Source organism: Amphritea sp., assembly GCF_016744155.1.
Classification (GTDB): Bacteria; Pseudomonadota; Gammaproteobacteria; order Pseudomonadales; family Balneatricaceae; genus Amphritea.
Genome location: NZ_JADGEW010000002.1, coordinates 1 through 57671, shown reverse-complemented (window position 1 = coordinate 57671; position 57671 = coordinate 1). Strand labels below are relative to the sequence as shown.

46 protein-coding genes, 1 tRNA gene and 1 other RNA gene (1 of these 48 running past the window's edge) are annotated in these 57671 nt (G+C 45.5%); 17 read left to right on the top strand and 31 right to left on the bottom strand.

Translation table 11 applies throughout. The features are described from left to right. The 6 genes from QZZ54_RS02910 to QZZ54_RS02885 form a co-directional block, all read right to left on the bottom strand. Nucleotides 1-1138, bottom strand: the 5' portion of a protein-coding gene (locus QZZ54_RS02910) for a hypothetical protein (RefSeq protein ID WP_290698324.1). 65 nt of this gene lie to the left of the window's left edge; the window shows 1138 of its 1203 coding nt (coding positions 1-1138); the start codon lies at nucleotides 1136-1138; its stop codon lies off the left edge, out of view. 1 nt (nucleotide 1139) lies between these two features. Beyond that, entirely contained in the window at nucleotides 1140-1931 is a 792-nt protein-coding gene (locus tag QZZ54_RS02905; protein WP_290698322.1) for an outer membrane lipoprotein-sorting protein, read from the bottom strand. Further along, nucleotides 1918-4248: an MMPL family transporter gene (locus QZZ54_RS02900; RefSeq protein ID WP_290698320.1), complete on the bottom strand. Its 2331-nt coding sequence runs from the start codon at nucleotides 4246-4248 to the stop codon at nucleotides 1918-1920. The genes QZZ54_RS02905 and QZZ54_RS02900 overlap by 14 nt, the downstream gene beginning before the upstream one ends. A gap of 96 nt (nucleotides 4249-4344) precedes the next feature. Beyond that, nucleotides 4345-5091, bottom strand: a complete 747-nt coding sequence (locus tag QZZ54_RS02895; RefSeq protein ID WP_290698318.1) for a TetR/AcrR family transcriptional regulator — start codon at nucleotides 5089-5091, stop codon at nucleotides 4345-4347. A 363-nt stretch (nucleotides 5092-5454) separates the two neighbouring features. Next, nucleotides 5455-6774, bottom strand: coding sequence for an FAD-binding oxidoreductase (locus QZZ54_RS02890; RefSeq protein WP_290698316.1), 1320 nt, complete (start codon nucleotides 6772-6774; stop codon nucleotides 5455-5457). A gap of 23 nt (nucleotides 6775-6797) precedes the next feature. Further along, on the bottom strand, nucleotides 6798-7757 hold the full coding sequence (locus QZZ54_RS02885; protein ID WP_290698313.1) for an ornithine cyclodeaminase family protein: 960 nt from the start codon (nucleotides 7755-7757) through the stop codon (nucleotides 6798-6800). Nucleotides 7758-7883: 126 nt separating this feature from the next. On the opposite strand from QZZ54_RS02885, the gene QZZ54_RS02880 reads away from it, so the two are divergent. Beyond that, complete coding sequence (locus tag QZZ54_RS02880; protein WP_290698310.1) at nucleotides 7884-8687, top strand: AraC family transcriptional regulator; 804 nt, start codon at nucleotides 7884-7886, stop codon at nucleotides 8685-8687. A 13-nt stretch (nucleotides 8688-8700) separates the two neighbouring features. Here the strand turns inward: QZZ54_RS02880 and QZZ54_RS02875 are convergent, their stop codons facing one another. Further along, nucleotides 8701-9552: a hypothetical protein gene (locus QZZ54_RS02875; RefSeq protein WP_290698307.1), complete on the bottom strand. Its 852-nt coding sequence runs from the start codon at nucleotides 9550-9552 to the stop codon at nucleotides 8701-8703. 6 nt (nucleotides 9553-9558) lie between these two features. Beyond that, nucleotides 9559-10227: a cupin domain-containing protein gene (locus tag QZZ54_RS02870; protein WP_290698304.1), complete on the bottom strand. Its 669-nt coding sequence runs from the start codon at nucleotides 10225-10227 to the stop codon at nucleotides 9559-9561. Between the two features lie 226 nt (nucleotides 10228-10453). Here QZZ54_RS02870 and QZZ54_RS02865 point away from each other — a divergent pair, with 226 nt between their 5' ends. Further along, nucleotides 10454-12073 carry an HD domain-containing phosphohydrolase gene (locus QZZ54_RS02865; RefSeq protein WP_290698301.1) on the top strand — a complete coding sequence of 540 codons (1620 nt, stop codon included), beginning with the start codon at nucleotides 10454-10456 and terminating at the stop codon, nucleotides 12071-12073. A gap of 58 nt (nucleotides 12074-12131) precedes the next feature. Here QZZ54_RS02865 and QZZ54_RS02860 read toward each other — a convergent pair whose 3' ends face one another. Next, on the bottom strand, nucleotides 12132-14327 hold the full coding sequence (locus QZZ54_RS02860; protein ID WP_290698299.1) for an adenylate/guanylate cyclase domain-containing protein: 2196 nt from the start codon (nucleotides 14325-14327) through the stop codon (nucleotides 12132-12134). 213 nt (nucleotides 14328-14540) lie between these two features. On the opposite strand from QZZ54_RS02860, the gene QZZ54_RS02855 reads away from it, so the two are divergent. Further along, nucleotides 14541-15302: a 3',5'-cyclic-nucleotide phosphodiesterase gene (locus tag QZZ54_RS02855; RefSeq protein ID WP_290698297.1), complete on the top strand. Its 762-nt coding sequence runs from the start codon at nucleotides 14541-14543 to the stop codon at nucleotides 15300-15302. Nucleotides 15303-15315: 13 nt separating this feature from the next. Here QZZ54_RS02855 and QZZ54_RS02850 read toward each other — a convergent pair whose 3' ends face one another. From QZZ54_RS02850 to QZZ54_RS02805, 10 genes are all read right to left on the bottom strand, one after another. After that, nucleotides 15316-16986 (bottom strand): FecR domain-containing protein, encoded by a 1671-nt coding sequence (locus tag QZZ54_RS02850; protein ID WP_290698295.1) that lies wholly within the window; start codon nucleotides 16984-16986, stop codon nucleotides 15316-15318. Between the two features lie 8 nt (nucleotides 16987-16994). Beyond that, nucleotides 16995-18218 (bottom strand): tetratricopeptide repeat protein, encoded by a 1224-nt coding sequence (locus QZZ54_RS02845; protein ID WP_290698292.1) that lies wholly within the window; start codon nucleotides 18216-18218, stop codon nucleotides 16995-16997. 324 nt (nucleotides 18219-18542) lie between these two features. After that, on the bottom strand, nucleotides 18543-20309 hold the full coding sequence (locus QZZ54_RS02840) for an EAL domain-containing protein (protein WP_290698290.1): 1767 nt from the start codon (nucleotides 20307-20309) through the stop codon (nucleotides 18543-18545). Between the two features lie 46 nt (nucleotides 20310-20355). Then, complete coding sequence (locus QZZ54_RS02835; protein ID WP_290698287.1) at nucleotides 20356-23238, bottom strand: response regulator; 2883 nt, start codon at nucleotides 23236-23238, stop codon at nucleotides 20356-20358. Then, nucleotides 23235-27038 (bottom strand): DUF4347 domain-containing protein, encoded by a 3804-nt coding sequence (locus QZZ54_RS02830; RefSeq protein ID WP_290698284.1) that lies wholly within the window; start codon nucleotides 27036-27038, stop codon nucleotides 23235-23237. Before QZZ54_RS02830 ends, QZZ54_RS02835 begins: the two co-directional genes overlap by 4 nt. Nucleotides 27039-27114: 76 nt before the next feature. Continuing rightward, nucleotides 27115-28557 (bottom strand): efflux RND transporter periplasmic adaptor subunit, encoded by a 1443-nt coding sequence (locus QZZ54_RS02825; protein WP_290698281.1) that lies wholly within the window; start codon nucleotides 28555-28557, stop codon nucleotides 27115-27117. A 31-nt stretch (nucleotides 28558-28588) separates the two neighbouring features. Then, the gene (locus QZZ54_RS02820; RefSeq protein WP_290698278.1) at nucleotides 28589-30736 is read right to left on the bottom strand and encodes a hypothetical protein; all 2148 of its coding nucleotides are present in this window, start codon (nucleotides 30734-30736) and stop codon (nucleotides 28589-28591) included. After that, nucleotides 30733-32010, bottom strand: coding sequence for an efflux RND transporter periplasmic adaptor subunit (locus QZZ54_RS02815; RefSeq protein ID WP_290698275.1), 1278 nt, complete (start codon nucleotides 32008-32010; stop codon nucleotides 30733-30735). The genes QZZ54_RS02820 and QZZ54_RS02815 overlap by 4 nt, the downstream gene beginning before the upstream one ends. A gap of 19 nt (nucleotides 32011-32029) precedes the next feature. Next, nucleotides 32030-33097: a GGDEF domain-containing protein gene (locus tag QZZ54_RS02810; protein ID WP_290698272.1), complete on the bottom strand. Its 1068-nt coding sequence runs from the start codon at nucleotides 33095-33097 to the stop codon at nucleotides 32030-32032. A gap of 168 nt (nucleotides 33098-33265) precedes the next feature. Continuing rightward, nucleotides 33266-34198, bottom strand: a complete 933-nt coding sequence (locus QZZ54_RS02805; RefSeq protein WP_290698269.1) for a LysR family transcriptional regulator — start codon at nucleotides 34196-34198, stop codon at nucleotides 33266-33268. A gap of 134 nt (nucleotides 34199-34332) precedes the next feature. Between QZZ54_RS02805 and QZZ54_RS02800 the strand changes: the two genes are divergently transcribed. From QZZ54_RS02800 to QZZ54_RS02765, 9 genes are all read left to right on the top strand, one after another. Continuing rightward, nucleotides 34333-34524 (top strand): hypothetical protein, encoded by a 192-nt coding sequence (locus tag QZZ54_RS02800; protein WP_290698267.1) that lies wholly within the window; start codon nucleotides 34333-34335, stop codon nucleotides 34522-34524. Between the two features lie 15 nt (nucleotides 34525-34539). Further along, a complete protein-coding gene (locus QZZ54_RS19170) occupies nucleotides 34540-34947 on the top strand; it encodes a sodium-dependent bicarbonate transport family permease (RefSeq protein ID WP_366645006.1) in 408 nt (135 codons plus the stop codon). A 78-nt stretch (nucleotides 34948-35025) separates the two neighbouring features. Further along, nucleotides 35026-35424 (top strand): hypothetical protein, encoded by a 399-nt coding sequence (locus tag QZZ54_RS02795; protein WP_290698264.1) that lies wholly within the window; start codon nucleotides 35026-35028, stop codon nucleotides 35422-35424. Between the two features lie 461 nt (nucleotides 35425-35885). After that, nucleotides 35886-38681: a monovalent cation/H+ antiporter subunit A gene (locus QZZ54_RS02790; protein ID WP_290698261.1), complete on the top strand. Its 2796-nt coding sequence runs from the start codon at nucleotides 35886-35888 to the stop codon at nucleotides 38679-38681. Continuing rightward, nucleotides 38681-39046, top strand: coding sequence for a Na+/H+ antiporter subunit C (locus QZZ54_RS02785; RefSeq protein ID WP_290698258.1), 366 nt, complete (start codon nucleotides 38681-38683; stop codon nucleotides 39044-39046). The genes QZZ54_RS02790 and QZZ54_RS02785 overlap by 1 nt, the downstream gene beginning before the upstream one ends. Next, the gene (locus QZZ54_RS02780; RefSeq protein ID WP_290698255.1) at nucleotides 39046-40557 is read left to right on the top strand and encodes a monovalent cation/H+ antiporter subunit D; all 1512 of its coding nucleotides are present in this window, start codon (nucleotides 39046-39048) and stop codon (nucleotides 40555-40557) included. The genes QZZ54_RS02785 and QZZ54_RS02780 overlap by 1 nt, the downstream gene beginning before the upstream one ends. Continuing rightward, nucleotides 40557-41060: a Na+/H+ antiporter subunit E gene (locus QZZ54_RS02775; protein WP_290698252.1), complete on the top strand. Its 504-nt coding sequence runs from the start codon at nucleotides 40557-40559 to the stop codon at nucleotides 41058-41060. Before QZZ54_RS02780 ends, QZZ54_RS02775 begins: the two co-directional genes overlap by 1 nt. Continuing rightward, complete coding sequence (locus QZZ54_RS02770; protein ID WP_290698249.1) at nucleotides 41054-41323, top strand: K+/H+ antiporter subunit F; 270 nt, start codon at nucleotides 41054-41056, stop codon at nucleotides 41321-41323. The genes QZZ54_RS02775 and QZZ54_RS02770 overlap by 7 nt, the downstream gene beginning before the upstream one ends. Before the next feature lie 45 nt (nucleotides 41324-41368). Continuing rightward, complete coding sequence (locus tag QZZ54_RS02765; protein WP_290698246.1) at nucleotides 41369-41725, top strand: Na+/H+ antiporter subunit G; 357 nt, start codon at nucleotides 41369-41371, stop codon at nucleotides 41723-41725. A 224-nt stretch (nucleotides 41726-41949) separates the two neighbouring features. On the opposite strand, the gene QZZ54_RS02760 is transcribed toward QZZ54_RS02765, so the two are convergent. Further along, the gene (locus QZZ54_RS02760) at nucleotides 41950-42540 is read right to left on the bottom strand and encodes a 2-hydroxychromene-2-carboxylate isomerase (RefSeq protein ID WP_290698243.1); all 591 of its coding nucleotides are present in this window, start codon (nucleotides 42538-42540) and stop codon (nucleotides 41950-41952) included. 33 nt (nucleotides 42541-42573) lie between these two features. Beyond that, nucleotides 42574-43305: an SDR family NAD(P)-dependent oxidoreductase gene (locus QZZ54_RS02755; RefSeq protein ID WP_290698240.1), complete on the bottom strand. Its 732-nt coding sequence runs from the start codon at nucleotides 43303-43305 to the stop codon at nucleotides 42574-42576. 114 nt (nucleotides 43306-43419) lie between these two features. Between QZZ54_RS02755 and QZZ54_RS02750 the strand changes: the two genes are divergently transcribed. Both QZZ54_RS02750 and yghU read left to right on the top strand, forming a co-directional pair. Beyond that, a complete protein-coding gene (locus QZZ54_RS02750; protein ID WP_290698237.1) occupies nucleotides 43420-44304 on the top strand; it encodes a LysR family transcriptional regulator in 885 nt (294 codons plus the stop codon). A gap of 97 nt (nucleotides 44305-44401) precedes the next feature. After that, nucleotides 44402-45256 carry a glutathione-dependent disulfide-bond oxidoreductase gene (gene yghU / locus QZZ54_RS02745; RefSeq protein WP_290698233.1) on the top strand — a complete coding sequence of 285 codons (855 nt, stop codon included), beginning with the start codon at nucleotides 44402-44404 and terminating at the stop codon, nucleotides 45254-45256. A gap of 103 nt (nucleotides 45257-45359) precedes the next feature. Here yghU and QZZ54_RS02740 read toward each other — a convergent pair whose 3' ends face one another. Then, nucleotides 45360-46247: a DMT family transporter gene (locus QZZ54_RS02740; RefSeq protein WP_290698230.1), complete on the bottom strand. Its 888-nt coding sequence runs from the start codon at nucleotides 46245-46247 to the stop codon at nucleotides 45360-45362. A gap of 147 nt (nucleotides 46248-46394) precedes the next feature. Between QZZ54_RS02740 and QZZ54_RS02735 the strand changes: the two genes are divergently transcribed. Then, complete coding sequence (locus QZZ54_RS02735) at nucleotides 46395-47282, top strand: LysR family transcriptional regulator (RefSeq protein WP_290698228.1); 888 nt, start codon at nucleotides 46395-46397, stop codon at nucleotides 47280-47282. A 299-nt stretch (nucleotides 47283-47581) separates the two neighbouring features. Here QZZ54_RS02735 and QZZ54_RS02730 read toward each other — a convergent pair. Together QZZ54_RS02730 and QZZ54_RS02725 are read right to left on the bottom strand one after the other, a co-directional pair. Continuing rightward, nucleotides 47582-47693, bottom strand: a non-coding RNA gene (locus QZZ54_RS02730) — RtT sRNA. A gap of 31 nt (nucleotides 47694-47724) precedes the next feature. Beyond that, nucleotides 47725-47801, bottom strand: a tRNA-Val gene (locus QZZ54_RS02725). 343 nt (nucleotides 47802-48144) lie between these two features. On the opposite strand from QZZ54_RS02725, the gene ald reads away from it, so the two are divergent. Then, nucleotides 48145-49263 (top strand): alanine dehydrogenase, encoded by a 1119-nt coding sequence (gene ald / locus QZZ54_RS02720; RefSeq protein ID WP_290698226.1) that lies wholly within the window; start codon nucleotides 48145-48147, stop codon nucleotides 49261-49263. Nucleotides 49264-49336: 73 nt separating this feature from the next. On the opposite strand, the gene QZZ54_RS02715 is transcribed toward ald, so the two are convergent. The 7 genes from QZZ54_RS02715 to QZZ54_RS02685 all read right to left on the bottom strand — a co-directional run bounded on the left by QZZ54_RS02715 (nucleotide 49337) and on the right by QZZ54_RS02685 (nucleotide 57291). Beyond that, a complete protein-coding gene (locus QZZ54_RS02715) occupies nucleotides 49337-50662 on the bottom strand; it encodes an LruC domain-containing protein (protein ID WP_290698224.1) in 1326 nt (441 codons plus the stop codon). Nucleotides 50663-50680: 18 nt separating this feature from the next. After that, nucleotides 50681-52105 (bottom strand): hypothetical protein, encoded by a 1425-nt coding sequence (locus QZZ54_RS02710; RefSeq protein ID WP_290698221.1) that lies wholly within the window; start codon nucleotides 52103-52105, stop codon nucleotides 50681-50683. 10 nt (nucleotides 52106-52115) lie between these two features. Beyond that, on the bottom strand, nucleotides 52116-53258 hold the full coding sequence (locus QZZ54_RS02705) for a hypothetical protein (protein WP_290698218.1): 1143 nt from the start codon (nucleotides 53256-53258) through the stop codon (nucleotides 52116-52118). An 86-nt stretch (nucleotides 53259-53344) separates the two neighbouring features. Beyond that, entirely contained in the window at nucleotides 53345-53794 is a 450-nt protein-coding gene (locus QZZ54_RS02700) for a hypothetical protein (RefSeq protein WP_290698215.1), read from the bottom strand. Nucleotides 53795-54063: 269 nt separating this feature from the next. Next, nucleotides 54064-55413 (bottom strand): sigma-54 dependent transcriptional regulator, encoded by a 1350-nt coding sequence (locus tag QZZ54_RS02695; protein ID WP_290698212.1) that lies wholly within the window; start codon nucleotides 55411-55413, stop codon nucleotides 54064-54066. Then, complete coding sequence (locus QZZ54_RS02690; RefSeq protein WP_290698210.1) at nucleotides 55414-56697, bottom strand: HD domain-containing phosphohydrolase; 1284 nt, start codon at nucleotides 56695-56697, stop codon at nucleotides 55414-55416. A gap of 12 nt (nucleotides 56698-56709) precedes the next feature. Then, a complete protein-coding gene (locus QZZ54_RS02685; RefSeq protein WP_290698207.1) occupies nucleotides 56710-57291 on the bottom strand; it encodes a response regulator in 582 nt (193 codons plus the stop codon). 109 nt (nucleotides 57292-57400) lie between these two features. Here QZZ54_RS02685 and QZZ54_RS02680 point away from each other — a divergent pair. After that, on the top strand, nucleotides 57401-57671 hold a 271-nt coding region (locus QZZ54_RS02680; RefSeq protein WP_290698204.1), incomplete at its 3' end, for a heme NO-binding domain-containing protein.

The following is a 57671-nucleotide window of genomic DNA, read 5'->3' as shown; positions in this document are numbered from 1 at the left end:
TACTATCTCCGGCATCAAATACGCGGGCATCCAGACTGATTTTCCAGTTTTCACCAAAGCGACTGCTGGCTTCAGCAAAAAGGCTATGGCTTTGATAATCGATGTCATAACCTAAACCTGCCAAAAACTCAGTACTAGCCTCATCATTCAAAGTAATCCGGCTACCAATAAACAGATCATTCTGAAAACTGGCATCGGCGTTTTCACCTCGTTCATCCCAGCCATATTCAGCTAACACACCCAAATCAACAGCGCTTTCAGCTACCCCATAAAAGGTATACTCAACCCCTGCCTGCATCGCAGTATATTGCTCAGCTGATGTGTCACGCCACAGCAATTCCAGCTTCCAGAGCCAGTTCTCGATGGTCGCCTGACCATCAAAACCGATCTGATCCATCTGCTCATAGACGGGCACCAAAATCGGTACAGCGTTATTCACCCCTAATTCAAAGCGAGGATCACGATTAGTACCTTTGAACCAATAAAGGCCGACATCATACAGATCAAAACTCTGACTCCAGCGAACCGCGGTATCAATGTGCTGATCTCCATCATTTGACTCATAACGGGCATTTTCGGTATCAACCACTAAACCACTACGCAGGCGACCATCATTGCCAGCAAAGGTGCGCTCTCTAAATCCTGGCAGTATAAATAGATCAACGATACCCCAGTCTCTCACCAGAGAGAGGTTAACCATCGGCTGACCTAGCTTATCTTCACCATCACTGTCTTCAACAGCGTCGGTCTGATTGATCACATCCACCAAGTGATTAAACTCTGTGACACCCCAAAAAACCCTGCGCAGGCCGGTTCGTAGCTCCCAGTCATCAGCCACATGAATCCAGCTCAGCTCGCGTACATCTCCGTGAGTGCGCTCTTCATCATGCTGATCAACACGGTAGAATGGTGTAAAAGTGACTGTGTCACTACCACCATTCAGCTCCCAGAAGAGTTCAGGCTCAATCGCAAATGAGGTGCCGGTTTGATAATCCTGGCCAGAAAACTTCCCCTCATCAAAGTAGCCACGAAACTCACCCGATAGTTTCCCAGTGGCTTCAAAGAAGACCTCTTCAGCCTGAGCTGTACCACTAAGTAACAGGACCGCTAACCCTGCAGAAAACAGCTGTTTGTTCATCTTATCGAGACCGTTTCAGGGTATTCTTATTAAAGTCAGAGTCATTTAGTCCAGACTGAAACTTGTAGCCAGTCCATTTCAGGTCGGTACTTTTACCATTCTGATGGTTAGTCATTTGCTGCAGATCTGCACGCCAGTATTTACCAAGATATTGTTGGTAACCCTGAAATGTCAGCGTCTTCAGCAAACTGTTTTTACGGTCATAGAACTCAACTTTACTGATACGATATTCATCATGGTCCAACCAGACAACTCTACGAGTGTAACCTGAGTTTTTGTCTACCGGGTACTGTTCTACTACGAAGCATTGCCCCGCTTCACAAGCCTCATCCTGAATATACTTATAGCTATATTTTTCAATTTCGAAAGATGACAGATCTTCAAAAGCGAATTCAGAACCCATAAATGGGCCAGACTTGTTACGCGATGCGATCCGCTTAACTCGTTTCAAGGCAGGTAAATAGAGCCACTGATCATCTGCCCCGACTGGATGCGAGAAACTTAGAAAAGCAGTACCTTTTACATCCCTTGGCTTATCAAAAATAGACAAACTTTTATCGCCATCATTTTCTTGCTCTAGTGATTTGAGACGAATTTCCCGGACACTCTCCTGACCCTGCTTGTTTCGTAACACCATCAACATATCGGCCTGCATATCACCCCAGCCCAGATCACGTTGTTTAGCTTCCTGGGAAATTTCCAGGCCGCGCTCTTCCGGTGTTTGCGCCATCAGCGGTGTACTAACAGCCAAGACCGCAGCCAAAATCAGATTCATAGAACTACTTAACTTCATCAGTCTCTCCTTGCTCAACGGCAATCTTTGTTTCTTCTTTAACGCCATCCAGTTTCATTAACAACGGCGGCAGGAATAAGAAATCTACAATCAGTGCAATCAGAATTGTCAGGGCAGTCAGAAAGCCCATATCCGCATTAATTTTAAAGCTTGATTGCGCCAGTACCATAAAGCCGGCCACCAGCACAAAAGTTGTGATCCATAACGCCCGACCTACACTACCAAAGGCATACTGTACGGCAGCAACACTGTCGGCATTTCTTTCTCGACGTGCATGCAGATACTTGCTCAGAAAGTGGACTGTATCATCCACCACGATTCCCAATGTCATACCTGCCACAACAGACAGACCTAAGCCAACCTGACCGTCAATCAGATACCACATACCAAAGCCCATGGCAGCTGGTGCCAGGTTAGGAATTAGACTGATGAGGCCAAAGCGCACCGAGCGTAACGCGAACCCTAGCAACACTGAGATTAGCACCAGTGCCATCGCTATACCGGACAACATGCTGATAATGTTACGTTGACTGATATGAGCAAACATCAGGTTAGGTCCGGTAATCTGAGCTTCCAGCCCCGGTGCATTGTCGACAAACCAACCCTGAATCCGTGTTTCAAGTAGCACCAATTCATTACTGGTCATGTTCTTAAAGGTACCGACGAGCCTGGTAGAAGACTTATCCACATTTAACTGGTTATTAAGATCCAGCCCATAGGGCAACGACATCTCATACAACAGAAGATACTGCGCAGATAACTCGCGACTCTGTGGCAGACGATAATACTCCGCATCATCCCCGTGCATATTCTTGTTCAAGCGCATTAGCGTATCTGTAATGGTGTTCACATGGTCGGTTTCTGGCTGTGCCCGCAACCACTCAGTGAAATCACCCAGCATTGAAAGATAAGCCGGATCATTGATACCACTGGATTCGCCGCTGTTAACCGAGATTTCCAACTGAGTCATACCGGATAGGTTATCCTGCATAAAATCTGTCGCCTGTCGGAATGGCACAGAGGTATCAAAGTACTTAACAAAGTCGTCATTCAGCTTGTTTTGCGGCAGAAAGACAATCAGGCTGACCATTATCACACTCATCAATGGCAACAATAGTTTACGTTTTCCGGTAACAAACCCCGCCAGCGAACGCATATAGTCACTGTCTTCTTCAGTGCGTACTTTGACCTTGATGGGCAACAACATCAGCAGCGCAGGGAACAGAGTCACTGACAATATAAACGCCAACATTACACCGACTGCCACGATGTTTCCCAGATCACGGAAAGGTGGTGAATCCGAGAAATTCATACTCAGGAAACCGATTGCCGTCGTCACACTGGTTAGCATGATTGGCTGAAAGTTAATCCGCAGACTGTCCATCAATGCCTTTTTCTTCTCAACACCGTGGCGCATTTCGTAGAACATGGTACTTAATATATGAATACAGTCAGCCACCGCCAGGGTCAGAATCATAGTAGGCGCACCCGCAGAAGGGCCGGTTAGATACAATCCCCCCCAACCCGCTAGTCCCATAGCACCCGCAATACTGGCAGCAATGATAACGACTGTAGAAATAGTACCGGTAAAGGTGCGCAGCAGTATCAACATTAACACGATGACCACCCCGAACATGGCGGGAACAAGTGTCGCGTTATCATTCAATGATGCTTCGGCAAAACTGTTATTCATCATGACGATACCTGACAACTTGATCTCCAGGCCAGGATTTTCAGCCATATATTTTTGCTGAATTTCACGCACTTTTTCAACCACTTCAGGCACTTCAGCAACCGGATTCACCCCGGGGAGCTGCACCGTTACATTCACAACGGTGACATGTCCCTGCGCTGAAATCAGCTTACTGAGCATCAAAGGTTCATTCAAAGCGATCGTTTTAATACTCTGTAGCTTTTCAGATGTCAGCTCAACATCTTCCAGCACCAGATCTTCAACGATCATATCGTCTTCTTCAGCCCAGGTGTGCTGGAAGTTGGTAACTGAGTCAACGCGGGTCGAATAGGGTATTTGCCAGGCATCGGTGGTGATCTGACCGACAGCATTCAGCGTTTCTTCTGTAAATACATTGCCATCAGCAGGCGCTATTATAAATGCGACATTATCACTCTTGTTGTAGATATTCTGCATCGACTCATAGGCGATCAGCTGCGGATTATCCGCACTGAAAAACACCCGGTAGTCACTCTTAAATACCAGATTTTTAGCACCAGCTGCAGCACCTACTACTAGCACCAAAGCAGTCAACAACACCCAGATTGGATGTTTGAGGACGAAAACAAATAATTTATCCTTCATACCCTTGCCCATACTGACGAATCGTCATTAATATGTTTTAAAAAACGACGCAAGCGTCGCAGTTTTATTACTCTTCCGCTGCAGCGTAAATAAACACTACAGCGCTTGTTCCTGAGCATCCAGAAGACCTACCTCAGGAGCAAAAACTTCAATTCGAAGCCGGTCCAGTGTTTGCGTGTAATCAAACGCTGAAAATAAAGGTTGCCATTGCAAGCCATCCAACATGAGATTCACATTGGCAAGCAATGCCTGCTCACTCTGCATCTGTGCACGAATGCCGCACTGTTCAAAATCCTTGCTCAACAAGGCAATGGTACCGAACGCTGATGACCAATTGGCAAACGCAATTTGTTCAGGAGCCAGGTTATTCGGGTTATTACACTCACCGTCTGCCAGCGCCTGAGTGATAATACTGATTATGCCGGTGGTCAAACTCGCCTCAAGTTGCAGATGCATCTCACGATTACGCGTCGACGACTTTTCTGTAACCCCTGGTGATTTAGCCGAGATAACCAGCATAAACATCATTGGATACAGACGAGAATAGAGAAGATAAGCAAAATGAATCGCAATAATTCGTTCTCGGGTAGTACCCTCAAACTTTCCGGCACGCATAAACAGCGCCCCAAGAATGCCCATCCCCCTATTACAGAGTCCCAGCAGTAAATCTTCTTTACAGGTGAAATGGCTGTAAACCGTACCTTTGGAAAAAGGCACCTGCTTTACCAGCTTATCCATTGTCAGCCCTTCTACACCCTGCTGCTTAATCAGCAACATCGCAGCATCGAGCAATTCCTTCTCTCGCTCAAACAAGGTGTTTTGATCAATCTGACGTGGGCTCATTCGGGGTTATCTACCTATAATGACGATTCGTCATTATAGGTCTGTTTTTGAACAATGCAAGACTGATCCACGTAATTTTGATGTACTTTTGATGATGTAAGTTGAGATTGAGATTTAATCTAGCATAAGGTTACATTGCTCTAAGCCCTGTTTGATAAGGGCTACAGCAATTTTTATTGAGAACGATAATTTGACGTTTATAAATTTAGGATACGGTATTCAAAAGCAGAGTCCAACAGACCTTAATACAATCAAAGCAGTGGAATACTTTGGTAGAGATTACTGTACAAAAAGAAACGCCATTGGTTAAAAAGCTCATGTCTGCTTAATCCCCTCTTTTTAGGTCTGATTTTGTACTACAGGCTAAAATCGATTTACCCGATAGGGTGACAGATCCATCTTCGTAGTGCTGTTTTGCATCAGCTGAATAACCAGTTCGGCCGCCAAGGCTGCATGAGTCAACCCCAGGTGTTGATTTCCAAAGGAAAACAGCAGCTGCGGGCACTGGGGATGTCTATCAATAACAGGCAATGAATCTGGCAGGGTTGGCCGATGCCCCATCCATTCAGTAATGTTCAAAGATGGATTATTCAGTTCAGGCAACAACTTATAACTATTGTGACGCAAAATATTAAAACAGTGTTTAAACGGCCCTAGTTTCAGACCTCCCAACTGAGTAATACCCACGACTCTCAGTCCGCTATCCAGCGGCCCCATGACGAACTTTCGCTCTGCCGAGCCGATCGAGTGATTCAGCATGACCCCGGCTTCTGGAATCGTCAGGTGGTAACCCCGCTCAGCCTCAAGGGGTACATGTAACCCAACCCCTTCCAACAGTTTTTTACTCCAGGCACCTGCACAGACAATTACCTTTTCAAATGAGTAAGGTTCTGTTTCGGTGCCGGTCTTAACTTCTATCTGACTTTCTATTTTGCTTCCGGCCTTAAGGGAAGACTGACCAGTACCGGGCGTAATCTGTTTAACTTCCTCCTGAATAAACGTCCCCCCACGGGCCATGAAAGAACTAAACAGTAATTTGCATAATTCATAGGGCTCACGAACCCGACAAGCTTCTGGAAAATGGAGCGCATGACTGACGGTTTCTTTCAGCGCAGGTTCCAATTCAACCAATCGCTCTCCCTGAACCAATTCAGTTACTATCCCGTTTTCACTCAACCAGCGCTGTTGTTTCAACGCTTCATCTAGCTTCGAAGACGACTCCCAGACCAATAGATAACCCGATTTAACAATCTGTTCACTGGCACCAATATCATCCAGACAGCGCTGCCACGCACCTATAGAATTTTGGTTCAATTGAATCAATCCATGACGGCTACTGGCAAGGGATTCAGGTTTAGCTGCTTTTATAAATTTGACCAACCAGGGAGCTATATTTATCAGGTACTGTAATGGCAACGACAGAGGCCCATTTGGGTTCAACCAAAGCGTCAGCGCAGAGCGTAAAGTTTTAGGAGTAGATAGAGGCTCTATTAACTCCGTCGCCAGAAAACCGGCATTACCGAAAGAAGCACCCAGACCCGGTTCATCTCGATCAAACAAAGTTACCCGGTAACCATTTCGCTGCGCTTCAAGGGCGGTACAAAGCCCAATGATGCCCGAACCAATGACCCCTAAGGAAGCCTTAACCTCTTTACCCTTTTGACCAAATTCAGTGTGCAGCATTCAAATACCCTCATATCATAATCTTACGCCGGCAGTGACTGCTGATAGGCCAGAACCGCAGCCGCTAGGTCTTCTCTGGAATCACCCACAGATTTAAACAGTGTTATCGCGTTTTGAGGATCATTCAGAGCTTGTCTACCTTTGTGCTCACCCCGACAAAGCTGGGTAAACTCAGCGATGATACTGTCTTTAGTGATAGCACCTTCTCGGATCGGAATAATCAGATCACCAGTTTCACTCAAAGCTCCTGCCCGAACATCCACAAATACACTGCACCGCTGCATAGCCGTGTTATCGGTTTCACGCATAACAGGCGTAAAACTACCCACAAGATCGAGATGAGCGCCGGGTTTTAACCATTCACCTTTAATCAAAGGCGAAGTCGACATAGTGGCGCAGCTGACTATATCGACGTTGCGAGCCGCTACTTCCAACTGATTCAGCGGACATACCTCAGCATCCACTCCATCCGCTTTAAGCTCTGCCACTAATTCAGCGGCAGCTAACTCATTTCGGTTCCAGACCCGGACTTTATTAATCGGCCGTACGCTCATATGTGCAGGTATCAGATAGCGGCTCATACGCCCAGCGCCAACCATCAATAACTCAGAGGCATTTTCTTTAGACAGATACTCGGATGCCATTGCCGATGCTGCAGCCGTTCGTAAGGCGGTTAACTCGTTAGCATCAAGCTGGGCTAAAGGCTGGCCTGTCTTCCCGGAAGACAACATATAGTTACTGTTTAACCCGGGAAACCCTCGATTGTTATTGCCAGGAAAAACATTAACCATTTTAACGCCCAGATACTCCCCTTCCAGCCATGCTGGCATTAACAATAAAGTCGCTTCAGGATCATTCGGAACGTTGATGCTATGATGATGGCGAACCGGCGCACATACATCTTTAGTAAAAATATCATTCAGTGCTTCGATCAGTCGATCCCAGGGCAGTGCCTCACGGATCTGAATAGCATTCAATTGCATAACGGTTTCTCTTATAATCCGGTTTTAAGTAATCTTAGCTGGTAATAACGCAGAGCAGTTGACTGAGGCTACTAAGCTTTTGACTCAGACTCTGGTGCATCTTGTTTTAATCTGGATAGTCAGCCTATGAAAGAGAGCCAGGCACGCCGTAATCTAATTGCTCGTCAGAGTGGCGAGCACTTGCACGACTTCGCTCAGATCCTGATTGGCTTGAACGGCAAGATGGAATGTGAATTTGTCAAAGAGAGTGGGCAGATATCATCAGGAACCCTGGCGATAGTCCCTGACAGCGAGAAACACCTTTTCTGTGGCTTAAATGATAATAGTGAGCTGTTAGTCATTGATCTTGCCCCCTTCGACCCCTATATCCAGGCGTTGGAACAAAGCTGCAATATTTCATTCAAAGACACTATTTTACAAAGTCCCGAATTCATTACGCTCTCCCCTGAATTGTTACCGCTGTTAGACTTTGCTGCCAATCAGCTGGCTAAGGGAGATCATCTGATCAATCAGCAAAGTCGATACCAGATTAACTGTCAGCTAATTACACTTTTTATAACCCAGTTATGCCAGCAATACTCATCAACTACGGTGATAGAGAGTAGTCATCGTCGACTCAACAGAAGCGTACTAAACAGTTACATTGATCAGCGTCTTTCAACTCCACCAAACAACCTCGAACTAGCTAACGCCCTAAACCTGAGTGAAAGTCATTTTTATTATCTATGCCAGAAGGAACTACGCCAGACACCTCAACAATATATCATGTCACGTCGCATGAACCGAGCGCGCTACCTATTGCAAAACAGCGATATCCTGCCCGGAATACTGGCGGATGAGCTGGGTTTTTCAGACACCTCTAGTTTCTCCCGAGCGTTTAAACGATACTTCAACATCACTCCCGGTAACGCCCGAAAAATGACAAGCTAGTACCTATTAAGACTCAAGCCTTCACTGCTGCTAGAAGGTTCTCAATCCAGTCTGCACTTTCCGGATACTGATCCGCTAACAGCACAAATTCCTGCCCCCGGGCTACAGCGCTTAACAGGCAATGGGAATGGTCCTGCTGCCACCGTTCAGCTTTTGAGTGGTAGCTAAGCGGTTGACGATCTTCAGGATAAAACCATTTCGGTAGTTGCCACTGACTGGGTTTATCTGAACTTGTTTGAGTCAGTTGCAAACGGGGATCAAACCGATCGAAGATTCCACTTCCTGAAATTTCCTCCAACCCTGCCAGTGACAGATAATTACGGGCCAGATACAAGGTATTACCCTTATCGGGTTCGCCATGCAGATGGGGATGATACTTCAGCCATGGATAGGAATCGTTATCCAGACTATCAACATGCAAAATTTCATCGATCTGCAACCAACCCCAAATAATATGCTTAGGTTTACTTCCAGGAACAAAACGCCAACGGCGATTACTAATTTCAGCATCTCGGAACAGGCCAAAAAACAGAAACAGGTCGCCGGACTCAACCCCCTGTTTGTGAAGATGCCCCTGAGCTGAGCCGTGCTGTCCCAACACAGGCCGCCAGCCAGGTAATCTGGGAAGGTGTCCGGCGTTAAGATCGGGATCAAGATGCGCACCGCTGCTGCCTTTGATCTTTGATCGGGTTAGCTGCGAAACCAACCTGCCGGGATTGACACCCTCCAACTGCAGATCCCGATAACTGATTTTCGACCTTAAGTCAGGAATCGGCAACGTCAGCAATCGCCCATCGGGTAAAATAGGACTGGGACATCCTCCCGAAGAGGAATCAAACCCTTTACGACTGAATATAATACGCATACAGCCCTACAGATGGTTAATCTTGATCCAGACCAGAGTGCCGGGACTTAATTGATAACGGCCTTCCTGAGAGCCGTTGGGGGATTCTTCATCCAGAGGACGGCGACGCAACCAGCACCCGGCGCCATAACCCTGCCCCTCTTCTCGCAGTTCACCGCTAATAACGTACAGTTCAAGGCCATTTTGCGCTTCAGCAAGGGAGGTTTCAGTTTCGGCACGACTGCGTAGCATAAACACCTGCTCATCTTTGTGCCGATGCAGATCCAATTGTTCGAGCGTGTCATTAACCCGACGCCACTGCTCATTATTAGTCTGAATAGCCAGATGAACTGAATCATCGGATTGAAACTGATGCAATTTAACCAGAATCGTACAGCCGCCCTGACTAAAAGGGGCATGACTAAAACCTTCAGGGTTACGGAAATAGGTGCCGGCATTATAGTCGCCAGTCTGGTCAGAAAAAACACCATCCAGTACTAGAATTTCCTCTCCTTTTGGATGCCCGTGAGATGAAAAGGAAGCCCCCGGGTCATAACGAACAATACTGGTCGCATGACCCTGTTCTGCATCCTCTCTGGCCAATGGTTTGCGCCAGACCCCTGACATTGGACTGGCAACCCATTCACGGTTATGGGTATCAATGGAAACTGATTGGGTAAAATCCATATTCAACATAAAAACTCCAGCAGGCTTTCTTCAAACGTCAATGTCATAAAAATTCATCTAATTATTGCCTTTCTAGCACATAAATTCCTCTCTGCAATATTCGCTACGGATAATAACAAGAATAAGCACTATATTTACCCTATTTGGTGACTTCTCCCCTCGGTTAAACTTGACTCCGCAACCCACCAGCGTCACATTGAATATTAATTCTGAACAATTATCTGGTTAGTAGACAATGCACCATCTGAATACCCATGAAATCATTAAGCAACTTGCCGATCTAACCAGTGCACTGACGACCGAAAAAAACCATATTCTGCTGCTGGATAGAATTATCCTTGGCTGTATGCAGCTAACTAACGCGGATGGCGGCACCCTATATACCCTTGAAGAAGGTAATTCTAACGAATTACATTTCACAATCCTTCATAACCGCTCACTCGGAATACATCGTAAACCCAGAGACCTGCCAACCGTCGAAATTTTCAACACGCAGAAGCAGGTTTCAAACTTAGTCGTAGCACAAGCTTTTGCATTACAAAAAACAATCAATATTCCTGATGCTTACTGTTCGGACAAGTATGATTTTTCCGGCACTCGTAAGTTTGATGTACAGCTAAGTTATCGTTCGAAGTCATTTCTCTGTGTGCCACTACAGGACCATGAAGGGGAAATTATCGGAGTACTGCAGTTAATCAACGCGATGGACAAAGATAACAATGTCATTGCATTCCCCAAAGATCAGCAGCATCTGGTCGAGTCGTTGGCCTCTCTTGCAGCCACGGTATTGACTAAACGACGTCTGATTGATGCCCAGAAAGAACTGTTTGAATCTTTTATTAAATTAATGGGCCGCGCAATCGACCACAAATCCCCCGTAACAGGGAAACATTGTGAACAGGTTCCTGAAATTGCAATGCTACTTGCCAATGCAGTTAACAGTAGCCTGGATAAACGATTTCTTGATACACAGTTCAGCGAACAAGAGATGTATGAGCTACGCATATCGGCTTGGTTGCACGACTGTGGAAAAATAACGTCTCCCGAGTACATTATCGATAAAGCAACCAAACTGCATACGATGTTTGATCGTATAGAGTTGGTTATATCACGCTTCCGCGAATACAAGCTCCAACTACAACTCAACCACCTAAGAAGCGCTCAGTCACTTACCGATAATGATCTTGCACAAGCGGATAAACAGCTCCAAGCAGATTGTGTTCAGGTCGATAGGGATATCGCATTCCTACGCCAAAGCAATACCGGAACTGAATTTATGGCCGATGCCGATGTTGAGAGGATTATACAAATATCTGCTATTAGCTGGACTGATGATGAAGGAAATCTTCGCCAACTGCTCACAAAAGATGAAACAGAAAATCTCTGTATTCGCAAAGGGACGTTGTTGCAAAATGAAATCCAGGTGATGCGCGACCATATTAAAGTAACAATCGATATGCTGGAGTCACTCCCTTACCCTAAATACCTGTCGCAAGTACCTGAAATAGCTTGTAACCACCATGAAAGCTTAAATGGTAGCGGCTACCCGAGAGGCTTAAAAGGAGACCAGATTTCATTGCGTGCACGAATTATGTGTATTGCGGACATTTTCGAAGCACTCACTTCACCTGACAGACCCTATAAAAAGGGAATGCTGTTATCGGAAGCGATGAATATTATCGGTCGTATGGTTAAAGAAAATCATCTGGATGCTGACCTGTTCAACGTATTTGTTAACAGTGGGGCCTATCTGGAATATGCTCACAGTCATATGGCCCCTCGTCAGATCGATACTGTAGACCTGTCAAAGCTTCCTGGCTTGAAGAAACGCAAACCTCCATACTTATTAGACTAGCCCGTTCAGCTTAACCCTATATTCCTCTACCCTAGATCGCTATAGAAACTTCGACGTTCTACTTTTCCAGATGACTAAACACTGCGGTCCACTCTGGTCCCGGGTCATTCTCCTGGAACGCAGTAATTCTGTTCAGATACAGCTCAGCCGTTCGGTCATTCGGATACCAGACTAACCATAACTTAAACAGTTCTTGTGCTTCCTGCCACTGACACTGACGATACAAAGTCACCCCTTTGTTAAACTGATCAACCTGTTCAGTTAAATCCGAAGCAGTGGCTCCTGTTATTAACATCGGCTGGAACAGTTCAACTGCTTCATGGCGACCTTTCACTTTTACCCGATCAATCTGCCGATACAAATAACTAGGCAACCGTGAGTGCATATCACCACTCACCAGTAACGGACAACCATAGTATTTGGTCAACCCTTCGAGCCGGGAAGCCAGATTAACGGCGTCTCCCATCACTGTATAAGCCATACGGAACTCTGACCCCATATTACCGACACTCATAGTGCCTGAATGCACACCTATCCCGATCTCAATCTCAGGCAGGCCTTCCTCAACAAGACGTTTATTCAGGCCCGGTAGCTGTTGCAGCATCTGCAGTGCTGAATCCAGTCCATGTAACGAATGGTCATCATCATTTAACGGAGCACCCCAGAATGCCATCACAGCATCACCAATATATTTATCAACAGTGCCCCGTTGCTGATGAATGATTCGAGTCATCTCCGTTAGGTAAATATTCATCATACGGGTGAGCTGCTGTGGTGTTAGCTGCTCTGAAATCCGGGTGAATCCCCTGACATCAGAGAACATTATGGTCATGTCTCTATTTTCACCGCTAAGTTGCACACCCTCGTCCTGACGACCTAGCTCCAGTACGACCTCAGGTGGAATATACTGACCAAACTGACCTGCCAACTGCTGAATATTCCGGGCTTCAAAGAAATACCCAGTTGTTTGCTGAAACAGATAAAGAAGTAGTACTAACAACAAGCTATAGCCTATTGGGATTACCCAAAAAAGGCTCTGCCATGCATATAGATTGAAGCCTATAAGAGATGCGGTCCAAATCACTGTAATCAGCGTAGAGAAAGCTACAGATGTACGCGGAATTAGAATTGATAGAAGCAAGCCACTGATAATCAGCTGAACAATCTCTACTCCCCGTGTATAGTCCGGCTCACTGAATATCCGATCGTCCAGCAGTCCAGAGAGAATATTCGCATGAACCTCCACTCCAGGATAACGACTACTCATAGGGGTTACCCGAAGGTCCAGCAAGCCGGCAGCACTGGTTCCGATCAGTACAATGGCTCCTTCCAGCTGAGCGGCATCAGCTTTGCCAGTAATCACATCGGTCGCAGAAACATAAGGAAAGCTGCCCTGCCCTCCCCTATAAGGCACCAGTAAAGCGCCCGTCTGATCTACCGGAATTGACTGCCCGGCGGCCCGAATCGATACTAACGCCTGATGCTCTCCTGTCATATCAGACTCGAATTCAGGCTTCACTTGTTGCTCATCGAAGAGTGTGAGCCACATCGACAGAGCTAAAGAGGGATAATACTCACCATGATACCGTTGCAACAACGATACCCTTCGGTAAACACCGTCACTATCGACCATCGGGTTATCAAAAAAACCACTGTGCAGTTGCTGACTCTGCAAGGCATCTACGCTGGCAATTAGCCCATTGGCTTCAGGGATTGGTTGTAGATCAAGTGTAGGATTAACGCTAATGACAGCGGTTCCCGGATCGCCCACTAATAACTCACGTCTGCTCCGATCAAACAGATATCCCAGCACCACCGGCCTTTCGCGAATAGCATCCGCCAAACGCTGATCTGGATCTAACTGCTGTAAAATCGATTTCAGATCCAGCACCTGTTTTGAATTAAAGACTAAGTCTTTCAGCTGCTCCAGATCGACACTACTATCTGACTCTGAAAAGACCATATCGAAGCCCGCAATAGCAATACCATAACGATCAAACAGTTGATCTAACAGAAGTGCCAGCTTGGCTCTGTTCCAGGGCCAACGCCCCTGTTCAGCAAGACTTTTCTCATCCACATCCACAATCACGATACGAGGGTCCTGGTCTTCCTTGAGGAATCGTATTAACCGCATATCATAGAGGTCATACTCGAAACGCTGTAACAACGCGGGTCGATTATCCTGGATAACCGGAACCAACATCATCACAGTCAAGAGTAATCCCAATAATGTACGGATTTTACGTTGTTTCATACGTTGCTCCAGCAACAGCAGTATTGAGCTTTATTGAGAGTAGAACATCTTATCTAGTTTAATCATATCCTTAGAGTTGATAACAACGAGTGTGAAACCTCTCATTATCAGCACTGAAGCGATCAAACCGCTATAAGCAGGTTACCGCCTGTGATATAAAAGTATGATTAACGAGACTTATAATAAGACTTTTTCAAATCGACGGAGACAGATGTGAAAATAGAGGTTCTAGGATGTAGCGGGGGTATCGGTCAGGGACTAAAAACCACCACCTTTCTTATCGACGATTCTCTATTACTAGATGCTGGAACCGGCGTTGAACTGCTAACGATGGAACGGATGTTAAACATTCGCGATATTATCATTACCCATGCCCATCTGGATCATATTATCGGGCTACCCCTGATGCTGGCGACAATATTTGATCTCCACCAAAGACCGATCAATATCTACGCTCTACCTGAAGTCATATCCGCACTCAAACAGCATATTTTTAATTGGACGATCTGGCCCGATTATACTGTTTTACCCGAAGAACGACCCATTATTAATATGCACAGTGTGAATATCGGTGAGACACTGTTAATACAGAAGAAAAAGATAGAAGTCATACCTGCGCAACATCCAACCCCCACAGCAGGTTATCTGGTCAGTGATGGTCAACACAGCTTTGCTTTCACAGGAGATAGCGGGATCAATGATGCTCTTTGGTCAATTCTTAACAGCCGAAAGCCTGACCTGCTGATTATAGATGTATCATTTACTGACGAGTCAGAAGAACTGGCTCGCCTCAGTGGTCATCTGACACCATCATTGCTTGCACAACAGATCCAGCAATTAAGAATAGATCCTCGCATAGCGATCACGCACCTGAAACCAGGTATTGAAGATATTATTATGCAGCAATGCCATCAGCTACTTCCGCAACATCAGATCGACCGACTTAACCATGGAGAAGTGATCAATCTGATCTGAAATCGGCTGACATTTATGGAGCTGGACCGCTACTATCAAGCAGCACTGTACCCGTCAGGGTAATATCCTGATTAACCGGACTACTTCCAGTTGCCCCATAGCTGGTGATCGCACCATCAGCCTGAGCACCCACCAAATCAAACGTCATTTGACCGCTCATAGTCGTATCGTTCACACCGACAGAGCAATTACCGCCACTACAGACTCCCGTAAGCTGCATCTCCCCCCCCTGAAGAACATCGTTCAGAGTAGTTGTCACACCAGACTGTTCAGTAAGCTGGTAATTACGAATGCCAGCACCATCGTTCACATTGGCTATCAAACTAACCTGCTCAATTTCCAGAGAATCCCAATTCATCATCACATAGCTGCCGGCATAGAGGCGGCCTGCTGGTGTGGCTCCTACTCCATATCCCACCAGCGCACCAGTAGCACCAGTATCGACTTCAGGAGCTGTTAAATTAGTAGAACCGGTACTGTAGGTATATAAATAGGAACCGCTGCGAGCGGTTTCCAATACGTCTAGCCGCGCCTGTGTAGTCAGGCTATCGGTGTACATAAAGTGAAAAGTATTTTCTAAAGCTTGAGCAGTACCGTTCTCGGTTAGTCCAAAACCAGAGTTCCACCGCCCCCAGCTTAGCTTTGCCCCACCTAACGTCAGATTGCCAACGCCAGTAACAAATCCAACATTATTTCCCCCTGTAAACTCGCAGGGGGAACAAGCGTTAGCAGTCGTATTTGGTTTAGAGTCTATGAAACTGATACCGGTCACCAGATCACCAGTACCTGTTGAACTATCAACATTTATAGCTGAACTACTATTCACCAATACAGACCCACTCCCCGCTCTTCGCCCACTCGCGAGGTTATTTTCCGTAAAAGCAACGGCCGTAAGTGCCCCTGCTGGGCTAGCGCTCCCGATGCCAGTTGGGTCAGGAGCCACTACCTGTTGTGTCTGAGGTGTTGCTGATTGAGATGAATCAATATCGATTCCCTCAAGCTCGGGATCAGCAGCAGGAATAACGCCTGTGTCATCTGAAATAGCATCTAGTTTGTCGGCCGTCGATCCGGGACCGGTCTGACGCCGAGTTTGTAAAACATAGTCTCCAGTTTGCCCTGTTGCGTCCCCTTTTATGATATTGCCGTTATTGCTCAACCAGGCTCCTTCTCCGGCACTCACCACTACACTTTTCTTCTTAGTCGTTACCTCAATAGCTCCCTCAATGGTTTCACAATAGATACCTTCATCTATGTATTCGACACCGTAATGGGTACCCCGAATACCAATAGTCGCTACGGTTGTTTCCAACCTATAATTTTCTTTTTGAGATTTACCAATCTGGCCTGAAATCGTACGCATCCCTCCCTTTAACAACTGAAAAATCGCCTTTCCCTCTTCTGGTTGCTTCTCATCAAAATTGTACTCAGCAATACGAAACTCTGTAGATGGTTTTAAAGCCAACCTAGAGCCATCACTGAAACGTAACTGTAACAGCCCTTTTTCCCCTGTTTTCAACAGGTCATTGGCATACACTTCTGACTGACGTTTCAATACCCGCTCACTACCATCAGCTGCTATGGCTATATTCTCACCCATACTTAAAATCACACTGCCAACAACTTCTGCCGCCGACAGCAAGCCCGAGCTAAGCAGTAATATGCACGTCAATAACAGAGATCTCATACCTTACCTCACTTAAAACTGTATCGCAGACCCAGCATTGCTTGCTGACGATCGTATTCATACAACTCAATATTAGAATTCGCATGGTTTGAACTTATATTGGCTAGCAAGTCCCAATTATTCTCCAATGCCCATTCTAGATTTACATTCAACATCGTAAAGTCATCCTGGCGTTTCACTGCATAAAGCCAGTCTTCCCCTTTATAGCGACTGGATTGATAAGTGATCACCGGAGTTAATATCAGATCAGATCTAGGCTGTAGCTGCACCCCGATATTTGAGCCCCAGAAAAATCTGTCTACTTGAGAGTCTGCAAGTATCCCGGCAGTATCAGGTGTTTCTTCGCCAACAAAAAAGCCGGCAAACCAGACGGGCTGCCAACTTCCCTTTCCGGCCTGAAAATAATTACCCTGCAGATGATATTGAGTAGCGTCTTTCCAACTGGAATCAACATAATCAAGAGAACTAACGCCGGTAGATAACCTTAGCTGAGAGTCTTTATTCGGTGAATGCGTCCAACTCGCGTTAATGCCCAAGAGGTCGCGATAACTTTTGCCATCACGCATATACTTCTGCATTACCCCACCCAGACGGTATCTATCCTTCTTATCCGCCCATGTATGGCCTCCGTTAATAGTAACGGTACCGTAATCCTGTTCAGTCTCTGTATCGTAATAGCGGAAATTACCACCTAAACTAAAATCCAATTTTCTATCTATCTGATACTGGTGGACGATACTGCCCTTAACACGCACTCGATTAAACTGATCGCCTCGGCCAAGTGCATCGTCGGATAACGTAACTAAGTCAGTCTGAGACTCTGGCCCTGAGTTAATATTGTTATCAAATCCACGCCAGATCTCGACAAAGCCAGCAACCTTTGTAACTGGATAAGAGTTTTGCTCAATTAATTGCAGATACTTTGCTATACGTATCTGTACATTTTCGGGAGGGTTAAGTTGCAAAACCTGTTCGAACAGTTGTTTAGCTTTTCCAAGCTGATTCAACAAATAGTAGCCCCGAGCTAACTCAAGTCTGACCAATGGGTTGTCAGGGTCGGTGAATGCCACCCGCTCAAGCGCAAATACCCCTTCACTGGCATTGCCACTATCAATTGCGGCTACACCATACTGAAAATCAAATTCGGGATCACCTTCATAACCACTCAAATAGGTCATTGCCAGCTCATAAGCTTCATTAAAACGACCAGCATCCAGCAGCTCTTTAATCATATCCGCACCGCTGGCCACAGCGTAACTGTTCGTGCTGAAAAGAGCTGTTAGGAGCAGTACTCCTGGCAGTTTAAGCAATGTAGATACTCCTAATAATTCAGTCTGTGAAGGTCAGCTTGCTAACAGCCTACCTTAATCTAACCCCAGTTATTACTAACTATAATGAAGAACGCATACAAAAAAACAATGTTTGTACCGATTTTGGGGAGTGATTAAGTGAGATTTTCATGAGACAACCTCCAAACAACTCTTTGTGCTACAAGAAGCACGAACCTGTTCACGCTATAGTCAGCCAAGCTAACTCTTTATCTTAAAATGACAATGTCAGAATTGAGACCTAGAAACGTTACTCATCACATATTCAGCAAATTGATCTGCCGGCAACGGTTTACTGAAAAGGAAGCCCTGAATCAGATCACTTTGAGTCGCTTGTAACAGGTTAAGCTGAGCAGCTGTTTCTACTCCCTCAATGACGACAGATAGCCTTAACGCTTTGGCCATCGCGATAATCGCTTGCACTAGCTGAATTTCATCTTTATTTTCCGGGATACCGGTAATAAAAGATCGATCCACTTTTAGCTCATCCAACGGGAATTTTTTCAGATAACTCAGTGAGGAATACCCCGTACCAAAATCATCTATAGATAGCCCAACACCTAATTTTTTTAAACTTTCGAACAGCTCAACACTCGACTCAACATCACTCATCGCCAGACTTTCAGTCATCTCAAGCATCAAAAGAGACGGCGGTAACTCCGAACTCTCCAGCGCTTGCTGAACCCTTTTCTGATAGGTAACCTCTTTAAATTGTTGGCCAGATACATTCACCGATACTTTAATATCAGTCATAGCTGAGCTGTGCCAAATTTCAGCCTGCCGGCAAGCTTCATTCAGAACCCAGTCACCAATCGACAAAATCAACCCGTTCTCTTCAGCAAGTGGAATAAACTGAGCAGGAGATATAAATCCTTTTGTAGGGTGTTTCCACCGTATTAATGCTTCAGCCGCAGTTACCTGCTTTGTGATCAGATCGACCTTCGGTTGGTAGAACAACATCAACTCATCGTTTTCCAACGCAGTGTGAAGGTCCGTTTCTAATTCGAGTTTTTCCTGCAAATCTAAACTCGAAGTTCCAGAGTAAAAACTGAAGCCGTTGGTCAAGCCTCCAAGCTTAACCTGACGCATCGCGGTGCCTGATGCTTTGATAAGGTCATCACTTAACAGTCCATCATTAGGCGCTACCGCAATACCAATTGAAGCGGAAATATAGAGATCGTGGTTATCAATTCTATACACTTTACCTAATTCACTGCGTAGCTGAGTCGCTAGTGAAGCCGCATGTTCATCCTGATAAAATGAAGGGACAAGAACACCAAATTCATCTCCAGATAAGCGCGCTACCGTTAACTCTGTTTCTCTGTGGTTGGTCGCTAGCAGTTTATTACGCTGATCAATTACTGATCTAATACGCAATGCAACCTGCTTTAATAGCATGTCGCCATTATGTATTCCTAAAGATTCATTAATTTCACCAAAACGATCCAATCCGATATTCAATAACGCCGTTTTATACCCATTCATCTGATCATATTTCAGCGCCCAGACAATTTTCTCATGTATCGATTTACGATTTGGCAAGCCCGTTAGCGCATCGGAAGATGCTAACTGATCAACATAGGCTTTAACGGTCAGTGTATTTCGCAATCGAAGCTTCAGTTCACTGGCATCTACGGGTTTCGACAGAAAGTCAGTTGCCCCTAGTTCAAGCGCTTTTAATTTAGACCTGGAATCTGTTGAAGAGGTAAGAACAATCACCGGTAGGTAAGCAAACTCATCGTAGTCACGAATACGGCGTAGTACATCAAAGCCACTCACCTCAGGCATAACCAGGTCGAGAAACAAAATATCGGGTCTACGGTGGGTTAGTACATCAAATGCCTCTCGAGAATCTTCAACGCTGATAAAATTACTATATCCAGCATCTTCCAAATGAGCCTGTACGATCTCCATCATGATAGGTTCATCATCAACCATCATAATCAGTGCATCCTGAAACTCACTTCGAGCTCCGGCTTTTCGCATTTGATTCATACTGTTTGACCCGTCCCTATTTTATATCTCGATCTAACAAGAAAGATCATAAGTTTATTCGTCGGTATATTTCATCAATCGTAGAAATCAATGATTCACAATCAGAAACATTCTTAGCCTGTGCGGCTTTTTCAAGCGCTAATGCGACCTCTGTAAATATCGCGAAGCCTACAGACCCGCCCGAGCCTTTTAGCCAGTGAGCAAGATCGGCTAACGCGTTAAAGTCATTGTTATCTAATACATGTTTCATCTGTACTAACTGAACGTCAAGCTTAGCTACAAACTTAATCGCTATTGATCTAAACCTTTCACCCTGACCGGCAAGTTCCGAGGTGACCGTTTCAGGTATAACCCATTGATGCTCTGTCTGCTCCGGCATAGTAACAATCCCATCGGGACAATCTTTAGCCAGATTGATTCGATCAATCATTAAGCCAATGGCAGAGACTAATACCTGAGTACCAGCAACCTCCTGCTTCATGACAGTCTGCTCTAATTGTGCAGCTAAATTTGTTAGACCTGAAAATCCAACTGAGCCAGCAGAGCCTTTAAGCCAATGCGCATGCCCCTTAAGAGCAGTGAAATCTTGCTGAGTAGAACAACTCTGTATCTGCTTATGAACATCATTTACCCGCTCAATAAAGCGAGCAACAATTTTTTCAAACTTAGGATTATCTGTACCTAATTCAGAATAAAGTGGGGTGAGCTGCGAACGGTAGTCTAATACTGAAGCTGACCGGTTAGACGAAGATGAATTATAAGAAACGCCAGCGGTTCCATTATCCAACGCCCTGTCTTCAATGAAATCGTCACTCAGTGGTTCAGCACCCAACTCTTTAACCAATAACTGAATCAGTTTATCGATGTTAATCGGCTTACTCATATAACCAGAGTATCCCGCCTCAAGACACTTCTGCTCAATCCCTTTCATCGCGTGTGCCGTTAACGCAACCACCGGCAAAGTAATCCCTTGCTTACGAATCTCTCGCGCTGCGGTATAACCATCCATTCGCGGCATCTGTACATCCATAAGGATCAAGTCATATTGATTGACCGCTAACTTTTCTAACGCTTCAAGGCCATCCGCAGCCCCATCTGTTTTAATACCTTGCTCTGTCAAAACTAAACTGATTAATTCTCGGTTTTCTATGCCGTCATCAACCACTAGCACATTGGCATCCGGAAACTTCCAGCGCTGAGTCAGAAGAGTAGAGTCTACTTGCTTAATTTTGCCAATCTCTTCTGCACTAATGAGTGCGACCGGGCCTTCAGTCTTAATATTCAGCTCTAAAAAGAATTGGCTGCCTTTCTCCGGCTCACTTTTCGCGTATATCTCCCCCTGCATCGCCTCGGCAAATTTTTTGCTAATTGCCAAGCCCAAACCGGTACCCCCAAAGCGACGGGTAATTGAGCTGTCCGCCTGAACAAAGGGATCAAATACCGCCGTTGCCTGTTCAGCTGTCATCCCGATGCCAGTATCTCTGACTTCAGTTATCAATCTATTCTGCTGTGCATCCATCCGGGTAAGAACAGTCACTCCACCCGCCTCTGTAAACTTAATCGCGTTACCCACAAGGTTAGTAATGATCTGCCTGAAACGGGCAGGATCTGACATCATTGTTTCAGGAATACTCCCCTCAGGCCTATAAGTAAGCGCGATACCCTGCTCTTCCGCTTTTACGCTCATGACCTGCACTACTTCACTGATAATCTGGTATGGCTTAAGAGCCACAGATTCAACATCCAGGTGTCCCGCTTCAACTTTCGACAGATCAAGAATATCGTTTATCAGATTCAAGAGATGCTCGCCGTTCACCATAATGGTACTGAGGTAATGCTCATTATTTTGTTCGTTTTTACCGTAACCTCGCTTAAGCGCCTCAGTAAAGCCAAGAATCGCATTCATAGGTGTACGAATTTCATGGCTCATATTAGCCAGGAAATCACTCTTGGCCCGGTTGGCTTGCTCTGCCTCATCTTTAGAACGGCGCAGCTCTATTTCCTGCTCTTCTAACTGAGTAATATCATCAAAGCTAACCAGTACACCCCCGGCTTTACCTTTATCGGCCAATACAGGAGAGCAGTTCACCATAAAAGTGCGCACTCCGTCCTCAAGCTCCAGCCGAACGGTCTGATTCATCACCGCCTTACCGGTACTCATCGCAGCTAACCAGGGAAAATCATCAGCAGAATCATTCTCCTTATGTTGCCAGGGCAATTTATCCACTTCAAAGCCCATTAGAGAAGATGACGTTCTGCTCAATAGATCCGAAAATGCCTGGTTGGCCAGTACTATTTGAGCTTTTCGATCCAGTACGATCAAGCCTTCCGCCATCGTATCCAATGCGGCACGAACACGGTCAGGTACCGCCTGAGAAGGATCGAGCTGTTTTAACATTTTGGTAAGGTACAAAAAATAAAGTAGGTAAAGGATAACCCCACAAAAAAGAATAAACTGAACGGTCGGCCGTTGATAAAAACCTAGAACACCTTCACCGTAAAGAGGTTTAAATTGGAGTTCTAAGGCTCCCCACTGTTGGCGGCCAGCGATAATTGGTACGGTCATCTGCTGATCGATAGCCTCTTCGTTGAGGCCATCACGCCAATCACTTTGATGATTAGCTATATTCACAACCAAACGATTATCCGCCCGACGAACTCCCGCAGATAACAGTTCATCGTTACGCTCGACAACCAGGCCCAAAACACTTTCAAGACGGATAAGATCCGTTTGTGTAATTAAAACAGAGCTATTAGCAGCAATCGCCTCAGCAAGTGAAACTCTATCCTTCAGTCGAGTACCCAAAAAGTCCGGCAGTATACCCAGAATAATGGCAACTAAAGTCACACTAACCAGCATACTAACCTGACCAAAAGCGATCCTGCTTGTAGTACTACGGACCGAAAATAAGCGTTTTAACCAGCTCATATGTCTTCTTTCCCTGTTTTATCCGAGTCGTCTAAATCATCTTTATCATCTGACTCAACTGGTTCTTTTTTATGATCTACAATGTCATCCAGTGACTCGTTGTCCACATCATCCTCGTTCTTTGCGTCATCATCAGATGAAAGCGTTGCCAATATTGGCAAAGGATCAATAAAGCGCCAGGCAGGCAATGCGGTTAAAACAGAACTAAGAAGCACTCCACTCCGGGCAAGCCAAATGACATAACCGACAGATAAACCTGAAGAGACCGCAATTGATCCCCCTATCAGTGCTGTTTCCAACGCTATCTGTTCATCAGCACCCTTTTCTAAACTTTCCAAACCATCAATAAAGCCCCCCATACTCTGCAGCTGTATAGGTTGAGCAAGAAGGTTTAATACAGATTGAAGCTGCGTCACTGAAATCTGATGTTTAATCGCTTCACTCAATGTTGATGGTAATTCATAGGACTGACCTGCAAGGCTGGCAATAAACTGAGGAGAGTTGAATTTAACAACCACAGCGTTAGGGGCTACCGATATAATCTCAGTAGCTACAGGTTCTTCAGTCACACTGAAAACAGATTCTAATGTGCTTTCTCCTTCATCCAGCGCATCGGGTTTATCCTCTGCGGGGTTAACAAATATAATCTCTACCGGTGGTAGTACAATGTTAATAGTAGAACTTTTTACCTGTTCATCATTACCAACCAAATCCGTATAGCTAATGATGGCATAGATAGCTTTACCACTATCCGAACTGGTTACAGCATACTCTGCCGCCATAGCGCCCGGCACAGGTAAACCGTCTCGGTACCATTGATAGCTAAATGGACCCAGGCCATCGGCATCAGTAATTGAATTATCCAGGGTCAATACTTCACCCGCCTGCGGTGAGCCTAATATTAATATGTTTCCATCTGGAGCCTTATTCAAATGGATAACAAGATCAAAGCTATCGACGGCCGGTGAGCCACCGTTACCATCATCAGCAATCAGCTCGATGCTCAGCGTGCCAGCATCAGCATTAAGTGGAGTCCCTGCAAAGGTGCGGGTCAGCGGGTTAAAGTCGAGCCAGGTCGGTAACGCAGCGCCACCGGCCAGTTGTGCGCTATAGGTCAGGTTATCGCCGACATCCACATCGCCAAAGGTATTTATCGCAAAGGTATAACTAAACAGGTGATCTTCTGTTGCACTCTGATTCGTAATGACATTAACAACGGTGGGGTCATCATTAGTATTGCCAACAACAAGATCAAAATTATCAACTGCAGGTGTACCACCGTTACCATCAACAGCAATCAGTTCAATGCTCAGCGTGCCTACATCAGCATTAACCGGGGTACCCTCAAAGGTGCGGGTCAGTGGATTAAAGTCGAGCCAGGTCGGTAACGCAGCGCCACCAACCAGTTGCGCGCTGTAGGTCAGCGAGTCCCCTACATCGACGTCACCAAAGGTGTTTACCCCAAAGGTATAGGTGAACAGGCTATCTTCTGTCGCACTCTGATTCGCAATGGCATTATCAACGGTTGGGTCATTGTTAATATTACCAACAACAAGATCAAAACTGTCAACCGCGATTGTGCCACCATTGCCATCATCAGCAATGACTTCGATGGTCAGAGTGCCGACATCTCCGTTAGACGGTAAACCTACAAAGGTACGAGTACCCGGAATAAGGCCAAGCCAACTGGGTAGAGCTCCACCTCCAGCCAGCTGAGCTGTGTAGCTCAGCGTATCACCCGTATCCAGATCACCAAAGACATTCGCATCAAAGCTAAATATGAATAGACTATCTTCCGTGGCCGTCTGATTGCCAATAGGGTTATCGACGGTCGGATCATCGTTAATATTAGCGACTGGCCCAACATCCCCACTGTTTAAGACCTCAAGATTGCCGGCCCCATCGGTATAGCTAACAACAACATTGATGAGAGCCCCAACATCAGCATCTCCTAACATATAGTTATCAGTGATAGCACCAGTAATGGTTGACCCATCTCGCTGCCATTGATAACTAAAAGTTCCCAGGCCATCGGCATCCGCTAAGATAGACAGATCAACGGCCAGTACATTATCTTCGGTCGCGACCCCGGTGATACTTACTCCTCCTGTCGGAAGAGAATTTGTACCACCCAGAGAGTCAGTCAGCGTGATAGCATTTAGGCTTTCCTTATTTTCATCAAGAAGAATATCTTCCCCATCAAAAAACAATGAAACGGTTGCCTCAGTTACACCATTAACCAAGGTCGTTTTAGAAACATTTAGGGCATAGATATCATGACGTTCCGCAACTAATGTGTTGTTAGCATAAACACCACCATCACCATCAAATGTCAGTAATACAGTGCCTGCAGAAAGGTTTTCACCCCCGATAGAAACATCATTCTCTATCAGTTCGATACCCATAACCTTATCTTGAAATAGGTCTTCTCCTACAACAATTTCATCTTTACCACTGATAAGCAGATCGCTGGTTCCATTGGTTGATGAGAGAGAAAGATCACCGGGCTTAAAGATGTTAATACCAAAATCTGCTGCTGCACCGCCAGAGACACTAAAAAGAAAGGTGCCTTTTTGTAACGTGGTATCACCGACTACCGTGGACTCTTCCACCAGAGTCATACCGGTAAGGTCTTTTCCCGTTGGATTAGTAAATAAAAGGAAAAAGGTTCCGGCACTATAGTCACCAACAGTATCGGGACGAAAGACAAAAACATCTTCTTTCAACACATCTAGGGTATTGTTACTGCTGATGGTTTTGTCAGAATCCAAAGACATCAGTAGATCACCTTCTAACAGGTCTATTGGCGTACCCGTACCTACACCAATGTCTGCAGTAACATAATGCAGCGCATCAATATTTACCCCACCTGTAAAATTAAAAAGCGCACTCAAGCTACCACTGGTATCTACCCCGTAACCAGTGGCTGTAGGGGCAAAATCGATTACAGTAGAAGCATTCCATGATGCTAAGCCCGTAGCACCTGAATTTGGACTCCCGTCTGTTGAAAGCATCAGATCTAGCACTCCGGACCAACGGCTATCAACAGATTCTGTTACAGCGAAAGCTGTTTCAATTTGTCCATTTTGGTATTCCAGATCCCAATCACCACCCAGGCTATTTGTTCCACTCTTATCGTCACTAGCCGCTATATCAGCACCGGTCAACTCTGCCAGTTGATCAACAAAACTAACACCGCTTTCAGAGGCCGCAAGATTACAGCCGTAGATGAGAATATCCGCATCATCATTAAGATAATCTCGCCAACCTAGTAACTTTTCAGAATATGTATCCAGGCTTTCGCTGTTTAGCGTTGTATCACCGAGCTGAAGAGAACCATCAGACCCGTGGCTAATCAGATGAATAGCATCAATATTTTGATAGCTTTGAAGCACATTGCCGATACTATCAATCCCATTTACTGAGGAGTTAAGGGTAACGATGATGGTAGAACTGTCTTTAACATCTACCTGGCTGATAAGATTTAGATAATCAGGCACCTGAGTATCAACGAAGATGATTTCACGAACCTCGGAAGCTGAACTTAGCCCTGACGCAGAGCTATCTAGAACCAAATTATCGAATGATGGCGACGATGGAAGCTGGGGATCCACAGCTGAAGACAGATAGGGCACTAGCTCATCAAAATGATACTGAGTATCTGTGTTTGATTCATCCGATAGATCGGTAGCAATTGCAAAAGCGGCGGACACCGGATCTGCAGAAAGTAATATACGGGGCTCAGCCTTTTCAAGGAGAAACCTGGAATGCGAATTGTCTGCCAACACTTTTTGAGACACTTACATCCCCTTAGATGCCGGAATCATTTCCGGGCAGTAGAGTAAGACCTGAATCAACACTTGATGAGCCTGGGAGTTATAGTCCCAAAGAGGCCAAGCGGTTATCCCCTTTACTCGTTTCAGCAATCACAGTTACCAGACTCTGCCTACGATAGCGGGCTACCTTTTCTGGCTTAAAACCATAAGTTGATACAGCTAACTCTCTCTCACTGACAGATACATCGTTATAAAATACTCCCAGAGAAACAGAGCCTTCATATGCGCCATAGCTAATATACTCAATATCTTTCAAACCATGATGTCTCAATTCGGTGACAGCTTCTTTCAGCTCATCCCTCTCACCTTTGAGAAGAAGGATATAACCAACCTTGATTCTCTCGTTTGCTGTCTCAGAGGTAAAAGGAATACCTTCACTCTCTAAAAGAGACTGTACTTGTTCGAATTCCTTTTCGGTATAGGGGCCGAGTTTGACCTGTCTGGATGGTTCTTTCGGTTCTGGTTGCTTGATGACAACCTGCGCATCAGTAGTTTTCGCTTTTGCCACTTCAGTATTTGCAACATCAGGGCTATCTGGGATAACAATCACGGATTCAGCTGAGTGATCATCCGAAACAATTATTGGACTATCTTCAATAATGACTTTTTGGGGAGTTTCAGAATCAACCACTATGGCCTCTTCTGACTTCGTTTCTGCAACCTGATCAGTAAACTTCAGATCACACTTAATGCCTGCAGGAATAACATAGTCAGGATTTGCCATCTCCAATTGAACACCAAACGCGCTACTACCTACATCCCCAACGGGATCAATAGCAACAATCCGCGCTTCTATTGCCTGGTCTGAACTCACTTCGGGGTAGATTTCTGCCAGACTATTTAGTTTTAACTGCCCAAAAAACTGAATAGGCACCATCGTTTCTATATACAAAGGATTCAGGGATACCAGTTGAATAACCGGTTGTTCATCTACATATTCACCCCGAAACTTCAGATTCCTCTGGATAACCCCATCAAAAGGACTTCGAATCACACGTTGATCTAACAAAACCTCGGCACGCGATAGCTCCAACTCACGAATCCCTGCCTGCTCTTTAGCCTGTTTAACTGAAGCCGATGAGAGTTTTACAGCTCTCTCCGACTGTTCTTTATCTTGCTGAGATACCGCTTTTGTTTGATATAGGTCGGTGAGTCGTTTATTGGCATAGCGGTCATAAGTCAGATTAATCCGCCCCCCGTCCATGTCCGACTTGATCTCCGCCCGGGCCCTAGCCAAAGACAGAGACGCCTGTTCAACACGATCATCCAGGCGTACTAATACTTGACCCGTTGTAACCCGATCACCACGCTTTACGGACACTTCGGCTATAATTCCTGGAGAATGACTGCCTAACTCAATTTTTTCAGAAGGATTAATAATGCAATCCAGAGCAGGCAAAGCCTCTTTCGGCTCGGGCTCTGCTGCTATTGCAGTAAACGCAAAACAAAGCAATGGTAGTACTGAGATTTTAGGTAAACTCAACTTCAATCCTTTTTAGCCGTTAAACGTTAGCTCACACTTCAGATAGTTTTCGAAACCAATACCCACGCGCTTTAGCAAATAAGTCACTGCCAATACTGCGAGGCAGATGACTAAATCTGACCAAAACTGACTTGGCGGGAATACGATTATTTCTCAACCCTTCTTTAATTATTATCGGCAGTTGCATATTAAACTGAATCATAGGATACATGTTTTTTAACCCGGATTGGTCCTGCATATCAACTAAAACATTCCCGCCATGCGCACTCCCCAGGGCTGCATCGGGTAATTGATATATTGCCTGCGGAACTACCCGCACATGTTCCGGTTCCAGCCGAACCCTATTCCCATCGGCGAACCTGATTTCTGCCTCAACTAAACCAGACCTTACCGCTTCAGCCCGAGCTACATCCAGCACGGCTTGAATACTATATTCATTTGGCTGATAGACGTATCCCAGTAGCTGACCACGCTGCAGATACACACCGATTAAATCCTGCCAGTTCTCTATCACCACTGTTCCGCCCTGATTAGCCCTTACCTCCAGACCATCAATTTGAAGATCTAAGTGATCCTGAGCCTGCTGTTGGGCCTTAATTCTATCCAGCAAGGCCGCTTCCTGGTGCATTCCATCGGCTAACTGAGCACTATGCATTGCCCGGGCCTTCTGGATTTCAACTTTCAGCTTTTCTGATTCAGCCACCAGCGGAAAATTTTCTAGCACCAGTAGTTTGTCACCGGATGAAACTTGTTTTCCTGACTGAAACAGTACCTTTTTCACAAAACCATCGGTTGTCACACGAACATTTGCCTGCTCCGGCAGAATCAATACCGCTTCCGTTACGACTGACGTACGCCAAGGCATAAACATCACTACTGCACTTATCAACAGAATAAAAACGCTTCGCCCGTAATATCCTTTTTTACGCTGTAGCGTCTCAGCCTGCTTACTCGCGTTCGTAAAAAAAACAACAAGCGGTTTTACTAATTGAAGCCAGACAGCCCAAACAGCGATACACAAACCCAGCCAGAAAAAATACCCACTGACCAAATCAACAATAAATGCAATGATAAATAATCGGTAGCAGAGAGAGGCAGGGCCATACAATAACAGCCATCTCTTTTCTTTCGACTGAATAGTCTGCCCTTGCAATCCTACGGGTAAACCAAACACCCATTGCAAAAGAACAGATTGAACATAGCGCTGAGAGCGCATTGCCATATTCGGTATATCCAGCCAATCGGACAAAAAGTAGTATCCATCAAACCGCAGTAATGGGTTGGCATTAAACATCAGGGTAGATATGGAGCCGGTCAGAGCGATAATAAAGCCAATATCCTGCAACCACGCCTGCTCTGAGTAAAGCCATAAAAACAACCCCAGAGAAGCCAGGAACAACTCGGCCATAACACCGGCAGCCGACACCAGCATTCGATGATATTTGTCTGAGAAATGTGAGCTTTCTGATGCATCCACAAATGGAACAGGCATAAAGATCAGAAGCAGAATACCCGCCTTACTAACTTTTCCGCCTAACACCCGCACTGCCAGACCATGAGCTAACTCATGCGCTAGCTTTAATACCGGATAAACCAGCCACACCCCTATCAAATAAACAGGGTCAGTAGCCCTTGCATCAAAGTAACTGGCAAGCTCTGCACTATTTTGATAGCAAAGTACTGCAGCAAAACAAATTATCAATAGCCAAAAAGCAGCAAACACTTTACTAAAAATAACAGGGCCAACAGCAGCTATTAACGTTAGCAAAGGTGCAGGATTAAACGATATTAGGACAAAACTAACGGGATTTAAAAAACGGCCTGGAATTTTGTGCCCATTATCTTCATTTATCTGGCGGCTCTGAAAGCTGTTTTCACTTCCAATAAAGCCTAATTCCATCAGCCGGGCTATTTGCACAGCCAGATCTGCAGATGAAATATCTTCTTCCAGTGACTGCCAAATATCCACCAGCGTTAAATCGCCATCCATGCGCTGCATTATTGCGTAGGTTAGTGGATCAACCCGATATTGCCGGTCAGTCTCCTGTTGTTGGATCAACCACCAGGCGCCACTTTTATCTTTGCGTTCAGAAAAACGTAACCCCGTCGCACAGACCAGCCGCGCACTTGCTAATTGATTCCACAGTTCAGATTCGGTTTTAACCTCTGCCTGCTTCATGGCCACCATTTCCACAGTAGTTCTCTGAACCACTGATAAAAGGGATCAAACAGCGCTATACCCAATGACTGCTGACCCGTGACAATATGTGCGGAGCCTTCCATTCCTGGTTTGATTTTATTCCCAGGTTCTGAGAGCAGATGGGCTTCACTGTGATAGTAACGCTGCCCCTGCTCGGGAGAAAATATCGAAGAAACCGTATCTATTTCAATAGGATATAACTGACTACCTAGCCCCCTGAGCAACACTTCGCCCTGCTGGCCGATTTCAACATAACGAATATCTGTTTCATCGATATTCAAAACAACCCGATAATCACCGACAGGAGCAAGTTCGAATAAAATCTGTCCCCGCTCAACCGCAGAGCCTGCCGCCCGATTAATATCACCTGAGATAACTTGCCCGGTAATTGGCGCTTTCAACGCTAACCGGCTCAACTGCTGTTCGATCAAACGAATATCGATAGCCGCTATATCTCGGTCAAACGCATATTGTGACGCTTCAGAAAAGTCCAGTTTAGCCAGTGCTTGACGGTGTTTTTTGTCCGCCACGGTTCTATCACTAACAGCCTGATCAAGTTTCAGCCGGAGCTCTGTATCATCCAGAGAGACCATCAGTGCTCCCTGTTCAACCAGGTCTCCCGCTTTAACGACAACCTCTTTGATGAAACTATCCACTGGAACGGTCAGAGAGCGTTGAATTTTACCCTCCATAACCACTGGAGCCTTGACTGTTCTATCCACAGGTAGAGCAAACAGCAGAACAATAAACAACAGCGTTATCAGTAAAGGAAAACGGTAGGACTTGAATATCTCAATAAAGGATCTGCTCGATGCTTCAGCTTTTGATAAACGTTCAGATTCTGGTGAGATAAGAGAAGAATTCGATATAGATTGAGTCGGGGTTTGCTGCCGATTAAGCAACCGTAACCATGCCACACCCCATTCCAAAAGCGAGATCTGATTACGTGGATTCACGCTCGAATCAGAAAAGATTGTTACTATGACAAACTGTTGCCCCCCAGAAACTACAAAGGGATGGGCAATAATACATTGGTTGTCTGATGTCCCATCAGTGTAACTGACGACCGTTTTGTTACCCAGCAGTGCTAAAGCGACTTGCTGCTCAGCATTTGTCCGCGAAGCATCATTCAAAGAACCGCTTGCTGGCCACTCACATTGTAAAACATAGTTTTTATGCTCTATTGCAAACAGAGCAGCACTATCAACAGCTGAAAGCATCCGGCAAACAGTGTTCAGCCAATCGCTCAGCATAGCTTCGTTTAGACTACTATTATTCCTCGCGCTTATCGATCTCAAAGTCAGAACTTACCTCTACTCTGTTCCGGCCATTATTTTTGGCCCTGTACAAAGCCCTGTCAACACGCTCAATCAGTCCGTTTCTAGTTTCATCAGGCAACAATTCAGCAACACCAAAAGAGAGCGTTACATGCCCATATACATCACCGGAATTGGCTTTGCGCAGCCGACTTTTCGACACGAGAAGCCGAAGCTGTTCAGCAACAATTTCAGCATTTTTCAAGGGAGTTTGCGGTAAAATAATAGCAAATTCTTCGCCTCCAAACCGGCAAACAAAGTCTCTGCCTTTGATAGACTTTTTTAATTGTTTCGCGACATACTGCAACACTTTATCGCCTATAAGGTGGCCATAAGTATCATTGAACCGCTTAAAAGAATCGATATCACACAGCAGTAGACAGAGCGGTTCTTTATGCTCAACTGACTTATCTATAGAGCTATCCAGGGCAAGATCAAAAGCACGACGATTGGATACACCGGTTAACGAGTCTATATGAGATTCATCTCTAACCTGATTAATAACTTTGCGGATCTCACGCACTTCTTTAAGTACATCAGTCAGCTGGTTACCCAGATGCTGTTGAGACTCAGCAACCTCACGGGTCTCTTCAATGGTTTTCCGGACAGTAGCCAAAGTCAGCTCTGACTTTGCATCTGAGCTCATTAGATCCGCCAAAGAGCTTAACCTTTCTGAATACCCCTGGAGATCTCCATTCGCGGCCCCGCACTCATTGACAACACCTGACACGATTCCCTCAAGCTCTGACCTAATAAGCTCAAGAGCTTCTTCATCCTGAATGTAAAACTTTCGATACAGAGCCCAGAGTCCATCATTTAGATCCGTATCCGGGGCAGAGAGAACAGCCTTAAATTCATCATTTAAAGATTTGCTTCTTCCATCAATAAGATCATAAGCAAGACGATAATTGACCGGCGAGCTGGGCAATTTGTGCTCAGCTAAAACAGATAAAGCCAGCCTTAGATTTGCTCCAGCCTTCTCGTAGCTGTCATCAAAATAAGGGTTAGGTTTGTTTTTCCCCATGCGAGATTTACTTCTTCCGCTAGTGTCAAAATAAGACTATACGTCAATATGATTGAATTGCAGAGAGGCTGCAGCACTCTTTCTCTTTTTATTCTGTAAAAGCAGATAAAACCTAAATTGATTATTAGAAAAGCTCTCTTAAGTAACAGATCCACAGCTATAGAGTGGTTATGAATCTTTTATCATAGCAAGCAAACTCGAGCGCCCCTCGTTTTCAACGTACTCTAAGAACGTACGCGCAATAACTGACATCTGCTTTGCCTGCAAACGGACTAAAAACCACTGAGTAGTAATAGGCAACCCTTGTACTGCCAATTTAGTCAGGCCGTTAGTGCCACCAAACGCAAAGGTATGTTCCGAAATAATAGAGACACCTAACCCTGACATAACCGCATGCCTGATCGCCTCATTACTCTCGATAGTCATACGTACATTCAAGCTAACGCCCCGACTGTTCAAATGATTCTGAATAGCATGTCGAGTGCCTGAGCCGGTTTCCCTTATTAGGAATGGTTCTCGGGCGAAGCGTTCCAGTGATACATCCTTCTCTCTGGCGAGTATGTGATCCATCGGCACAATAGCGACCAGCGGATTAGGTGCAAACTGATGAAGAACCAGATCGCGATTTTCCGGTGGATGACTGAAGACATAAAAGTCATCCTCTCCCGTCTCCATTCGGTTAATAATTTGTTGTCTGTTACCTACTTTAAACTCCACATCAATTTCGGGATAAAGCTTAAGAAAGTCACCTAACAGATGAGGGATAAAATACTTAGCTGTAGTTACAACAGCCAGTTTCAGGGTACCTGTTTTCAACCCCTGCTGATCTGCCAGGTTCATTTCCAGACGGTCGAAACAAGCAAAAACCTCTCTAGCGGAGGAGACAACGGCAAGACCTGCCTCAGTAAAAACCTGCTTTCGTCCTATGTTGTTATATAGCGGCATACCCACATCATCTGCCAACTTCTTCAGCTGCATTGAAACAGTTGGTTGAGTCAAATGAAGAATATTAGAAGCCGCTGTAATTGATCCCTGTTGATAGACCGCTAATAAAATTTCAAGCTGCCTTAGCGTTCCGATGCGTGCGTGCAGTCTGGCCATAGATGAATCTCATATAGATATTTATCTATGCACAATATAGATAATGTCGATTTTTATCTATTAATAAGCTCAGGCAATATAATTTTTTAAGCAAGTAACTTAAGCAACAACAGGACCACAGCCTGGATGGCCCAATGTCTAAAGCACTCTATTGTGAGTTGGTATCTATCGCTTTGATTCTTGTTGCCGGTATTGACCTGATAGTGAACGGCCTACCTGGCGGGGAAATTTTTTATGTTGCTGTAATATTAACCCCCTGTTCACTGGGTTTATGCCACCTCAACGATCGCTTAGCGGCAGTTGTTATCTCCTACATATCCTCATAACGAGTACCCGATGCAATTAGATGTAATTGTCGCATTTTTCTTACGCTGGCTATCGGTCTGAAGTGCGTTATCACACTCGCTGAATACGGTACTCCAGATCTAATTTGGCGACCCATACCAATACTGTCCTTCGGTGCGGTTTTATCTTTTATTGCCTTCCCGCTTTTACACCGTATCGGCAATCTATTACAGGTTGATGCCGCCTCTGTAGCGGCCCATCACGAACCTGGGACTTGGAAAAACAGAGATGATCGGTTACTTGGGTACACTAAACCTCTAGGCTCAGCATACCTACCAGAAGATTATCAATTAGCAGAAACATTCAGTTTAACTGGTATAAGAAAGCACTTCGCCCACGCTGAAAGACCGGACACCTTAATAGGCATAATAATGCGCACCCCTAAACGTTACCGCAGCAGATGAAAGATATTGAAAATCAACTATATTGAAAACATTCTAATTCCTATAATTAGCCGAAAATAACAACTGTCGAGGTTCTATATGAAAGGTATCAAGCAGGTTATTGTGATCGCAAGTCTTGCATTTACTACTGTATCAATGGCTGACACCGCTGATCAAAGCCAGATATACAATAAGCAATATATCTTGGGTTTTCTGGCTGGAGCACAGCTTACCGATAGTGAAATTATCCGCAGAATGGAAATGGAGAGTGAAGTTGAACCACGATCTGATTTCTTTAAGCGAGCATTTAAAACCCGTTTAGGTAAATCAGCAGATACGGTTCCTGCAACTTATTATGCAGGCTTTTGCATACCTGAAAATGAACCCTCTGAGAGCGTTGTTGCCCACATAGAAGAACAGATCGGTCAACAATTACAAACTAAAACCGACAAAGCTCTTGTCATCTATAAGGCGATACAAGCACGCTATCCTTGTTGATGCTTATATATCCTCTTTAGGCAGAGATCTTCGCTTTCTGAGATTTCCTCATAGAAGATCTGCATAGCAAACCTATCGTACAACACGGATTTTGCTTCTTCGAATCAAAGACTGTGTTCTTTTCTATGGGTTGCTTCCTAATGGTCATCCCATGAAATTCTGGCTGAGGATAATAGATAATATACAGTCATATATAAACGCAAACAGGCCTAAGCTTAGGCATTGCTTTGGTCTGGATATCCTTATTAAAGGCAGGGCTTATAATTATATATCTCGACGAATCTACAATTAAGATAGTTAATGTGAACCACCTAAAAAGTAATTGAAAATTATATAGTTAAAGTTTTTTCGTTTTTTGACCAAAACAGTACAATGTGTATAGTTAAGCAACATCAATGTAGGGCTTATAAATAAGCCTATTGGTTGTTATCTCGCCATTCAATATGGAGTCATCCCCTCATATGAACCTGCTATGGGTCGTTCTATTGCCGCTTATTGGCACATTAGTCCCTTTGTTTACAGAACGTTTCGGCCGCAACATTTGTACTTTTTCCGTTGCTATATTACCCGCTTGGTCACTGATCCTGGTGCTCATGTTTGCAGGGGATGTATTTGATGGTCAAGATATTCGGCAATCCATAGACTGGATCCCCGCTATGGGGTTGGATCTTTCATTTCGACTCGACGGACTTTCACTGCTATTTTTGTTATTGATTCTCGGTATTGGACTGCTGGTAATTTTGTACGCCCGGTACTATCTATCGGCTAAGGACTCGATGGGGCGATTCTATGCATACCTGATCCTGTTTATGAGCGCTATGGTCGGTATTGTCATATCCAATAATTTGATTCAGTTATGGCTTTTCTGGGAACTAACCAGCATCAGCTCGTTTCTCCTGATCAGTTTTTGGTCGCATAAGTCTGAGGCTCGTAAAGGGGCGAGAATGGCACTGACAGTGACTGGAGCAGGTGGACTTGCGCTACTGGCAGGGCTTTTACTGATCGGTAATATTGTCGATAGCTATGACCTCGATACAGTATTAGCCAATGGTGATCTGATTCGATCACACGCAACCTATCCAATAGCATTAATACTAGTGCTTTTAGGCGCATTCACAAAATCAGCGCAATTCCCGTTTCATTTTTGGTTACCCCATGCAATGTCGGCGCCTACGCCTGTAAGTGCCTATCTACATTCCGCTACAATGGTAAAGGCGGGGATTTTCCTCATGGCCCGCTTTTACCCCGTATTGGCCGGTACAGATCTATGGTTCATGATTGTCAGCCTAACCGGTTTGACAACCCTGTTGCTAGGTGCTTATGTCGCCCTATTCAAGCATGATCTCAAAGGCCTTCTTGCCTATTCAACGATAAGTCATCTAGGGCTTATTACTCTTTTATTAGGCCTTAATTCTGAGCTTGCCGCTGTCGCGGCCGTGTTCCATATTATCAACCACGCCACCTTTAAAGCATCGTTGTTTATGGCTGCCGGAATTATTGATCATGAGTCTGGTTCACGGGATATGCGTAAGCTTAATGGTCTTTGGAAATATATGCCTTATACCGCTACGCTGGCAATCGTAGCGGCTCTTTCGATGGCAGGCGTACCCTTGTTGAACGGCTTTCTTTCGAAAGAAATGTTTTTTTCCGAAACCCTTAATCAAAGTATGCTGGGGTCTCTGTCCTGGATGATTCCGTTGCTAGCCACTGTCGGAGCTGCGTTCTCTGTCGCCTACTCTTTACGCTTCATTCATGATGTCTTCTTTAACGGTGTGCCAATAGATCTTCCTAAAACCCCGAAAGAACCTCCGCGTTATATGAAGGTACCGGTAGAGATCCTCGTAACGCTTTGTTTGTTGGTAGGAATATTTCCTGCTTATGTTGTCGGTGACCTATTAGATGTCGCCTCTTTCGCAGTACTCACGCATGAAGTCCCCATCCACAGCCTGGCTATATGGCACGGATTTAACATCCCATTATTCATGAGCTTTCTAGCAATGGTTGGAGGTGCAACGATTTACTATAATCGACGCCACCTATTTGAGTTTCAATCACACTTCGATGAGACTGATGCAAAGCATATCTTCGAAGGCATCATTCAATCGATAGTCAAAGCCTCTCAGCAGATTATAACCACTCTGGAAAACGGCTCCCTGCAACGGTATATCTTCTTACTGCTGTTATTCACACTAGTCATGGGGGCATTACCTCTGCTCGATCTGACCCAGAACACGGGTTCTCGTCCTCAAATTCCAGTTGATGGCGTGACAATAACGGGAGCTGTGCTGCTGATATTAAGTACCATCGCAACGGTGATATGGTACCGGCAGCGGTTTATTGCGCTCATATTTCTCTCCGTGGTTGGGTTAATCGTATCGCTGACATTTGCTCAATTTTCAGCGCCCGATCTAGCACTAACACAACTATCTGTTGAGATAGCCACCATTATATTATTACTTCTGGCGCTGTTCTTTTTGCCCCAAAATGCACATAAAGAATCGAGCAACAGGCGTTTAAGCGGAGATTTATTAGTTTCTGGGTTGATAGGCTGTGTCATAGGTACTATCTGTTTCGCCATGCTCACAACCCCTTTAAGCACGATTTCAGACTTCTTCATAGCGAATAGTAAAACCGGTGGCGGGGGCACCAATGTGGTGAATGTGATTCTCGTCGATTTCAGGGGCTTTGACACTCTCGGAGAAATCACCGTACTAGGCATTGCCGCATTAGGCGTTTATAAACTGATTGCAAAAATGCGAATCTATATGCCGACACGTGATGATAAAGGTCGCGCCTGGAGTAATGACCCTCACCCTATGATGCTTGAAATGGTGTCACAAAGCCTTCTTCCTTTAGCACTACTAGTATCCGTCTATATTTTCTTACGGGGGCATAATGTACCCGGGGGTGGTTTTATTGCGGGCCTGATTACATCCGTAGCGATTATTCAGCAATACATTGCACATGGAGTGCTGTGGATGAAGCCCCGAGTCAATATCGATTATCAATGGCTCATTGCAGGAGGGATATTAATTGCGACCGCTACCGGCTTAGGCAGCTGGATCTTTGACAAACCGTTCCTTAGCACTTGGTTCGACTACTTCGGTTTACCCTGGATTGGAAAATTTGAGCTCGCCAGTGCCATGCTGTTTGATTTAGGCGTATACCTAACAGTGGTGGGCGCCGTGATGTTAATACTGGCCAACCTGGGCAAGCTAACCACCAGTGAACGCATACATATTAAGGAGAACGATTAATGGAAGCGATTTATGCGTTCTGTGTCGGCATACTGACCACCTGTGGATTCTTTCTCGTTCTTAGGGGGCGAACATTTACCGTTGTAATGGGGCTAACCCTGCTATCTTATGCAGTAAACCTATTTCTGTTTGCCAGTGGCCGTCTAAAACTCGATGGTGCAGCAGTATTGGGGCAATCAATTGAATACAGCGATCCATTACCTCAAGCTCTGGTACTAACCGCTATCGTCATTGGCTTTGCCATGACAGCATTTGTGGTGATATTAGCCATGCGTTCACGAGCAGATCAAGGGAATGACCATGTAGATGGACACATCCCGGTTCAGTCGACAAAATCCCGTATTTCAGAAAAGAGGCATAGTTAATGCAACACCTGCCTATTCTTCCCATTTTATTACCGATGCTGGCGGCAGCCTTTATGTTACTTCCGCCGTTAAGCAACTCGATCACCCGGCACCGTTTTTTTGCTGTTTCGGTCATGATGATTCTTGTCATAGTATCCGCCACCCTTCTACTCACCAGTCATCAGCAAGGAACGCAAATGTACGTCCTGGGAGGCTGGCAACCTCCTTTCGGAATAGCTTTAGTCGCCGATAGATTATCAACCATGATGGTATTGTTAACATCAGTACTTGCATTGGGTGCACAGCTATATGCCTGCGCTGGTGACGATCATGACGGTATGTATTTTCACCCGTTATTTATGTTTCTGGTCATGGGGGTTAATGGCGCGTTTCTGACAGGGGATATATTTAATCTATTTGTATTCTTTGAGGTGCTGCTCATAGCCTCTTATGCCTTATTAATACATGGCGGCGGTAAACAGAAAACCAAAGCCACGGTGCACTATGTAATTCTAAACCTCGTCGGTTCAAGTATTTTCCTGTTTGCGCTAGGTATCTTATACGGCACTATCGGCTCACTAAATATGGAGGATATGGCAAACAAAGTACGATTGTTAGGCGAGCATGAACAAGCATTGGCTAAAGCCGGTGGGCTGTTATTGTTAGTGGTCTTCGGACTAAAAGCTGCGTTATTGCCGTTACATTTTTGGTTACCTAAAACCTATGCTGCCGCCAGCGCCCCGGTTGCAGCGTTATTCGCTATTATGACCAAAGTAGGTGTTTATAGTACTTTACGGGTTCATACGACCATTTTCGGCGAAGATGCCGGAGCCCTTGCCGGCATTGCAATACCATGGCTGTGGCCATTGGCGCTCATAACTTTAGGGATGGGAGCCATCGGCGTTCTTGCCAGCCCGAGTTTAAGGTTAACCGCAGCCAATTTAGTAATCGTATCGGTTGGGACACTCATGCTGGCGATTGCTATGCAGCGTGAAGCGGCTACTTCAGCAGCGCTTTACTACATGATTCATTCCACCCTGGCTACAGGGGCACTATTCCTGATCGCGGACCTCATTAGCAAACAACGAGGCAAAGCCGAAGATCGCTATGTTGTTGCGCGTAAAATGAATCAAGGAAAGGTCATTGGTGTAGCATTTTTCATAGCAGCACTCACGGTAGTAGGCATGCCACCATTATCGGGCTTTGTGGGTAAGATACTTATATTGCAAGCGGCTCAAGGCATGACTGAAATGATTTGGGTGTGGCCGGTGATTTTATTAGCGGGGCTTGCATGTCTTGTAGCAATATCCCGCGCGGGCACCACTGTTTTCTGGCGCACTGCAGGAGAAAGTACTAACTATGTACCGATTTCCCGACTCAAGCTTATTGCTGTTGCATTTTTACTCAGTGCATCACCGCTGCTAGTTATGTTTGGCGGCCCCGTCACCGCTTATACTGATCTTGCGGCGGCTCAACTGCATGATAATAAGGCTCAGTCAGTTTACGCGATACTTCCAGAAGGGGATAAATAATGAAAACTAAACCGCGTTTTCGCTTATTACCCATGCCTCTACACTCTCTTATACTATTTGTCGTCTGGCTGTTACTCAACAATACAGTTGCCCCCGGACATTTATTATTAGGTGCGTTTTTAGCTATAGGTATTCCTCTTCTGACATCAGGCATGCAAGATGCACAACCCGGCTTTCGTAAACCACTAGCAACCCTTCGCTATGTATTCATGGTGATTGGAGACATTATTGCGGCTAATTTTGAAGTAGCAAAACTGGTAGTCGGTTCGTCTAAAAAGTTGAGTCCCGCATTTATTGCTGTCCCTCTGAATATAGAACATGAGCTTCCGATTACCATTCTTGCCAGTACGGTATCTTTAACCCCCGGTACCGTTAGCGCTGAAGTTTCCGAAGACAAAAAATGGCTCTATGTACATGTGCTCAACCTGACGGATAAAGATGAGCTTATCGCCTCAATCAAACACCGTTATGAACGACCTCTTATGGAGATTTTCGAATGCTAAGTACTGCAATTTTGATTGCCACCATTCTGGTTTGCTTATCGTTAATCCTTAACTTGTGGCGGTTGTTTAAAGGGCCAGACAGACCTGACCGCATTCTGGCACTGGACACCATGTACATTAATAGCATTGCGCTGATCATATTATTTGGTATCTCTTCTAGTACAACCCTATATTTTGAGGCCGCATTATTAATTGCCATGCTGGGGTTTGTTAGTACAGCAGCGATGTGTAAATACATTTTACGCGGCGACCTTATAGAGTAAGCGGCCACGTAATAACACGATAACGAGACTAGTTAGGACAAGATAATGGAATTTTGGATTGAATTAGTGGTATCAGCATTTCTAATCCTGGGAAGCATTTTTGTTTTCGTAGGCTCCCTGGGTCTTGCAAAGCTGCCCGACTTTTACACTCGCCTTCACGGCCCTACCAAAGCGACTACACTGGGAATGGGCTGTCTGCTCATAGCATCGATGATATTTGTCACCTATCAGCAAGGTTATCTAAGCGTACATGAACTGCTCATTACGCTGTTTTTGCTCATTACTGCGCCTGTCACTGCCCATATGCTGGCTAAAACCGCCATGCACCATGAATTAGAGATACTCGACAAAACCTCAAACAAGGCTCTGTCACAGCGTGCCCGAGAGCGAATGTCTCCATAGCCACATCTTCAAGATCGACTAATGGCAAAACAGGCATACCTCCAGCGCCGTTAGTATCCGATTTAATGGGTGTCTACAGGTTAGAAATAAACACTAACAGTGTGGAAAGAGCTTCCCCCCAGTATGTGTACCTGAGTAGAAACGTTCATATGGATATTTTCGTTTACTCAAGGCAAAGCTAAAAGCATCAGGGCCTGCATCTACTAAATACAGGCCCTATTATTTCACTGCGTCGTAAGCGCCCTTTCAACCCAATCCAAACGATCCTGGCCGAAATAAATCTCATCATTGACGAACATAGTAGGGGCACCAAAAACGCCCCGCTCTGCTGCGGCCTCAGTGGCTTGGATCAGCGCTTGTTTATTTTCAGGTTGTGCCATTGCTTCCATCACCACCGTTGCATCAAAGCCTGCGCCACTCAGCACTTCAGATATAACCTCAGGCGAAGAGAGATCTTTACCTTCCCCCCAGGCCGCTTTGAACATCGCACGGTTATAATCCTCAATCCGTCCTTCGGACAGCGCCCAAAAAGCTCCCCGCATAGCGCTGATAGTACTGAAAATAAAATGCGGATTAAGTTGATAGGGAATATCGTAGTATTCTGCATGACGGGCAAAGTCTTTCTTAAGCCATTCCCATTTAGCTGGCACCGTTATCGGTGACGTATTGCCATTGGCTTTAAACACACCACCCAACAACATCGGCTTGTAATTAATGGTGGCCCCGTTTTTTTGGCAAAGCTCTGCCAGTCGGATAAACGCAAAGTAAGATGCCGGGCTGATAAAATCGTAATAAAAATCTACTGTTTTACTCATTCAAGATTCCTCAGTTATATAGAGTCGAATTGATTACCACTGTTCTGTATAAGGTCTGACATCCTGTTCGAAGGTCCAGGCGGTTTTAGGCTGGTTATGAAGTTGCCAATACACCTCTGCCAGATCATCCGGCTGGATAATACCGTTCTCACCTTTGCTGGCGAACAGATCAGGAAGAAACGCTTTTGTTGCTTCGTTTTCAATCAAGCCATCAACGATCACATGGGCCACATGAATCCCTTGAGGACCCAGTTCACGAGACATACTTTGTGCCAACGCTCTTAAGGCATGCTTACCCCCGGCAAAAGCGGCAAAACCACTACTACCCCGTAAACTCGCTGACGCCCCGGTAAAAATAATGGTTCCTTGCTCTCGAGGCAGCATCTTTTTTGCCACTTCACGCCCTACCAGAAAGCCGGCCAGGGCACACATTTCCCAGACTTTGCGGTATACCTGCGTCGTGGTTTCAGTAATACCAAAGCGAACATTACCTCCAACATTAAATACCGCCACCCTCATAGGCCCCAGCTCAGATTCCACCTTTTCAATCAACGCCATTACCTGTTCTTCGTCCCGTGCATCTGAATGCAGTGCAGTAACATCTGAACCCAGTGCCCGAACATCACTGATCAGTGTATCCAGGTCACCACGGCGTCGGGTGGCAACAATATGATACCCCTCAGTGGCAAACCGCCTCGCTATTGCCGCACCCAGATGATCTCCGGCACCGATAATCAATGCGATAGGTTTTTCGATTGCTGTCATACCTTGCTCCTTATCTGCATGCTGCATTTTCTAATCATTGATAAAAGTGTAGAGATTAAACTACAATAAATATAATCGATTATTTGTATCGTAATGATAAGCACAGGTTATGACATGGAATTTCAACAGTTACGCTTGTTTCTGGCTGCTGCGGAATCAGAAAGTTTTACCCGGGGAGCTGAGCGAGCATTTGTGTCCCAGCCAGCACTGTCCGCCTCAATATCTAAACTAGAGGCCGAAGTGGGAGTAAAACTTTTTACCCGTAACAAGCGTAATGTGGTGCTGACACCCGCAGGGCGTAAGCTATTACAACGAGCAAAACTAATCGTCGGAGAGTGTGCCAGAGCTAAGGATGAGCTCAAACAACATGAGGTGCAGCGCAGGCTAAGACTCGGTGTCATTAACACCTTGTCTATTACTGCGGTAGCCCGATTGATAGAGCAATATCGTCGTGAGAATCCCGATCTGAAACTGGACGTCTTTGATTCCAGCGCGACTGAGATGCTCAAGTTAGAACGGGATAATCGTATCGATCTGGCACTCACAACCATACAAAAAAACCCACAGGCTAGTCGCAGGTTCCTGTGTTCTAAGTCGCTATTCTCAGAACCTTATCTGGTTGCCATGTCCCGTAGCCATCACCTCAGCAGATCAAAAATCATCAGCATCGCAGACCTAAACAATGAACTATTTATCGGTCGCAGTCACTGTGAGCACCGACTGGTTATTCAAAACCTGATAAAACAACATAATGTACAACTGAATATGGCCTACATAACGAATCAGGACGATCGCGCACTGGCACTGGTAGAAGCGGATATTGGCCTGACGATAGTACCGGCACACTACGCTTCTTCCCGTATTATCACGATTCCTCTGGCCGAAGACCGGAACCAAAGATCGATTGGTTTTGAATGGGGTGAAAACGAAAACATGAATGAAATTACCCAATTTGTTGATTTCGCCAGTACCGCCTCCTGGGCTTATAACGAGACCTGAGTAGGAAGCCCTAAAGTCACCAAACATAAAGTTTATTCTGTTGAACCCAGCTACAATCAGCAGAGACAGCTGCACATTAGATTATAACGAGGCAATGATGAGCGAATATCTTCCCCCTAAAGTTTGGACGTTTGATAGTGAAAATGGCGGTGCCTGGGCAAGCCTAAACCGGCCCACCGCAGGAGCAACCCATGAAGCAGTGCTGCCCGAAGGCAAACAGCCTCTGCAGCTTTATTCAATGGGAACCCCCAACGGCCAGAAAGTCACTATAATGCTCGAAGAGCTGTTGGCGGCGGGTGAAACGGGTGCTGAATACGATGCACACCTGATCAGAATCAGCGAAGGAGACCAGTTTTCCAGTGGCTTCGTCGGCGTCAATCCAAACTCCAAAATTCCTGCGCTACTTGATCGGTCTGCAGAACAGCCTATAAGAATCTTCGAGTCCGGGGCAATACTCCTCTATCTGGCAGAAAAATTTGAACATTTTCTGCCAACAGAGCTCTCAGAGCGTACCGAAGTTCTCAATTGGCTCTTCTGGTTGCAGGGCTCCGCGCCTTATTTAGGCGGCGGCTTTGGCCACTTCTACGCCTATGCTCCGGAGAAAATGGAGTACCCTATCAATCGTTTCACAATGGAGGCCAAGCGCCAGCTCGACCTGTTAGATCAGCAACTGGCAACCAGCCAATTCATTGCAAGTGATCATTACAGTATCGCTGATATAGCCATCTGGCCCTGGTATGGCAACTTAGCACGCGGTCTTCAATACGATGCTGGGGACTTTCTGGATGTAAAGAGTTACAAAAACCTGCAACGCTGGGCAGAAGAAGTCTGGCAACGCCCCGCAGTGCAACGTGGAAATATTGTTAATAAAACCTGGGGAGAGCCATGGCAGATGCTTCCGGAACGGCATCATGCATCGGATATTGATAACGTGCTAAAGCTAAAGCCTTAATAGGGGCCAGAGCACTTTCCAGGCATTGTCGAGCAAAGCCGGGAAAGTGCTGCTACTCCAAACCTTAACATTCGCAGTCTGGCGAAAAATATTAACAACTATATCAGCCCGTTATAGCCCCCACTCTAGGCTTGTTTTCTACTTGTTTAATAAACAGAGCCAGTACAATCAAGACCATCGCGGTCACTTCCAACCGATCTATACTCTCTCCCAATAAAACGGCTCCCGTGAGTAAAGCAACGACTAGCTCAAGAGATCCTGCTAATGCATTTTTATCTGCACATGACCTTGGGGCACCTAACATAAATAGAACTTGAGGAATTGCCGCAGCCACTAGCGCGATACCTAGCACTGACAATAACCCGGTTAGTGAAACCGGCAACACTTGCGCAGGCGCAATCCATATTGCTAACGGCAAAAGCACAATAATATGACCAATGGTGATCCAGGCCATTCTATTGGTTGTATGAATATACCTCTTGGGGTTAGACAGATACTGAACCTGCGTAGCAACAACCAAAGGAGCCAAAAAGCAGGCGCCAACTGAAAGTAGTGCTCCGGCAGGAAGGGTTTCAGGCCTTACTGTCAATGACGCCGCTATAGCCACTAATGCCGCCGAGATCAAAGCGTTTTGTGAAGGTACCCGGCTAAAGAAAATCCAACCAATCAAAACACTGAAAACCGGGTATGTGTAGTAAATGAGGATGGCGGTGGCCGCCGGAAGTGTCTCCAATGCATGAAAATAGCCAAAAATGGAAACCCCGCTGGCGACTCCCAGTAATAAGGTTCGAAAAGCTTCAGGCCAGTTTGCTTGTGGAGTGTGCAGGAAAAAAGCGAAAAAGAGCGCAGGCAGAATAAACCGGTACAGACTCACCATCTCTGCACCGAAACCCTCCTTAAATAATAGTTGTGCAAAAAATGGATTTAGCCCGTAAAAGAAAGCAGCCATTAATACTAAGTACTGGCCATTGATTGCTGGTTTGTTGTTCATATTAATATCATTCCATTGGTTATGGCTGGAACGATAGTTCGCTTCTGATTAAATAAATAGTGAATAATTCGAGTAATTGATTAATAGTATGCATCTATTGAGAAAGGTTTTTGACGCCTTATCTGTGTCAGTGCCATGAGGTAAAACGTGAGATTAGACATAAGGCATTGGGAAATGCTCAAAGCAATTAACGAAACAGGCACATTAAGACAAGCAGCTTATATGCTGGGCATAACCCAGTCCGCCTTGAGTCATCGGCTTGCTGAAGCGGAAAGACGTTTAGGAGGATTGTTATTCGAAAGAGAGGGTCGCAAGCTTCGACAAACATCTGCTGGCCGGGCAATGACACAGACGGCTAATCAGATCATTCCAGCTCTACAGCGTGCCGAATTTGATTTTCAACAGATGACTAATAATGAAATCACTGTCGTTCGCTTTGGTGTCGCTGCCTATAGCTGCTATCACTGGTTGCCTTCCTTTCTAAAAGTGATGTCTAAAAAAGAGCCCGGCATTCAACTGGAACTGGTAGCTTCGGCAACACAAAATCCATTACAAAACATCCAGGAAGGCAGGGTCGATGTTGTGCTAGCCCCCGGACATCTGGCGATCCCGGGTATCGATTCGATGCCAGTTTTACAGGATGAACTCGTTTTAGTAACACACTCAAAACATGAGTTGGCAACAAAACCTTTTATTGAAGCGACAGATTTAGAAGGTGAAGAATACCTGACCTATAGCAAATCAGCACAGCCGGGCTTTGAATATGAGCGGTTTATTCGCCCCTCAGGAACAGTGCCTCACCTGGTAACAGTGGTAGAAGTGACAGACGCCATTGTCGAATTGATAGCTGCCGGATTTGGTGTGAGCATACTGTCGAGATGGGCAGTCCAATCAGCTATTAAAAATAAAAGTGTTTCGGCCATACAGGTGGGCAAAGATAGCCTAGACCTTGATTGGTCTGCATTGATACGCGATTCCGAACCACCTCAGTCTGCGGCAAGAGTACTGTCGAGCAGATTAGCTGAATGGTTTTAGTGAATCGATCGCCTTTCCTAAACATTTTACCCTTTGATGAGAAAGTGAGTTAGAAAGATGTAAAAATCGGCTGAATAGATCCCAAAAACAAAAAAGCCGAATCAAATGATTCGGCTTTTTGCTACTGAGGCCTTTATAAAGAGATCAGCATAAATTTTGGTAGGACTAGTCAGATTATTCCCCTGCGGGCCATCGCCGCAAGCTCCAATGTTGTCTCGCTACGCTCGGCTCGAACTTTCAGTTCTCATCTACCTGAACCAGATAGCAAAAAGCCCCGCATTCGCGAGGCTTTTTAAATTTGGTAGGACTAGTCAGATTATTCCCCTGCGGGCCATCGTCGCAAGCTCCAATGTTGTCTCGCTACGCTCGGCTCGAACTTTCAGTTCTCATCTGCCTAAACCAGATAGCAAAAAGCCTCGCATTCGCGAGGCTTTTTTGTATCTGGTAGGACTAGTCAGATTCGAACTGACGACCCCTTGCATGTCGAGCAAGTGCTCTAACCAACTGAGCTATAGTCCTAAAGTGAGGGCTATTATAGGGTTTTAGCTCTTCGACGCAACCCCCTTTTCCCAACAATCGTCCTGTTAGATAAGATCCAAGATCTCTCGGTGATAACCGATAAAACTGGCCTTGTACAAAAAACAAACAATACTTAACAGATATGATAATTATCAATTTTTCTTTGCTGCACTGCCGAAATTAGCAATTTACAGACCATATACGCAGCATCAAAACACTATTTTTTATAAAATTATTAGAACATATTATTGATAATTAACATAAGTTCGAATGATAACAATTCAATACCAGTGTTAGTGTAATTGAATCCACTAACAATAAAACATTCAGCAGGAGAACCGTTATGTTGATTGGTATCCCTAAAGAGATTAAGAATCACGAATATCGTATCGGTATGACACCCGCAGGTGTCCGTGAACTGATTGAAAATGGCCATGAAGTTATCGTTCAGCGTGATGGCGGTACTTCGATTGGTCTGACAAATGATCAATATGAAGCGGCCGGCGCGAAACTAATCGACACTCCAGAGGAGATCTTCGCTGCTGCTGATATGATTATTAAAGTAAAAGAGCCTCAGCCTAATGAGTGCAAGATGCTGCGCCCTGGTCAATTGCTGTTTACTTACCTACACCTGGCTCCGGACCCAGCACAAACTAAGCTGCTGGTTGAATCTGATTGTGTCGCTGTTGCTTACGAAACCGTAACCGATGCTAACCGTGGCCTTCCTCTGCTGGCTCCCATGAGTGAAGTTGCTGGTCGTATGGCCATTCAGGCAGGTGCTCATGCACTTGAAAAAGCGCAGGGCGGTCTGGGTGTTCTGCTGGGCGGTGTACCGGGTGTAGCCCCAGCTAAAGTAACCGTTATTGGTGGTGGTGTCGTTGGCATTAACGCTGCACGAATGGCGATGGGGCTGGGGGCTGATGTCACGATTATAGATCGCTCTCTGCCACGTCTTAAAGATCTGGATGCCCAGTACGGTCCACAACTGAAGACGCTGTACTCAAACGCTGAATCTGTTGAGCAGGAAGTTGTGAACTCCGATTTGGTGATCGGGGCGGTTCTGATTCCAGGCGCTGCTGCACCTAAACTGGTTACCCGTGCAATGCTGAGTAAGATGAAAAACGGCTCGGTACTGGTAGACGTTGCTATCGATCAGGGCGGCTGCTTTGAAACATCCCATGCAACGACTCACCAAGAACCAACTTACGAAGTAGATGGAGTAATTCACTACTGCGTTGCTAATATGCCCGGCGGCGTCGCCCGTACCTCTACTTTTGCTCTAACCAATGCGACTTTACCTTTCGCACTTGCCCTGGCAAATAAGGGTTATCGACAAGCCCTGCAGGATGATCCACACCTTCGTAACGGACTCAATGTACATCGAGGTAAAGTTACCTATGAAGCGGTAGCCCATGATCTTGGGTACGACTTCCAGCCCGCAGAACAGGCAATCGCTGAATAAGATACCTATTCAAGCGCCACTACTCGTTAGTGGCGCTTTCATTTATACAGAAACAATAGTTGTTGTTAGTCCCTTATAAGCCTTCGGTAAAACTCCCCCCTCCCCAGATTAGATTTCCTTCCGCTCCAGATAATGGATAGTTGTACCACTGCAACGCTTGATCAGAAATATTATCTGTTTCACCAGCCAGCCAGGACCGATACTCCGAGAAGTAGGGATACGCGGTATCGATACCAACCCCCTCCAAAGGCCAGCGCCAATCAACGGGAACCATTAAGCCAAATGGATAGCCATTCTGATCAATCATGCCGTCATAAGGGTTCACCTCAAACAGGTCAATATCCAGCCGGGTATTCATCACATAAAGGAAAGGCCGATAATTAAACTCCCCTCCGGCCAGCGCTTGTGATGAAGGGTTTAGTTCAGGGTTTGTAAGACTAATATCGATTGATGTCATTACACGGGGCTCCGTCAGCTCACCGTTATCATAGACATTAGCAAAGCCAGATAACGCTGACCGAGTATTATGGAATACCAGTACATCGTCTGACTGATCGTAATAAGAGATTTGCGAAGCCCCTGAGTCAAGATTGTTGTAAGTAACCTTGACCGAAGCATCACCCACTACGGCGGGAGTACTATTATATGTTGCATTACGACTATCCAGATTGCCATCCAGGGATAAATAGAGCCTATGGTTATAACCAGCCCCCCGCGCTAGCGGAATAAAATCCAGGTGGATAGTTTCCAGCTGCTGCTGTGCGTTATAGTTTTCTTGCACCCGAAACTGAAGCACCATATCGTTATAATCGGCATCTCCTGGATTAGGATACAGATCCTCAAACGCCAGCGTCGCCCACTGACCAGTACTACTGCCGGTATCATAAGTTGCGATACCAGGATAGCTAACGCTAAACCCGCCACAGCCACCCTCACCCCCAACCTGAGGCACAACGACCAATACCAATTCCCCACTATAATCACCCGCCTGCTGCGCTGAGATAGCACCTAACATAACTTCTGCATCGATACGGTGTTCTGCCCCATGACCTTCTGTAGCGGTATTCAGTACCGGAGACTGAAGATCAAAAAGGTATTTAGGAATGAGTACTGAGTTGCTGTTTTTCAACGCTCCCGACTGTATCTCAACCCTGACAGGACCGTTACTTTCGAGATAAAACTGATCTCCTCCAGTATATTTAGCTCCCGCCTGACCTGAGATATCAGTCGTTGCAAGCAAGAAATCATCAAGACCGGTCAGGCTAGCAGTCTGTCCAATAGTCATACATACCGACGCCTGATCATCAACATTTTGATTATTAGCAACACCTCCCCTTCCATCGGCGAAGAGATTTAAAGAGGCCAGCATCAGCACTATAAAGACTCTGGAACTATTCATCACTCTACCCTCCTGAGATTAACTGCCCAAAACTTTTGGCCGAATCATTATTAAGACTTCTGTCTCCTGAAGAAGCTGTTGTTTCTGGCCAAACAGATTACCTACCAGCGGAGCATCTTTAAGCCCGGGAATCCCCTCACCATCCCGTCGGGATTTCTTCTGCAATAGCCCTCCCAGCACCAAATAATCACCGTCCTGGACATGCACAGTATTAGAGATTGAATGAGAAATAATTCGAGGTACTCCCTGATCAGACTCAGTAAAATCACTTACTGAAGCATTAATAATTTCAAGTTTTATCTGCCCACCTGCCGCTATCCGAGGCACTACTTTCATATTCACGCCATAGGTCAACTCTCGTCGACGGCCCGTATCCCCACCGTTAACAAATGGAAGCCATACCGTATTCATAGACGAAAATATCGCTTCTTTTCCATCCAGAGTGACAATACTAGGCATCGCTTTAACCTGCGCCTGTCCCTGAGTACGAAGAAAGTTCAACGAATCTGAAAGCGTCCGCATGGGCAAAGCTCCGAGTGATAACAGAGATGAAACGGAGGGATCAGATTCTCGCTTGTAACCATCCCATTCAGCTGTTCCCAAACGACGCAGCATCGAAGTATTAGGGTCACGTCCGTAACGGTTCCAGTCGACGCCAAGCAGCTCCATTGCGTCACTACTGACTTCAACAATATGCATTTCCAGTAATAGCTGGCGCGGTTTACGATCATAATTATCCAGATGACTCCGAATTTTACGCAGAGTGTCCGGTGTTGCGGTTATCGTCAGGTAATCCGCTTCATTGTGCAGACTTATAAACTGCTGAAAATAGGGGGTCAGGGATACGGCTAAATCAGCAGGTTTCGTGTGTCTTGGACGATAGTGACAACTGATCGCCAACTTATGAAATACGGGCGAATCGGGCCGAGCACTACCCACTAAAATATGTCGCTCCATTTTACGAAATGAGATATCTCCACCGCTTAACATAACTTCAAGGGCATCATCAAAACTGACACCGGTAATATTTACCGTGATCAATCCATCAACATTTTCACCTATCACGACGGGCACACCACTCATGACGCTTACTTCCACCAGCGCATCACGGAGGGGCATCTCGAAAAAAGCCAGATCTAACTTACGAATATGACCTGTCTTCATCCCCCGGGGATGCGGTACGCATTGGGCTCTTGGACTCTCAGAAACGGTCGATTGCTGTTTATTTTCCAGACTGAGCTGTTGGCGATTAATACGATACGCGGCTCTCTGCTCCGAAGTCACTTCATCCTGAAAGCGTTGACTAAGACTGGTTTGTAACTCAGCCTGTGACATAGCAGAAGGCGCTTCTTCAATGTGTTGCTGTAAGCTGGCCTGGTTAATACAACCGGACAACGATATGCAGATCATCAAGCCCCACACATGCTTTTGTATTCTGTTCATCATTGCACCCTCACAACTGAGTCGGTATCTCAAGCCACTCTACCTGTTCACCTCCTACTACCTGTGCCAAGTACTTAACGGGCTGTACATCTCGCTCATCTTTGTATTTTTGGTTAAGAATCACCATACCCCGCTGACTGGGCTCCAGCTTTAATACTGCGGGGGTAAATCGGTACTCGCTCAGGAGACCTTGGTCCGCGTTCTTTGGAAAGCGAATTTCAACCGCCTGATCCTGATTATTAACCAGCATCACTGACGCAGTTGCATATCCGCCACGTCGTACTTTAAGTACCGGATCACGTAATAGAGCGACGCCTTCAGGTAAAGGTTTAGCATCACCCTGCATACCTTTAGCCATTTCAGTTGTCACGTTAACCGGGCTGCGCCAAGTCGGCTGATGTCGACCACCAAACCGGTTACGCACCATAGCCTGATAATTCCCAGCAGGTAGCGGTTTAGTCAGCAGTCCGAACACTTCTACTTCTGCACCAGGAAAGACCCTTGAAGCCTCATCACCCCTCTGCCAGGCAGACTGAGTTTTAAGTAACACCCTGCCCAGTGGTTTATTATCAGCACTGCGTAATTGTGCTTTTGAGCTCAGCCGATAATCCCGGTTTGAATTGTTAATAAACCGACCTGCAATATAAAACTCACCCTCCTGCTCAATCAGACGCAGATCACTAAAGCTAGAATTGATCCGCGACTTTTTCCCCGCCACTCGTATATTAAGAATGACGGCATAACGCACATTCACCACGACACCTTTTGCATCCGGCGCACGGGCTTCTTCAACCATAACGGCAGTGTGATAACTACCATTGGCCCAGGGCGGGATAGTCACTTTGCCGGTCACTTCCACCGACTCATCTTTTTTCACGCTAAATGTTGGATTATCAAGTTGAACCCAACTGGAAAGCTTTTCCTGATCACCATTAACCTCTACAAACCCCATATGACCGGTAAGCTGCTGCTCCATATCCCAAGCTGTTATTTTCACCTGGCCAGCGGTTTTTCCAAATACCTGAAAGCTGAAGTTCTCAATTACTCTGGGAGAACTTTCCAGCTCTATCATCATCGGCGATACAGCAAATTCTGCAGCAAAACTTCGCGCAGTGAACAACCATATAATCAGTAGTACCCTGAAATATTTCATGCTAAGTCCCCTGCAAGCGACATTTGATTACACCAATAATTTAGAAATATAGTAGTGGCGACCCGAAGGCCGCCTTGCGGCCACTCTTACAACGCTGCGACAGTCAAAGTAATGACCGTAGAATAAGCGCCGGCTTTCTGAGCAGAAATAGCGCCAAGTGTTGCTGATGCTGCAACGGTGTGGGTTCCGTTGTGCACTGAGTCGGCAGTGGTATCAAAAGTAGTACCACCATCATCCATCGAGTAACTGGTAGAAACAGAATCTGTACCGTTACTCAGATCACCACCTGAGAGGCTGACTCGTACCTGATCATTTGATTCCAGATTAAAAGAATCAGTACCCGAATACACAGCACCAGCAGCACCATCGGTATCTGTGGTAGACAGAACAAAATCGTCCAGCCCGGTTAAAGCGGCATACTGGGAAACAGCCATACTGACTGTAGCGGAATCACTGTCCAGATTTGCTGCTAAGGCATGGCCGCTAATCAGCGAAGAAACTACAGTAACGAGCAGAACTTTTTTAAACATTTTCATGGGAAGATCCCCCTAAGTTATAATTTGCTGTAAAAAGCGAACTGACTGTCGCACTTTACATACAGGACTATACATAACCCATGCCAAGTAATTTTTATTAATATATTTCAACAGCTTACAAAATAACGATACTTTAGTAGCCGAAGGTTGTTACATAGGATGACGTATCAGCTGTTACAGTTGTTACAGCATTTGTTACACCTGAAAAGACTATAAAAATGACATAAAAAAGCCGCCTTATAAGGCGGCTCGATAAAGAGAGTAAAAAATCAATTAACTGCCAGCTCTTTCATACGACGCCATAGTGTCATACGGCTGATTCCAAGAGATTCAGCCGTTGCTGTACGGTTACCCTGATGTTTATCCAATAATTGTTGCAGCTCAGTCACATCTAACTGCTGCAATGGTTTGAGGCGATCAGCAGACTCTTCCTGCCGTTCCGGACAATCTATGCAGATGATATGCTGCGGTAGCAGGTCTATATCAATTAATGTCTCACGCCTATCACACATAGCCGCAAGGTACTGTGCCACATTATATAACTGACGAACGTTGCCGGGCCATGAGTACCCTTTCAACTGATTCTGCAACCGTTCAGTAAAGCCTATCTCTTCAGGCAACATCAGCTGATTCAGAAAGAAACGTAGCAGCGGAATAATATCGATCGGCCGTTGGCGTAGCGGAGGAATATGCACCGGTAAAACCTCAAGGCGATACTGAAGATCAGGCCTGAACGCCCCACTAGCTACCGCATCTTGAATAGACTGCGATGATGCAGATATTAACTGAACATCAAAACTATACTCATGATTCCCGCCCACCGGTCGAAAGCGCCGTTCCTGCAATACCCTGAGTAACTTAGCCTGCAGTGCCAGGGGTAATGTTGTCACTTCATCAAAAAATAAAGTACCTCCATCGGCTTCCTGCAACAAGCCGATCCGATCTTCTACGGCTCCGGTAAAGGCACCTTTTTTGTGTCCGAACAATTCAGCTTCCATCATCTGATCGGTAAAATTGGCACAATTTACAGCAACAAAAGACTTATCTCTTCGATGGCTTTCAAGATGAATTGCCTGTGCCGCCAACTCTTTACCTGTGCCGGTTTCACCCGACAGGTTTATCGGCGCATTAGCATTAGAAAGACGCGTTAACTGCTGAAACATCTCCAGCATTTTGGGGTCCTGGCTGAGCATGCCATGAAATAATACGCCATCGCTATTCGATGATTGATTATTCAGTTTCTGGATATTGAACAATTGATCGATACTGTGTAACAGCTGCCGCTCATCCCAGGGCTTAGCAATAAACTGATGGATAACCCCTTGATTAAACGCCTCTGTAATCTGATCAAAATCGGCATAACCACTAACGATATAGTGCTGCGCTGATAAACCCAGATCTGATATTTTTCGTAACAGATCAGTGCCGAGAACCCCTGGCATCCGCTGATCACATATTATGAGCTCTGGTTTTTCCTGCTGCGCCAGTTGTAATGCTTCTTGCGCTTCTGAAGTTGAAAAAATCACTAACCCCAGTTTTTCAACGCTCGGCCGCAGTAATCGTTTCAAAGCCCGTAAAATAGCAGGATCATCATCAATCAATAGTATTGTCCCTGCCATTTAACTAGCCTCCTGCCGTACAAACACTTCAAACTGCTCTTCAAGATTCTGCTCCATCTCTGAAAGACGCGCAATCACTGAGCTATCCAACGTCTGACCGGCTCCCAGCAACAGAACATCTTGAATCGTCAGCAGGTCTCGGCTGAGCACCATTCCAGAAATGAGCGCACTGGTCGCCAGGCATTGCTCATGCTCTACCTCTCCTTCTGCAACTAACTGATCAACAACTGAACACAAGAGATCAACAATTTCAGCATTGTATCGTTCGGCGGCGAACTCTTTTAAATACGCAAGCGCTTCATGACTACTGTAAGAGCGTTTCTGATAGAGCCCTGAAATCAGCTCTACATAGTCATTAACGACGCAGAGCAACTGCGCACTGTAGCTAATCTGTTCCCCTTTAAGCCCCTTTGGGTAACCCGAGCCATCCAGATACTCTTTATGCTGAACGATAATTTCACCCGCAGGAAACAGAGGAGCAACCAGTACTGTAGCCGCCTGTGCCCTGAGGGGGTGTTGTTGAAACTGCCGTTGATTTTCAGCCGGAAGCGTTACATAAGCCTGATTAATCAGTTCATCCGCAAAACTAAGCTTGCCAATATTACGAAGCTGCCAGGCAAAATAAAGCTGCTTCAAAGCTTTACCCGTTATAGGAGTCAGTCTTGCTGTTCTAATTAAAAGGCTATTAAGCTGACTCCCTTTATGACTGTCCTGCCCCAAACGGCGAGCGGTAATTGCAGAGAACATTCGAACCATGGCTCGATAGCTCGAAATCAGTTTTGCATTACTGGCTTCCAGTTGTTCGGTGCGCAGTTTAACTTTATCTTCAAGCCCAGCATTAAGCTGTTCCAACTCTTTCTTTTTCTTCTCAGTCAGCTGTTGCAGTGATGCGTTTTGCTGTCTTAACTGGGCCAGTTCAAATCCCTTACAAACCACCTTAAGCACTTCTTCATCCTGCCAGGGCTTCATCAGAAAGCGGCTTACTTTGCCTTTATTAATTGCATCAATGGTGCTCTTAGTGTCTGAAAAACCAGTAATTATAATTCGCTCAGTCTCAGGCCAGCGCTCAGCCACCTTCTGTAAAAAAACCTCTCCGCCGATTTCTGGCATCCGCATATCGCTGATAATAATATCCACTGTCTGCTGTTCCAGCAGCTCCAACCCCGCTGTTGCGGATTCAGCTGTTAACACCTGGCAGCGCAAAGGCCTGAGTAACCGCTTCAGTGAATTAAGTACCTGTTTCTCATCATCAACCAAAAGTATTGAACGATCCGTATATTCCATAAATACTTCCTTTTATGTTTCAACCGTTGGATGTTGCCATTCAGAGATAGTTTTGCGTAGCTGGGCATTAGAAAAAGGTTTAGACAAAACGGCATCAGCACCTATCGCCAGAGCATGATCTAACTGCTGACCCGCCAAAGCTGAAACTACCAGTATGCGAATATCAGAATTTTTCTGCTCATCTCTGATATACCTGATGACAGCAAATCCATCCATACCCGGCATGCTCAGGTCCAGCACAATCATGGCAGGATTTAACTGTTCCAAAAGCAGCCCTGCATGAAAACCATCTGCTGCACTGTGTATATTCAGGTGCAATGGTTTCAATGCTCTGGTCATCGCTCTAAGCACTGCAGGTTCATCGTCAATCAGTAGGATACTCGTTGATACTGGACTGAACTCTTCCTTCAACTGATCAGGAATTGGTATCTTGTTTTGTTTAAGAAAATCAATAAAATCAACAGTCTGAATTCGATTATTACCCCGACCAGGAAGTTTAAACCCTTTAAGTTTCCCACTATTAATCCAACGGATAACCGTTCTCTGAGTCACATCTAGATAATTAGCGATATCTCCGCTGGTAAGAGTTTTCATAATACACAATCTCTTATTTGCATTAGACTCAGCATAGACTACATTTAAGACATATGTGACATTTGTGACATTTGTGACATTTGTGACATTAAATGTTGGGGCGAAGTTTATGAAAGGTGTTATTTTTAATATTCTTGAAGAGCTGGTTGAACAACGTTGCGGCATGCAGGCCTGGAACGATATTTTATCCGAGCTGAGTAATGACGGAATCTATACCGCCGGAAAGAGCTATCCCGACGAAGACCTAATGGCGCTGGTTAGTGCTGTTTCAACCAAACTGGAAATGCCTGATTCAGAGGTTATCGGAATGTTTGGTGAATATATGTTCAGCCAGCTTGCAGACCGCTATCCTATTTTTATTGAACAGGAAAACACGCTTC

What these genes read in the sequence shown, in the direction of transcription:
- QZZ54_RS02845 (WP_290698292.1), bottom strand. Translation starts at nt 18,218, where the DNA reads ATGATTAAAGAGCTGCTGGATGCTGGTCGTTTTAATGAAGCTTATGAG.
- QZZ54_RS02715 (WP_290698224.1), bottom strand. Translation starts at nt 50,662, where the DNA reads ATGAATAGTTCCAGAGTCTTTATAGTGCTGATGCTGGCCTCTTTAAAT.
- QZZ54_RS02905 (WP_290698322.1), bottom strand. Translation starts at nt 1,931, where the DNA reads ATGAAGTTAAGTAGTTCTATGAATCTGATTTTGGCTGCGGTCTTGGCT.
- QZZ54_RS02700 (WP_290698215.1), bottom strand. Translation starts at nt 53,794, where the DNA reads ATGAAAATGTTTAAAAAAGTTCTGCTCGTTACTGTAGTTTCTTCGCTG.
- QZZ54_RS02775 (WP_290698252.1), top strand. Translation starts at nt 40,557, where the DNA reads ATGAAAACTAAACCGCGTTTTCGCTTATTACCCATGCCTCTACACTCT.
- QZZ54_RS02890 (WP_290698316.1), bottom strand. Translation starts at nt 6,774, where the DNA reads ATGCTGCACACTGAATTTGGTCAAAAGGGTAAAGAGGTTAAGGCTTCC.
- QZZ54_RS02810 (WP_290698272.1), bottom strand. Translation starts at nt 33,097, where the DNA reads ATGGGGAAAAACAAACCTAACCCTTATTTTGATGACAGCTACGAGAAG.
- QZZ54_RS02870 (WP_290698304.1), bottom strand. Translation starts at nt 10,227, where the DNA reads ATGTTGAATATGGATTTTACCCAATCAGTTTCCATTGATACCCATAAC.
- QZZ54_RS02835 (WP_290698287.1), bottom strand. Translation starts at nt 23,238, where the DNA reads ATGAGCTGGTTAAAACGCTTATTTTCGGTCCGTAGTACTACAAGCAGG.
- QZZ54_RS02820 (WP_290698278.1), bottom strand. Translation starts at nt 30,736, where the DNA reads ATGAAGCAGGCAGAGGTTAAAACCGAATCTGAACTGTGGAATCAATTA.
- QZZ54_RS02740 (WP_290698230.1), bottom strand. Translation starts at nt 46,247, where the DNA reads ATGAACAACAAACCAGCAATCAATGGCCAGTACTTAGTATTAATGGCT.
- QZZ54_RS02755 (WP_290698240.1), bottom strand. Translation starts at nt 43,305, where the DNA reads ATGACAGCAATCGAAAAACCTATCGCATTGATTATCGGTGCCGGAGAT.
- QZZ54_RS02885 (WP_290698313.1), bottom strand. Translation starts at nt 7,757, where the DNA reads ATGCAATTGAATGCTATTCAGATCCGTGAGGCACTGCCCTGGGATCGA.
- QZZ54_RS02705 (WP_290698218.1), bottom strand. Translation starts at nt 53,258, where the DNA reads ATGAAATATTTCAGGGTACTACTGATTATATGGTTGTTCACTGCGCGA.
- QZZ54_RS02690 (WP_290698210.1), bottom strand. Translation starts at nt 56,697, where the DNA reads ATGGAATATACGGATCGTTCAATACTTTTGGTTGATGATGAGAAACAG.
- QZZ54_RS02760 (WP_290698243.1), bottom strand. Translation starts at nt 42,540, where the DNA reads ATGAGTAAAACAGTAGATTTTTATTACGATTTTATCAGCCCGGCATCT.
- QZZ54_RS02790 (WP_290698261.1), top strand. Translation starts at nt 35,886, where the DNA reads ATGAACCTGCTATGGGTCGTTCTATTGCCGCTTATTGGCACATTAGTC.
- QZZ54_RS02795 (WP_290698264.1), top strand. Translation starts at nt 35,026, where the DNA reads ATGAAAGGTATCAAGCAGGTTATTGTGATCGCAAGTCTTGCATTTACT.
- QZZ54_RS02875 (WP_290698307.1), bottom strand. Translation starts at nt 9,552, where the DNA reads ATGCGTATTATATTCAGTCGTAAAGGGTTTGATTCCTCTTCGGGAGGA.
- QZZ54_RS02805 (WP_290698269.1), bottom strand. Translation starts at nt 34,198, where the DNA reads ATGGCCAGACTGCACGCACGCATCGGAACGCTAAGGCAGCTTGAAATT.
- QZZ54_RS02780 (WP_290698255.1), top strand. Translation starts at nt 39,046, where the DNA reads ATGCAACACCTGCCTATTCTTCCCATTTTATTACCGATGCTGGCGGCA.
- QZZ54_RS02900 (WP_290698320.1), bottom strand. Translation starts at nt 4,248, where the DNA reads ATGAAGGATAAATTATTTGTTTTCGTCCTCAAACATCCAATCTGGGTG.
- QZZ54_RS02685 (WP_290698207.1), bottom strand. Translation starts at nt 57,291, where the DNA reads ATGAAAACTCTTACCAGCGGAGATATCGCTAATTATCTAGATGTGACT.
- QZZ54_RS02815 (WP_290698275.1), bottom strand. Translation starts at nt 32,010, where the DNA reads ATGCTGAGCGATTGGCTGAACACTGTTTGCCGGATGCTTTCAGCTGTT.
- QZZ54_RS02785 (WP_290698258.1), top strand. Translation starts at nt 38,681, where the DNA reads ATGGAAGCGATTTATGCGTTCTGTGTCGGCATACTGACCACCTGTGGA.
- QZZ54_RS02850 (WP_290698295.1), bottom strand. Translation starts at nt 16,986, where the DNA reads ATGAGATCTCTGTTATTGACGTGCATATTACTGCTTAGCTCGGGCTTG.
- QZZ54_RS02750 (WP_290698237.1), top strand. Translation starts at nt 43,420, where the DNA reads ATGGAATTTCAACAGTTACGCTTGTTTCTGGCTGCTGCGGAATCAGAA.
- QZZ54_RS02865 (WP_290698301.1), top strand. Translation starts at nt 10,454, where the DNA reads ATGCACCATCTGAATACCCATGAAATCATTAAGCAACTTGCCGATCTA.
- QZZ54_RS02800 (WP_290698267.1), top strand. Translation starts at nt 34,333, where the DNA reads ATGTCTAAAGCACTCTATTGTGAGTTGGTATCTATCGCTTTGATTCTT.
- yghU (WP_290698233.1), top strand. Translation starts at nt 44,402, where the DNA reads ATGAGCGAATATCTTCCCCCTAAAGTTTGGACGTTTGATAGTGAAAAT.
- QZZ54_RS02880 (WP_290698310.1), top strand. Translation starts at nt 7,884, where the DNA reads ATGAAAGAGAGCCAGGCACGCCGTAATCTAATTGCTCGTCAGAGTGGC.
- QZZ54_RS02840 (WP_290698290.1), bottom strand. Translation starts at nt 20,309, where the DNA reads ATGAATCAAATGCGAAAAGCCGGAGCTCGAAGTGAGTTTCAGGATGCA.
- QZZ54_RS02710 (WP_290698221.1), bottom strand. Translation starts at nt 52,105, where the DNA reads ATGAACAGAATACAAAAGCATGTGTGGGGCTTGATGATCTGCATATCG.
- QZZ54_RS02765 (WP_290698246.1), top strand. Translation starts at nt 41,369, where the DNA reads ATGGAATTTTGGATTGAATTAGTGGTATCAGCATTTCTAATCCTGGGA.
- QZZ54_RS02770 (WP_290698249.1), top strand. Translation starts at nt 41,054, where the DNA reads ATGCTAAGTACTGCAATTTTGATTGCCACCATTCTGGTTTGCTTATCG.
- QZZ54_RS02895 (WP_290698318.1), bottom strand. Translation starts at nt 5,091, where the DNA reads ATGAGCCCACGTCAGATTGATCAAAACACCTTGTTTGAGCGAGAGAAG.
- QZZ54_RS02860 (WP_290698299.1), bottom strand. Translation starts at nt 14,327, where the DNA reads ATGAAACAACGTAAAATCCGTACATTATTGGGATTACTCTTGACTGTG.
- QZZ54_RS02695 (WP_290698212.1), bottom strand. Translation starts at nt 55,413, where the DNA reads ATGGCAGGGACAATACTATTGATTGATGATGATCCTGCTATTTTACGG.
- ald (WP_290698226.1), top strand. Translation starts at nt 48,145, where the DNA reads ATGTTGATTGGTATCCCTAAAGAGATTAAGAATCACGAATATCGTATC.